Below are 57,278 nucleotides of genomic sequence, written 5' to 3' on the forward strand. Positions count from 1 at the left end.
AAGATTTTATTGGCTATGCCAACGCACCCCTAACCCCCAGCCCCTTTCCCCTCTGAGAAGGGAAAGGGGAGCGTTTATTGTTTTACAGAAAATATCATTTACATGTGCAAAGCACGTAAAGCTGAATATTGACAAAATGTCAAAAGAGGTTACTATTTCATCATGACTACAGAACGTTTAATAAAGTCGAATGTAATTTCAAAAGAACAAGAAATCCAAGAGTTATCAGAAATCGTTGAGGCTCTTCAGGAAAACAACAAGGAACTCAGTGAATTAATCGGGCACCTTTCAGCCGAGAACGAGGACTTGCAGATTCAGTACAAACAATTAAAAGACATTATACCATACATTCAATGTAAATATCCCCCATACACGTTCGCGGAAATAATGCATTTGTCTTCACACCAAGTGGTGAAAATTGCAGAGAAAATCGACTTGTTTTCCGATGAAAAATCTGCGCTTAGAATTTCCCGTGTAAAAAAGGGTGCGCCGCGAAAATATGAAACATTAGTTTTACTTTCAGCGTTCGCTTTTATTAAAATATTCGAGTCAATAACTAATGCAATAAAATATCCATCTGATTATTCAGGCGTGTATAAAATAATTAAATCGAAGTTGAAATTACTGGCGCCCCTTGTGATTAATTATGAAGCTATTGATTCTATTGCGATATCGAATTCCTCCGACAAGTCATTAAAAAAAATATGGGATAATAACATAGAGGACGAGGCGTGGAGGGATTTATAGTGAAAGGTGAAGTTGTTGTTGTGAACTATCCGTTTACGGATCATGCAAATGCAAAAAAGCGCCCCGCGTTCTCGATAAGAAAGCACGGAGAGGATTATACTTTATTGCCGATCACGAAGCAGGCGCATCATGATATGCGTTACACCCATAAAATCACGAATGCGTCATTCAGCAACGGCTATCTTGCATTTGATTCGTATGTCCGTTGCGACACGATATTTACTCTCCATGAAAGCCTTGTCGATCGCGCAATCGGTCAAATAAAACAGATCGATGTGGATGCTGTCATAGAAAAAGTTGTCGATTTCATAAAGAACTAACCGGATTTCATCGCTCGTGTAATCCTGTGATCCGGTCGATGCAAATCGCCCTCCCGTAGCGGCTTTGCCGCCTGGCTGCGCCAAAGGCGCACGCGTGGCTCGCATCGACTAAGCACATCCTGTGCAATCGATATGACGTGTTGCTCAATGTTGTTTTAAGCACACTCAATATTGCTTAAGATTAGCGAATATTGCAAGCATATTTCATCACGAACATGGGTGAATGTTGGTTTACGTTGTCAATGCTTGCTCTATCTACTACATCATGGGCAATATACGGACAACATTTTTATTGAGAATCAGGATAGGAAGCACTGCCCGCATCGACCCCCTACAGGTTCGGTTTCCTCCTGCGCTTCGACTCCACTATCGTTCCGCTCAGCTACCACCTTCCCTTATTTACCCCAGAAGAGTATTATGACGCCATTCTTTCAGAATGCCTTTCTTGCGCATCATGAGGAAACCTATTCCAGAGGGGGTGTCGACGGCGACGACCTTCCGCGCAGTCAGGTCGCCCTCGGCTCATCGTCCGCCTCGGGTAACGCGACATCCGTGTCGCTATCGCCGCACAGTACTCCGCACTACCGCTTGCACTTAACAGCGCGCGCTCTGTGTTGCATACTATGAGTGGTGCAGGTAGTGCAATATCACAAACGACCGAAAGGTCGAGGCGCTTACGCTTAAGACTACGCTGCGCTACCCACCCTGCCGCGTGTAGCACGCTCCCTTAGATTCATTATTTATATCATCTATGCCAAGCAAGCAGATGCCATACAGCGGATACTGAAGTCGCTGGGACTGTGGACGGTGGATACGCCGCGCGCACCGCCGAGGAGACTGTTGCCTGAGCCGGAGCTGACATACGTGCCCATCGTGGATGACTGGTGGGTGGGTGTAGACTTGTTTGAACCCTCGCAGGCAGAGGGCACGATGTACGGATTTGACGATGCCGTGCAAAACGGCGACAGCAATGCTGATCAGGTATGCGAGACCGATACCGACGCTGATCAAACGGAGCGCTGGTATGAGGCAGCAGTCGATGACTGGGGCTCCAGAGTGAGTTCGCGCATGCGTAAGGAGAGATGCGTCCTTATAGGTTGTAAATGTTCAGAGGCGACTGCGATTCAAGCTAAATTCAGCAGGTGGAAGAATGAGCGTGGGCGTAAGGTAGATGGACGGACGGGAGAGGCGGTAAAAATGGACGCGGATTCGACCGCGACTTGACGGGGTGCATTGATAGCGGTAATATGAGGTTATGAACGGCTGGCTAAAACGAAGGTCTTATCACTTTAAGTATAATACTGGCCGCGCCGACAGCAAATTCGCTCCAGAACACTATCGTATTCACGAATTTTTCCTTTATCCCGGACAGGACCTTCCTGCGCTCACGATCCTCCTGCAGTTTTTTCTGCCGACCCTCATCAAGTAATTTCTGTGCAAGGACGATCGATGACTGCGCCTTTTCAATAAACGCGGAATCCTGTTTTATCTGCAGCCAGTGGTCGATAGCTTCCTGGAATTTTTTGTTTTTCACAAGGGTGACACCGTCATTATACAGCGCCTGTCATGGCATACATTATATTTCCGCCCCTGCACAACATCTTTCAGCACGTGTACCTGCTCTTCTTTTGTGGCATATACTTCCGTCCCAATCGATGCCTCCAACGCAGTTTGCGATCTCTCGCACGCCGTTTTCACTATTTATTGAGGCTCGATAATTCTTACAGGCACGCTATTGATTCTGCAAGACATCAAGCATTGCCAGCATGTTATCTACCGGCACATCGCCAGGGACATAATGGGCCGGAGAGCAAATATATCCCCCCGAACGGCCTATTTCTTTGATTAACTTCCTCGTTCCCGCTTTCACTTCCTCTGGTGTGCCGAATGGCAGAATATTTTGAATGCTCATTCCTCCGAAAAAAGACAGCGTATCGCCGTACTGCTTCTTAATTTTGTTGACATCAAATACTTCAGGCTGGAATGGATTGAGACAGTCAAGCCCTACTTCTATCAAATCAGGAATTATTTCTCCCACATCTCCACAGGTGTGGATAAATACTTTTTTATCTGATTCCTTTACTTTCCTGTATAATTTTGCGATTCTTGGTTTGATGAACTTCCGCCAAAGATTTGGGCCCATGATTAGTCCCTGTTGCTGCCCCCAGTCATCCCCGAACATTACTCCGTCGATTGTGTGATTCGCGGCAAGCTCAATAAGGGCAAAAAGTGTATCGGTGATCCTGTCAAGTAATTCCTCGACGAATGCCGGATTTGTTATCATGTCGCACAGCAGGTTTTCCATTCCTCGCAACATCCAGGCACGCTCAAAAATGCTAAATCCTCCGCGTGCCAGAATGAAACAATCTTTGTGGTTGCGGATGGCCGTGTCGTAATGATCAAATCTGCCGCTTTTTTTTGGATCAGGGAAAACATATTTGTCTAAATCTGCGGTGTCATTCATAACGATATTTTTCACCGTGCCGATATCCCTATCAATAGTGCGATCCCATATCGTCCCGTATTCATCCCGGAAGATGCCCGGCGTCACTTCAGTCATGTCATACGCCGGGCGTATGTAATGCAAGTGGTTTCCGATGCTGTCGCTGAAATTTTCATCTTTGAAATGATGCGCCATTTTCTCCCGCATCGGGATGGTAAAATCGATATGGAAGGGTGTACGGTCGGGTTGTTCATGTCGTAATGCAATTGTTGTCCTTTCTTTATATGTCATAGTGCCCTCTGAGATTTGATTAACCTGGCGATCGATATAAATCCATAATACGCAATATAAATTTTACACTCCATACACATGGAGACATTACTGCATGATAAGCCGACCATAATTCATACGGTTATTATAGTTGTCGTTTTTTCCGCACCAGAGCATCTGCCATTTCCTCTTATCGCTCACATTATTATCGATGCCAACATCAAAACCGATGATTCCGCCGCCAGAGAGATGCCCCCCGTTTATCTCGCTCCATGGGATGCGCACTTCAAAACCGTATCCACCAGCGGTCGTAGCGGTTGCCGATGTTATATTCGCCGGATTCATCTGTTTATCCGTCATGCCGCGCTTTACGCAGAAGACACCCGGGAATTTTTTAGTTGGCATGCCGAGGAGAATCTGAAAACAATTCTTCGTGAACGTCGGCGTATCGAGCATACTATCGGGCTCTGTATCAATAAACAGCTCCATCGCATCACCATCCCATGCTGATTCAATATCGCGCCGCTCGCCGCGCGGGCCATCTTTCTTAACGACCATAGCGACATAAAGTGCATCCGCATCATAGGTCGCTGATACAACACCGGAAAAATCATCCGGACCATTCCAGCTATCGGCTTTGCCTTCTATTATTTGTTCACGCCGATTAAGAATCATTGATGCAGCTCCGGCCCATTCCGCTGCATTGACAGTGCCGTCGAGTACGATTGATCCCGTGCGCGCGGTACACGATGCAGACATTTTTGACTGAATTACCGCTGGAACTTCGATAATGTTGTCACCGATCATTGCCTGGAGCGAAACGTTCGCCTGGGACCAGCTGCCCTTTTCTTCAAGCGGTAGATAGAACGTCTTTGCCGAAAATGCCGGTATTGTTTTCTCTTTCCCGCCTGCCGGCAGGCGAAGTGCGTCCCCCTTTACTTGTGCGTTGATAAAACAGGTCATATCCTCGGGGGTAGTGTTCTTTACTTCGAATGCGAGCGACGGCGTTGCACCACGAAACGTATATTGTGCAAAAAGTTCAAGCGCATTTTTTCCACGCACCGAGGCAGCATCCATAAGTGCTACGAACGCTTGCTTATCTATTCCCGCAGGAACGATATAGAACGGCGTATTGTTGAGCTCCATAACGACATCCGCGCCAGACGGAACAGCTATCGTATTGCCCATGATATCAATGAGCCGTATTTTACCACCGGCGTTCGGCAGCTTTATCATACTCGGTTTATTATCGAGGTCATAACTCCATGCCGCTGCGATTGGCCCTGCCGAACGTTCATACAGATACAATTTATTCCTGCCGGAAGTGGTCACCTGTTTGATAAATTTCACACCGGTAAACTCGCGAGCCAAGGTATTCTGTATAACGAAGAGGCGGCTTGGAATAAGGTCACCGCCCAAGTATCCGAAACTGTGGAAATAATTTAGGGCAAGGTCCCAACGAAAAAGATAGTCGTTTGGGAGATTAAACGATCTTACCACGCCAGTAGCCGCATCGATCAAAACGCGCCGCGCGAGCTCATGTCCCTGCATAAGCGATTGCGCACTCATGTTATTTTTCACCGGTTTTGCCAAATAGAAACACTCAGTGTTCCATAACTCCTTTTTCTCGCCCCCATATTTATTGACCAGTGCCCTCATAGCAATATTGTTTGCTTCTGCCGACATGGGCGCCGTCCAATCGAGTGCAGCGCCATATGGATGGAACGACACAGCATCGCAGTGGTCAAGAGTGCCAAGTTTGAAGCATACATCGAGGAATTTCAGCATATTCCCGCCAAGATCGCCAGTAGCGCAAAACCCCACCACGCGGGCGTTCGGGTCCGCTTCCTTGATGATGCGGTTCATCATCTTGAGATAAGCAGCGTAGTACTCCGGAGTAATGCTTACGTTCGGCTCATTCAATATCTCCCAATGCGTGATGCGCCCTTTGTACCGCGATACACATGCCTTTACAAAGCGTTGCCAGTCGATCAACTCCTCCGGCGGCGTCGAACACATAAGAACCCCCCTGGCGGCTTCGGGAGCATATGTACCTGCGGAAAATATCATTCGTGACTTTGCCCACTCGGGAAAATATTCTTGCCCCCAGCTATCCAGGGGTTTTTGTATACACCACCAGTCACCGAGACACGGCACTACCTTCATGCCACGCTTCGTCGCCTCGTCAAGATACCGATCGGCTATAGTCCAATCATATGCCCCTTCGGCTGGCTCGATTCGCCGCCAGTTGAGCATATGATTACCACCGCCTCCCCAATCGCGAACTTGACGCACCCCCGACTCCGCCAAAAAGTCAAACCAGTCATTAAGCGAATTACCGTAGAGTTTGTAATACTGACCGTCATTGTAGCCCATACCATATGGACTCAAGAATCCCTGCCCGCACATTGAAATACCATCGGTCAATTCCGCAGTACGGACAGAATCGATAACTGCGTAGGTAAAAGAACTTTTATCAACCACTGCACCGCCGCTCGTCAGCTCTGCAGTAAAGACAAAAGATCCGCGTTTCAGCGGCGAGACGTTCGCGATCATTTTTTCTATGGTTGATTCCGCAGGCACGGTGATCGTTTCTTCACCCGTCTTAACCGTATTTCCAAAGTAGTCATCGACGACCTTGTATGTCACCTTCGCTGTGGCAGAACTTGTGCTATTGTTACGAACGACCATTTGTACGGGGTATGGTTCGCTCGCTGTGAACGTGTAGGCGCGGGCACATGTGCGACTTACTCCCATCTCAAGTGGGGGCGGTTCATAGGCAGTATTATTCCCTTCGTCGATCTGCAGCCCATCGAGCCACAGGAGTGCGCCGCCAGTAAAGAACAGCTGCAAATGGTAATAACGATATCCCTTCGGTACCGTAAGTGAGAATGAATAGTTTGCCCAGTCGGTAGTGACAAGGCAGCTACGCCCGCCACCATTGTACTGATAATTGCCATCCACTCCTCGAAAGTCGAGCGCCACTTTTGTTCCAGGAATTGACGTCTTCATCCAAATGGAAAACGTATACTTTTTACCTGCCTCCAACGCGACTTCTTGAACCATCAACTTCTGGGCGGCGCCGTTGCTATTGTCAAGGCGCAAGCTGCATCGCCCCTGGTACTTTTCATTCGTGTCGATGATAAGTCGTACGAGCGGCGTATCAACCGCTTCTTTGTCTGCCGGCACCATACGCTGAATGCCGTAACCCTCCGTTCCGGTCTCGAAGCCGGAATTTTTTATCAAGTTCTTCGCCGACACCGTCGAAATGATTGCCAGTATCGCCAATGTGATAGTCAGTGCGCGCATATTCACCTCATTAATTTCATTTCATTTTAAATGTTACATCGTCAGCCCATACAATGCCAGTGCCCTTGAGGTTCAGGTCAATCCGTACAAATCGATTCGGCATGAAGTATTTTGCATCGCTTTCATCCGGGATTTTTACTTCGAGCGTTTCCTTATGCCAAGTATCTGACGCAGAAACGTATTTCTGCTGATACCAATGCGCTTTCTGCCCGCCGACGAAACCATCGACCATTAACCGTGCGCTAATGCCGGCTGTGCCTTTTATCCATACCGAAAGAACATAATTGCTCCCCGTCATCACGGGAACGTATGTGCTTTGCACTCCGCCTTCACCGTCGGCCGCTACCGTAGAGCCATCAAGCATGAGACTTTTTTCGCCCTTTATGAACCCCGCAGCGGCAAGTGATATCTTCACCGGAGGGCGTTTATCACCTAGCCAGCGGAGCAGATCGGTCCATGATATCGGGAATTTGCCTATCTCTCCGTATTCAAAATCGGCATTGGGGACGAGATTTTCCCGAAGTTGCGCACTAGTCACGGGAACCATTTCGGCATCATCAAACCATACCTTTCCTTCCATAAATCGACTGCCGAAACTCATCGCCGCTTCTTTCGTATCCCCGCTGAAGAAATAGTGAGTGATAGGAAACCATTGCGTGCTTTCTCCAGTAAGTGCAGTGTTGCCAAAGATTGGAATTGTTCCATTCACCGCATAAAACAAAATGCCCGACACATAGGTTGTGTCAACTGCCTCTGAACGACACCATAACGTCATACGGTAATACGTATTCGCTGCAATTTGGACAGGATCAGATTGCATGCGCACGCCGTCTGGTTTGGTATTCTGCACCGCCACACACGCTCCACCGTTCCGTCCGCCCGTCTCGTCGAAGATCCATTGAGCGGGGTTGAGCTGCCACCCCTTCGTGTCGCCGGTAAATCCTGGATTGGGTATGAAATTCTGTCCCATCACGGTCATGGGCAGGAGCATTGCCAGCGTTAGTCCTGCGACAAAAAATATTCGAAGATCGCGGACCATACAATTCTTTCTATGTTCATTCCTGTATTTCATCGAGACACCTCCTGAATTTTTGACGATATTATCTCCCGGGATTTACCGTTGCCGTTTGCTGGGGGGACAGCGCGTCGTGCGGCGGTCGTCGTTCTTACAATAAGCTCGGGTTTGGTCAGAGAAATGCTCCGCGCTCCTTCTCGGTAGGTGTCGAGAGCGGCGAAACACATCTCGCCGTATCCTGCGGTCTTTTGATCAACGGTGGTCAGATCCGCGTAGCGGCCGGGTTCGGTGTTGCCGTAACCGGCCACCGATACATCGTCCGGCACCCGAATACCACGCTCGGCAAGTGCAGCAATGACCCCGAGTGCACAGGTGTCGTTGCAGCCGATCATCGCAGTAGGAATATCGCTTGTAGCGGTGAGAAAGCGCCGCATTGCACTTAACGCCCGCTCATATTGGAATGAGCCGGCAAGTATCATCTCATTCGCCTTTCCCACTGCCCGTGAATAACCTCGGCAGCGTGCATGCGCCGTTGCTTTCGGTTCTCCATCGATGAACAATATCCGTTCATGCCCCAGGGAAAGGAGATAGTTCGTCAGCGCAAATGCCCCCGCTTCATCGTCCGAGGTGACGCAGGGGATGCGTTCAGACGAAGGGGCTGCGTCGACAAAAACAATGCGGATCTGCGCGGGGAGATCTTCATACCATTTCGCATCACTGCGCCAGGGGAAAACTATGATATCTTTGATCCCCCGTTCAATATACTTGTTTATCAAAAACCCTTCACGTTCGATATTGGCATCGGCAGCTGCAATGACAGCCGTTTTTGCCCGTGACTCCGCTGCTGATAGTATCGATCTACAAATACCACCGTAGAATGAATGCTGAATGTCCGGAACCACAATGGCGATTATTTCATCCGCGGAATAACCGTCACGTCTTGCGTGGGTTGTTTTTTCGGCAATGAATGTCCCCGACCCTCTTTTCCTTTCCAGCAGTCCCTTGTCCGCAAGATGCTGCATGGCCCGCCGCACGGTGATGTGGGACACGTCGTATTCGTCGCACAGATCCCGTTCGGTCGGTAATTTCTCATGCGGGGCAAAACGACCTGCCTTTACCTTTTCGGCGATCTTTTCGGCAACAAAAAGATATGCAAGCCGTCGAGGTTTTGATTTTATCATGCTATGTAGTGTAACATATTTTAGTATAGTTGTCAAGAGCAAGCTCAATTATTATTTATGGAAACCTCAAAAATCGTATTTTGTCCTCATTATATTGTTTAGCAGATGATCAGTTGAATACATGAAAAGCCGCCTGCTTGAGGCAAATCGGTAAAAAAATATGCAGAAACTAAAATATTTCGGCGGGGTCTTTGGACGATAATATGATGTCATGGCACCGAAAAATATACTGAAGGTCTTTCTTTTTTAATTAACACAGCTTAAAATATATATGAATTGCTATTGACTTCAGGATGAGCAGTATGAAAAATAGAATCTATCAGCTTATGCCGAGTGCAACTGACTGGACAAAGCAGTTTTCGATGAGCTATATAATTACAACAGATGATGGACAGCTCATTGTAATTGACGGCGGATGGGATAATGATGCGGAAACTCTTCTTTTCTACCTTAAAAAAATATCAGGGCGAGAATGCCCGCATATAGCAGCCTGGTTTCTGAGTCACGTTCACGATGACCATATCCAAGCGTTTATTGAAATTATATCACACCGAAAAGACAAGATAAATATCGGGAAGGTTTATTTCAATTTCCCATCTGTGCAAAATATTGAAATGTTTGAACTTTCCGGTGCGGCGCTGATAAAGAACTTTTACTCCTTGCTTCCCCAGTTTGCAGATAAGGCAACTATTGTCAGTATCAATGAATGTTATATTGTGGGTAATGCAAAATTTGATGTTTTGCTTACACCCGATACCGAAATCACAGATAACTTTATTAATAATTCATCGGTTGTTATCAGAATGACACTTGGCGGAAAAACAGTTATTTTCCTTGGCGACCTCGGTGCAGAAGGTGGCAGAAGACTGTTGAAAATCTGGGGGGACAAGTTGAAATCGGATGTTTGCCAAATGGCTCATCATGGGCAAGCTGGTGTTGATATTGATGTTTACCGGGCTATTTTGCCTGAGATCTGCTTGTGGCCGACACCGGATTGGCTATGGAATAATGACCGTTATGGTAAAGGCTTTGATACCGATGTATTCCAGACTGTCACCACTCGCAGATGGATAGATCAACTCGGGTGTACAAATAAAAATTATATTATGAAGGACGGAACTGCGGAGATAGAATTGCCAGAAACTGAACTTTGAAATATTTATTTGTCTCGCACAGATAATACTATATGCAAACACGATATACGAGTCGCCCAGGAAAATGCGGCGTGAATTGACAGGAATTCAGAGGGTGGTATACATGACTGCATGGTAGAAGTGAAGGGCAACAATGAAAGCTACTATCCTTTAAAAAAGCGGCCGTGACGGTGATAAGGCGAAAAGTCCGGACTTTCGCCGGTATTCATCATTGGTCGACTGCGTTCGCTGAGGCTTCGATCATTATGATGTTAGGAAAATGTATGTCCAGGATATGGATACGAATTGTTTTGTGCACAAAGACGAGGTCCCGAGTATGTACAAGAGCGGTACGCTGCATCGGGCATATATAGGCGCGATCATCGCGATATACGGAAAGGCGTAGACGGACGCTAGCGTTTCGCTGTTATTGAATCGCGGTATGCACGCGGACTTACGCCGGTGACCTTCCTGAAAGCGCGGCTGAAGTAATTACTGTCATCGAAACCCGTTTCAAGCGCCGCCTCGGTGATGCTGTGTTCGCCGGATGCAAGGAGTTTTATCGCCTCGCGGATGCGCGCATCCATAAGATACTCCATCGGGCTCTTGCGGTACATGTTCCTGAACAGCCGTGAGAAATGACGGCGTGAAAGACCACATTTTTCCGCGAGCGTATCAAGCGGTATCTGTTCGCGGTAATTCGTTTCCAGATATCCGGCAATATAGGATATCTGCGAAAGCGGTGTAGCGCTGCCGCCGCGCTTTGAGTACCCGCGCACAAGAAGTACGACGAATTCAAGGAACAGCCCGCGCACGGCCGTTTCGAATGCGGTGTGCTTGCCGGTGCATTCCTTCATGATCGCATCGAGCAGGACGCGTGCGCCGGAAAGATCGCCTGCGGAAAGTGTGAGCATCATGCTCTCCGCGATTTCGGAAGCGGCATCGCTGCTGAGAAAAAGCGCATGATACCCTGCCTCGCGTTTGATGTCGTCGCCGGAAGAGGCGAGCATATCGGAAAGGAAGCCTACGTTGTAATGGAAGAAATTTTTCGCTCCTGAGAACGCGTGATGCATGCCCGGCTTTATCACACAGACGTCGCCCGTGCTCATGCGATGCGCCGTGCCGTCGATGATGTGCGTGGCGCGGCCTGATGCGCAGAGGACAAGCTCGGATGCGCTGTGCGTATGCGGCCTGAAATCAGTATTAAGCGTCGTCGATGAGACGATAAGGTGGAACGGGTTGCGGTTCCACAGCCGGAACTGATAGTGACGCGGATTTTTCTCCATGACCCGATTATGCTATTATATGGCCGATTTGTCAAGATATTCCCGCGCCGAACAGTTATTATCTAGTCATCACCACAATGGAGATTTTATATGAACACAGTATTGCTTGATCCGGTTATGGCAGAGAATGATCAAGGCACTGATGCTATAGCGATCGATCCTGTCATTCAACACGCCATGGCATTCACTGAGATGTATAAACGATACGGCAAAGGACAGCAGTCCGTCCGCGAGGCGATGTGCCTTGCGACGCAGTATCCTGCCATGCTCGGGAAACTCAGGAATGACGATCATTTTGCCGGGAGGAACGGCCCGCGGCTTATCTCCTATTTCACTCATCAGGTATCGACTACCACGCAGGACCGTCAGCGTGGCGGGAAGCAGGGCGGCTACTGCTTCGAATTCGATGCCCCGTTCGATGAAAAAAGAACGGCTGCAGAGCGTGACATACTCAGGGAGCTTGCTGCGTTCTGGCGGCATGAATGCATAAACGCTAAATATCGCGAGGCATGGGACGAGGAGATGCATACCTATATCCAAGCTGACGTGCGGTGGGAGTATGGCGGCAACACGGTGAAGGGAAGAGGGAAAATCTCCGGCGGCGGGCTCAGTGGCTGCAGCATGATACTCGATTACAGCAAGCTTCTCTCCGGCGGACTTCCCGGCCTTTATGAGCGTGTGCTTACGCGACGAGCACGCGCGCAGGAAAAAGGCGAGGATCTCGATCTATTCGACGGATCGCTACTCGCGCTTGATATCGTCCGTGATGTCTGTCTTGAGTATGCCTGTCAGGCGGGAGAATTAGCCCGGAACACTGACGGTGCAGCAGCGGAAGGCATGCGCGAACTGCAGAAGATGCTCATCAGCATAACCGAACGTGCGCCGGAAACGCTTCGCGAGGCGCTGCAGCTCTGCTGGATATATGCCATTGTCAATTTTGATTTTCCGGAGTTCGCCCGTTTCGATGATGTATTCGCCCGTTTCTATCGTCATGATATCGACACCGGCATGCTTTCAAAATCATCCGCGGAGGACCTTCTCCTTGCGTTCTGGAATAAGATGGAGGAGCAGGGATCGCGGTTTGCTGACCGCGTTGTCGTTGGCGGTCTCGGACGTACGAATGAGCGCGATGCCGATGAACTTGCGCTCGCCGTGCTCCGGACCATTCCGCGTCACCGGAAGCTTTCCCCGCAGTTCACGTTCCGTTATCACCGGGATCAGGATTCACGTCTGTTCGATACAGCGCTTGCCGCTCTCGCTGACGAAGCAACCATGCCGCTCATCTATAATGATGATGTCGTCGTTCCCGGTGTTGCGAAGCATTTTGATGTGCCTCTTACAACGGCCATGCGTTATCACCCGCACGGCTGCGGCGAGTTCACGCTTGCAGGTATGAGCCCAACACCCATCACGGCGGGGTTCAACGTGGTCAAGGCGCTCGAAGCGGCACTGCATAACGGGAAGAACATTCTCGGCGACCCGATAGGGCTGCGTACCGGTCATCCTGCTGATTTTAATTCATTCGAGGAGCTCTATGCGGCATTCGAGAAGCAGCTCTCCTTCGGTGCAAGGCTCGGTGCTAAGAATTTTGCAGCACAGTATAAGACGCATCGTGATGAATGCAGCTTTCTTCTCGCCGGTCTTCTTATGGACGACTGTCTCGAGCGCGGCAGATCAACACTCGACGGCGGACTCAGATATATGGGCGCCTGTCTGGTCGGACACGGCTATGCGAACACCGCGGATTCTCTCGCTGCGATACGCAAAATCGTTTTTGAACAGAAACGATATACGCTCGAGGAGATCGTCGATGCGCTCGATCGTGATTTCGCAGGTAAAGAGACCATGAGAAAAGAACTCCTTGCACTGCCCAAGTTCGGCAACGATGATGATGATGCGGATACGATGTTCGCCCGCGTGTGGACTTCGATCCATCAGGCGTCACGGAAAGCCGGTAAGGATGCCGGGCTTCACTACCTTGTAGTGAGCAGCGTGAATGACGGTGCGTACTACATGGGCTTCGATACCGGCGCAACCCCTGACGGCAGGAAATGCGGCGAGCCGTTCGCTGTCGGCACCGTGCCGTCGGCAGGCATGGACAGGAACGGTCTTACCGCACTGCTTAATTCGCTCTCGAAAGTCCCGGCGGAGAACGGCGGATCGACATCGAACATGAAATTCTCACGCACTGTTCTTACGGCAGAACGCACCAAGTTCAAAGCGGCGCTTACGGTGTATTTCAGCCGTGGCGGTCAGCAGGCATCCATAACCGCGGTGAACGTGGACGATCTTGAGAATGCTCTTACGCATCCTGAGCAGTACGGGAATCTTCTCGTGCGCGTCGGCGGGTACTGTGCACGGTTTGTGGAATTAAGCCCGGAGATGCAGCGGGATATCATCAGGAGGACGCTCTACTCATGAATGCAAAGGGCATCGTGCTCTCGGTGCTCCGTGCATCGTTCAACGATGGTCCGGGCATACGAACTACGGTGTTCCTCAAGGGCTGTCCGCTCCGCTGTGCATGGTGCCATAATCCCGAATCGCAGTCTCCGAAGCCTATGCTTGCGTATCTTGAACATAACTGCAGCCGATGCGGTGCCTGTGCCGCTGCATGCCCGAACGGATGTCATGTGCTCAGCATATCGCTCCATACCATCGATCGTTCGCACTGTACCGCCTGCGGAGCCTGTGCAAAGGCGTGCGGGAACGGAGCGCTCATCGTAAAAGGGACGATGATGAACGTCGATGAAATAATGAACGACGTAATGAAGGATATGGATTTCTACCGGAGCTCTGGCGGCGGTATTACGATCTCAGGCGGTGAACCGCTCATGCAGGCTGATCTCTGCGCCGAACTCCTGTCGCGTGCAAAGGCCGAGGGGATACATACTGCGGTGGAGACAAGCGGCTTTGCATCGAGGCAGGTGATCGAACGCATCGCTCCGCTCGCTAGTCTCTTCCTCTTTGACCTCAAAGGTATGGATGATGAACGCCATCGACAACACACCGGCGTTTCGAACCGCATGATACATGAGAATGCCGCATGGCTTTGCAATATCGGTGCGGAGATTATCTTCCGGCTGCCGCTGATACCGGGAATGAACGACACGGATGATGATCTTTCCTCGCTGCGGCAATTCATCCGCTCGCTTCCGGGTGAACATACGCTCGAGATCATGCCGTATCATTCCATGGCAGCTGATAAGGCGGTGCAGATCGGTTCGGCGTATGCCTGCGATGCGCTTGAACCTACGGAGGAAGACCGTGAGCGGTGGGATCGAATGACCAGGTAACAGTTCTACATAAGATCAGTGCTGTGTGCAAAAATTTTTGGCGGGTATCGTTGTTCTATGCGAAGAAGGATGATACCTGTTCAAATTTATAACAGCGCCAGAATGGAACGAGGGCTTGACGGTATGCGGCGGCGGTTGAAAAGGAATGGACCGAATTTTCAAAAACCAAGCGGAGGATAAAATGAACATGACCAGTGCGATCGTGGTGCATCCGGATTTTGATCTTTTTTGGCCGTGGGCGGCGGACCGGCTACACGACCTGTGGCGCGAACAGGGGCCGGTGGAGTTCGTGCGCCTGCCGTCGGATCGGCCGTATGTGTGGAAACCTGCCGCGGACCCGGACGAGGGGAAAAAAGCGGTGCATCACTTTCTGTCCAACCCGGCGGCGGTGGAGCGGCTTGTCTGCCTGAACATCCCATTTTCCGCCGAAAGCCTGACCGCGCTGCCGAATCTGCGTGAACTGGCGGTGCCGGCCTTGAAAGACGGCGTCATGATTGAAAAAATTGAAAAAGCCAGAATCCGTTTTATCCGTCACCTGAGTGAAGGATTCTTTGGGGAGTCCGTTTCCGAATTCGCCTTTGCGCTCACCCTGTGCGGTTTGCGCCGAATTCCGCAGATGCATCACCGTATCATTAGCAGCCTGAATGATTGGGAACACGGACAACCGGACGGTATCGGGAAGCCGGGGCAAAGGGGACACCAATTCGGCGATGATCCGAATTTCGTCAACGGGACGGTTGCCGGGAAGCGGGTGCGGATCGTCGGCGCCGGGAATATCGCCAGTCGCTATGCTAGTTTTTGCAGCTTTTCCGGCGCCGAGGTGACGATGTGGGATCCATTTGCCAGCGAACCGTGCTTCCACCGGGCCGGTGCCCGGCGTGAACATTTTCTTGAACGATTGGTGCGGGACGCGGAAATATTCGTGCCGATGGTGCCGCTTACCCCGCAAACCGAAGGGCTGGTCAAAACGGAACATATCGCCGCGTTGCCGCAGGGGTGCCTAGTCGTCATGGTGACCCGCGCGAAAATTTGTGACTGTGATCAGCTCTACCGCCGTGTTCTGAACGACGAGTTGGCTCTAGCTGCGGATGTCTTCGATCACGAACCACTGGAAATGGGTAACGCGCTGTTGGGGCGGCACAATGTCGTGCATACCCCGCACAACGCCGGGCGCACCAAGGAAGCGAACTGGCGTTTCGTCGAAATGCTGGCAGACCAGTTTTTGCCGAAATAATAGAAATCGGGACATTTGGCCGGCGATGTCCCGGCGAATCTAGCCCCACTTGCGGGGGCAACCATGACTACTGTTACTGGGGGTAAGCAATGAGTCTTGAGATCACGACCGTTCCCTGCGGCAACGGGACCCTATTCCTTCATTTTCGCAGCGGTTGGAATGCAGATCGTTACCGTGAGGCCGGTGACTTTGATCTGCTGCCGAATGCCATGCGGGCCGGCTCAACCAGCGGTGCTCCCATCGTGGAGGGCTCGGCTTTTGTGGCGGGTTTTCTCTCCCCGGATGTCCGGTGTCGTTTCCGGCGCAAAGGCGATGTGATAACGTTAGAGGCCCCGCAAGCAAGTGATATTTTTGTCCACCGTGGTAAACTTGAGGAGGGCTGGGCGCGATATCACACGCTGCTTGGTGATATGCTGCTGCCTCTCGGTCCAGTAGCAAACCCTGAGATCCTCAGTCGGGTAGAATATTGTACCTGGGTCGAGCAAAAAGTACTGGCAGAGCGTACATGTCAAAAACCCATGGAGGTGCTGGATGACGCCTTCGTGGATACATACCTTCGCCGGCTAGATCATCTCGGTTTTCCTCCCGGAGTATTTACGCTGGATCATGGGTGGCTTCGGGGATCCTGCACATTCGACTTCAACCGTCATGAACCCGACACGGATCACTTTCCCGACCTGACAAGAACGTTCGATCGTATCCGTAGTGCGGGGCACATACCAGGGTTGTGGTTTGCGCCCTGTTTCCTTCTCGAAGATCATCCATTTTTTGCGGAGAACCCTCAAGCGATGGGTCCATTATTTGCCGGGGCAAACGAGGGCGGTTTTCAGTATCCCTTGCGCTATTTCCAGATCGATGACTCCACCCGGGAGGCGGTACGTTCGCATTACCGCCAGGTGTTCACACCCTACACTCGGATGGGCGCGCTAAAATTCAAACTGGATTTTACCTACGAGGACAGGTCCGTGATGCGCGCGAATCTGACACTGGCACATGAGGTCATCAAGGAGCTCAGCCCCGGCGCGGAGGTTGAAGGCCATCTGGCCGATCCATTCACCGCGCGTGCACTTGATGCGGTGCGCCTCAATGATCTTGTCATCGAAAGCAACCCTGCTTGGCTGCAGTTGATGGAAGATCATTACAACATCTGCAGCCACGGGGCGCCGCAAACTCAGCTCAATTTGGACCATATCGGCACCAATTCACCCCGGGTCTCCGAACATGATTTCCGTGCATCACTGGAAAGCTATCGTGGAAAACGGGGGTATCCGGTTGTGAGTCTACTGCCTGACCACTGGGGAAATGACACCCAGGCTTTGCTTCGGGAATACCTATGGTCCGTACATCCCCGTCCGGCCGAAAAACGGCAATGACCTTATTGCAGTGAAAGAAAAAATAACATAATGCCCTGCCGTAGCCCTGCACGCTTCCTCAAATCAATGAATGCAGATGCCGATCGATAGTTCGTGCACCACAGTTTGCCGGTCAACCGCCTTCGCCGGGACGGCAACACCGCCGGTGATTATGACAAGCTCAACGGCGTTATGTGTATGCATCTCAAAATCGTGGGAAAGTGTTGGGTGAGAGACATTGATATGTCAAGCCCTTGGATTGGAGATATAGCCTTAACGGTTTTATGACCCGATTATGCTATGATATGGCCGAAAAATCAAGGCCGAAAACTGTCGATGTTATTATTATTTTCGCAGATTAAGAAAGATACGATGCTTGGAGAGAAAATTGAATACGACATTATCGGCAAAACTTATGATCCCTTCGTTCGAACGTGTGGCTGACAATCCCGTCATATCACCCGATCCGTCATCGGTATTCGATTGCCCGATGCGCGGGCGCTCCATACACTGGGAAGCGCTGCACACGTTCAGCCCTGCTGCTGTCGTGAAAGACGGAAAAGTGTATGTCCTTTACCGTGCCGAAGACGATACTGGCGAGATGAAGATCGGTGCGCATACCTCGCGGCTTGGGATAGCCGTGAGCGAGGACGGTATACATTTCCAGCGCGAAAAAGAGCCGGTATTTTTCCCGGCAGATGACGGACAAAAGGAAAATGAGTGGGATGGCGGTTGCGAGGACCCGCGGATTGTTGAAACCAACGACGGGAGTTATGTGCTTACGTATACACAATGGAACAGAAAACAGGCGCACCTTGCGGTGGCGACATCGCGCGATCTTCGCAACTGGACAAAGCACGGTCCAGCTTTTCCGGGAGCACAATCGGTGAAGTACACAAAATCCGGCTCCATTGTCTGTTCGTTTGTCGATGGGCGTCTTGTTGCCACAAAAGTAAACGGAAAGTATCTCATGTATTGGGGTTTCCATGATATACAACTTGCTGTTTCTAACGACCTTATTACTTGGGATCCCGGTACGATAGTACTGCCAAAGCGAACGGGGATGTTTGATAGCTCCGTCACCGAAGCGGGACCGCCAGCTGTCATTACCCGTGATGGTATCGTTCTTTTATATAACGGCAGCGCCTGTGTTGATCATTCCGCTAAAAAGCAAAATATCTACGGCGCAGGATGTGCTATTTTCGACCGTAACGATCCTTCGCGCTGCATCGCACGAAGCGATGATATGTTCTTTAAGCCCGAAATGCCGTACGAGAAAACCGGACAATATCTCGCCGGGGATATTTTTTTCGTCGGGATGGTATACTTCCGAGAAAAGTGGTTTGTCTATTACGGAGGCACCGACAAATATGTTGCAGTTGCAATAGCGAATGCACTGCCAACGTTGCGGTGATAATGCGATGCACATCGAGAAGCCTCTGACACGAAAGTGTTCGAATTTTTCTAGTGTGATAGTTTTGACAGTATACTATTCTTCGGGAGGATGCTATGAACAACATGCTCGGTGATCAATTTCTGCTAGGCGTCAATTACTGGCCGCGCCATCACGGCCCGCGGATGTGGAGCGAGTGGAACGAAACCGAGATTGATGGCGAGTTTGCCGAGATAAAGGCCATCGGCATGAACACCGTCCGTATCTTTCCCCTCTGGAATGATTTTCAGCCACTCAAAGAAGTTGGCGCGATGGGCTACTGTGGCGAGATCATTATGCGCGACAATGAAATGGTATCGTCACGTGAAAACCCAGCGATGATCGATGAAACGATGATGAAGCGCTTTGACGCCGTGCTGGCACTTGCGAAGAAGCATTCGCTGAAACTTATTGTGTCGCTAATGACCGGCTGGATGAGCGGCATGCTCTTCGATGTGTCATGGCGCAAAGACAGAAACATCTACACCGATCCATTCATGATGAAGTGGCAGCTTCTCTACTGCGGGGAGTTTGCAAAGCGCTACAGCGACAACAGTACCATCATTGGATGGGAGTATGGCAATGAACATAACTGTTTCATACAATGCCCGAGCGGCGAGGCGGCGTGGTCATGGATGCGCTCCATCGCAAATGAGATCCGCGTCAACGACCGCAATCATCCGATGATATCCGGCATGCATTCGCTTTCTCCCTATGCAACCGACAGCACTCCCTGGGGTATCGATGCGACGGCGGCGAGCGTTGATGTATTCACCGTGCATCCGTATCCCGTGTTCACGCCGGGCTGTTTTATGGATTCACTTAATTCCATGCGACCGAATCTTCATGCCACTGCGGGAAGTAGATTCTACTCATCGCTTGGAAAAAAGCCCTGTCTCTGTGAGGAAACAGGAACCCTCGGCGACACCATGCTTTCGGAAGGAGCATCAGCGGATTTCATCCGTCGCCGGCTTTACAGTCTTTTTGCAAACGGGGACATTGGCTGCCTGTGGTGGTGTGGCGTTGATTTTTCTTGCGGCGAAAAACTCCCCTACCGCTGGGTGCAGATGGAGAACGACGGTCTTGGGCTTATTGACGTCAATAAACGGGTGAAACCTGCAGGACATGAGTTTAAGAAGTTCAGTAGTATCGTCGGCAAACTAAAGCGACTACCGGAAACGAAAAAACGCGCGGCGATTGTGATTCGTGACCGCAAGTGTAACAGCGGTGAAATATGGACGCTTTTCTACAACGCATTCGTTCTTGCCAAGCAGGCGGGGCTTGAAGCGGACTTCATCTACCCGGACGATGCGCTCGACGCGTATGACATTATCATTTGCCCCTCCCTTGCCGGCCGAGCAAACTATTTTTCGACGAGCTGGAATCGTATTATGAAGCGTGTGCACGAGGGCGCAACGCTTTATCTCTCCTACGACGGTGGGCATTTTACGCGTTCTTCCGAGGTGTTTGGGCTTACGCATGTCGATCGGGAGCCATCACGCGGCATGACGGCAAAAGCGACAACGGGAGCACCGGCAGCACTTCTGGGGCTGACACTTGCCGGAAAGCAGGACGTTCATCTTGCGGTGCGCGATACAAACGCAGATGTGCTTATGCAGTGGAGCGATGGATCACCCGCGATGACAGTAAAGAAGTATGGAAAGGGCACGGCGATCTTTCTTGGTGTCGGCATAGAAACGATACGCGCGAACACATCATATGCACTTCAAAACGATTCGGCGTGGCGCGTCTACGATTATCTGAAACAATTTGCCGGAATACGCGAAAAGATCGAACTTGTCGATGCGCCGTTCATCGAGAGAACGTATCATCCGCTCTCGGAGCGCGAGGGATATTTTACCGTTATCAATCATACCGATGCAGTATTCACCAACGCGATCGTCTGCGAGAAAATGCCCGAGAGTTTCATCAACGTTGGGGATGAAACTTCTGCAAATAAAAGCGGAGCATCATGGGAGATATCGCTTCCGGCGTTCAGCTGCGGGATATTTCTGGCGAAGTGGTAATAAGCGTTTTGTACCTGTAACTTCTCCAGCACAATCACCGGATAGAAATCGGACCGCATAAATGGTTTTGTGCCCGCAGGTGTGAGTGTAAGCTCGCGCTTACGGTAATTGCTGTCATTTTCGTTGATGATAGCCGCAAAACTGAACACGCTGTCGGGCTTAGGATTTACCGCTACTATCTCGCGTGCGGAGATGGCCACCTCGTATATATATCCGTCGGACGCACGCTTGAACGCCGTTTTAGCGTTGGTGACGACACCCGTTTTTTAGGAATGCGAGTTGTTACTCCGGCGTCACCGTATGGTTTAGCACAAGTCCCTCTGGCGATGGCCAGAGATCGAATGCCTGATCGTTGTTGTCGTAGCCCTTTGTTGATTTCGTGGGTGCATCGCCCCAGCAGTCAAAATAGTGCTGCACACAATCCCCTGAATATGCGTACCCAAGTTTTCCGCCGGTTCGAAAACATCATCATTCACGAGCCACCGGCTGTCGGCGCAAGATGACCCCTCGGCTCGAAGGTATATCCTTGACATCCTTATGGCCTAATTATGCTATGATATGGCCGAAAAATCAAGGCCGAAAAATGGCGATGGTGTTATTATTGTTGCAGATAAGAAAGATACGATGCTTGGTGAGAAAATTGAGTGCGACATTATCGGCAGCACTTATGATCCCTTCGTTCGAACGTGTGGCTGACAATATTGATATGAAGTATCGATATCGAATATTCCATTACCCTCAGACCTCGTAAGCGGGAAGGATGTCACCCATGAAAATTCTCGTCACCGGAGCCGCTGGCAATTCGAACCAGGCGCTCATCCCGAAACTGCTCGAGTCCGGGCATGAGGTGATTGCCGTGGACGTGTCGGCCATGTCCTATCCCTGCACATGCGTTCGCATATCTATCGCGGATGAGCTCGCGCTGGCGAAACACGCTGCCGGATGCGATATCATCGTCCATGCCGCTGGCACCGCGGACCACGCGCTTCCCCGGACACCCAAGGTCCCTGAGGCCTATACCGCCTGGTGGGAGATGAGCGCAGTCAGCACCCATCACCTCTACCGCGCCGCCCTTTTCGCGGGCGTAAGGAAGATGATCTTTCTCAGTACCCAGGAGGTCTACTCCTACGCTCATGGACCCGGAATTATCGAAGAGGAGTACCACCTCTCCCGGCCAGCGAACAACTACTACGACCTTTGCAAAGTTATTTCCGAACAGATTGGGCACTACTACGCGGCCCGCCATGGCATCGCGAGCATCATGTTGCGCGCAGGTAATTTTACGGGTATGCCGGAACCCGATGTAGAATTCCTTGACAACCGCCTTCGCCGGGAGGATGTCGCGCAGTGCGAATTCCTGTGCCTTAGATACGAACCCGAGAACGGCTTCGAAGCCTTCAACGTCATGGCCGGGAATCCGTTCAAGCCCTCGGACCTCGAGGATCTGCGCCTGCGGCCCATGGACCTGATCGACCGATACTATCCCGGTGCAAAGATGCTCATGATAAAGGCAGGTGTGGAATGGAAAGGTTCGGACCGTTTGCGGTCGATCCGGAAGGCCGAAGCTAAACTCGGTTACAAACCGCATTTTACGTTCGAGCGATACCTGGAAAAACTCGGCTGGAAGCTGAAAGGGAGACTACCGTGAAGAAGACTGTGAAAGTCGAAGTGATGGAAATGGCTGGAAAGTGCATCAACCATAAGATGGGGGATAAGTTTGAAGTGGGACTCATGACCGAAGCTGGCATCTGCACCAAGCTCCTGCATTCGATCTATCCTTATGCGATGTACTTGATGAGCGCGGATTCCAAAACCGTCTCCGGAAGCCTCAAGGTCACGTGTCCCGACGGAATCGTGAGAGTGAAACTGACCCAACATATAACCGAATGAGTCTTCGTGTGCAGAAACACCATCATTCAAAGGAAGGATAAATGCCATGATCGCCGCACCTGAAATTTTCCGTTTCCGTAAAGTCGAATCCCGTTCCATCACAGCCGGCAATCCGACCGGTGCCAAGGCCGGACGTTTGCCGGAATGGAGGCATTCAATCGATTTGCAACCGCATGAAAAGAAAAGGATCGCGGAGGTCGACGGTCCGGGAACGGTCCGCGGAATCTGGATGACCATCGGCAACAGGTCGCCTGAATCCTTGCGCAGTCTCATACTGCGCATCTATTGGGACGGGGCCGAGTCCCCAAGTGTCGAAGCACCCTTTGGTGATTTTTTCGGCGCCGCCCATGGAAGGATGGGACACTATTCCACTCCCTGCCTGGGCATCAGCGAAGGAAAGGGGTTCTGGTGTTTCTTTCCCATGCCGTTCAAGAAACGTTTTATCCTTGAATTCGACAACGACCAGGATGAGCGCGTACGTCTCTTCTATCAGATAAATTTCACCCTCGGTGACAAGGTCACTCCCGATATGGGACGCTTCCACGCGCACTTCAACAGAAGCGTGCCGCCTGTGGGCAAGAATCATATCATCATGACCGCGCGGAAGACGCCCGGTGTCTATGTCGGTACGCTCATCTCCGCGTTGCCGTGCACGAAGGGTAGCTGGCGGGAGGGTGAGTTTCAGTTCTACATCGACGGAGACAAGACGGTTCCTTCCATCGTAGGGACCGGATGGTCGGACTGGTTCCTCTCAGCCTGGGGTCTGGGTGTCCATCAGTCCATGTATGGCGGATCGAACTACCAGGTAAAGCATCCTGAGTTAGATGATCGTTACTACTGCGGCTGTTACCGCTTTCATCTGATGGATCCGATCTATTTCCAGAACGACATGAAGGTTGAACACACCCAGATCGGTTTTGGTGGAACGGGCGACTTTGACGAGAGGAGCGACGACTGGTGCAGTGTCGCCTATTGGTATCAGAATTTGACCAAGGAATCGTTGCCTTCGATCCCTTCCCGTGCGGAACGCATTCGCGGTATCGGGCAACAGCCATGGGAAGTTGACGCATTGAACGCAGTCCGCGAAAAAAAGTTGTCCACGGACGGAGTCGAGAGCGGCCTGATATTCTGACGTTAAGGAGTCGGGAATGATTGACCTGACCGCTGATATTGAGACCCTGACGGACCGCGCCAGGACCCATGTGGACCTCTTCTATGCCGGGGCGAGACTTTCGGACGACACGCTCATCACGCGATGCATCCTGCTCGACATCTCAGCCTCTCCGGTGAATGTAGACCTGGATGGACTAAAGGCACTGGCGGATGTCGAACGGAGAGACTCCGTCATCATCAAGACAGGATGGGAGCGCTACAGGGGGATCCCTGCATATGACCAGTGTCCATGGATCGACAAAAAACTGATTGAACTTCTGGTCTCCAGGAAAGTTGTGCTCATGCTTGTTGATTCACCAGGAATCTATGGCGGGGCGGCCGGACCGGAACATAACGGGATGGACAAATATCTTGCGGATAACGAAGCACATGCTGTTGAAAATCTTGTCCATCTGTACCTGCTCAATGCCATGAAATACAGGCTCTATTGTTTCCCAGTCTACTCTACAACATCCAACGCCGCGCCGTGCAGAATCCTCGCGGAGCCATTAGAAATAAATCCGGACGGGTAATTGTTTCTGTATAAGCAATGGCTCGCGTCGCTAGAAGCGTGGTAGAATAAAACGATGGCATTGACGGCGTGGGGGGACATTATTCCATACCTACGCCACCTTACGATAATCAGGAGGAGTACGCTGCGACATTTCATGATCCTCGCGCTTTTTTTAATCATGGCAGCTTCGCTTTTTTGTCAAACAAGCACCACCGAAAGCTCAATGGGGAAGTCGAGCCACGGCGTGATATTCGGATTTGGCACGCAGAATTCACTTTGCATTTCAGCGGGATATAATTGGCGCGATATTCTCATTCCATCATCGGAACCCATCGGCATGAACAAAGGCATTATTACCGAATACAGCATGAAAGGATTGTATGTACGACCGTACATAAGTATATTTGCAGGATCGGTCGGGCCGATGTTCGGCGCGAGCGCTTCGGTCGGGACCGACATGAGCCAGTTCGTGCTACGAATCTCACCGGAAGCGGGCTTTTCAATCGGCGGTTTTATGACCTTCTACTATGCCATTAATTTCGCGGTACTGCAGAACTTCACTTTCGGTCATGAATTCGGAATACGGATGTACATCATTCAATTCGGCTAATATTGTATTGATCGAGCAAAAGGGGCATGAGCTCTACTGAGAAAGTGCCCTGCCGGTCCGGCATATGCTTTTCAGAACGCATTTCATGTACTGAGGTTTGGCTCGTCATGCATCTTTACAATGCATGACTATCTGTGCGTGGGTACTTAAATCCACGCCTATGCCACCTTGCGATAGTAATGGTGATACAAACCGCCAATAATAGCATCAGCGGCTATCAGCCCCTTCTTTTGAGGCGTATATCCCTTCGGGATGCACTGCTTAAGCCCTTGATGCGGTCGTTTTGAATTATAGTGACGGCGCGGCGGAACACAGGTATCCCATGGCAGACAGTCGGACAAAGCCGGACAAATAGCGTTTGTCCAGCGTAACTACCGGAAATCTATGGGTTTACGCGCCATCGGACAATCGGACAGCGGGGATGGTCATGCCCCGGTGTCCGAGTATGCGATTATATAATATCGTTCTCTACATATTGTGTACTCTTGTTGAATTCTCCTTCCCTACTCACTCCCCCTGATAACAAATAGCTCTTAGGTACCCGAGGGGTACATCTACCCTCAATTCACGGGTTCAGCCTTTATATAGCGTCTTTCCGGATATATGACTGTCCCATAGCAAAACTGTGCTCTAGTTGGCGGCGCGGCACTGACAAGGTGCTTTCTTATCCGGAACTATCCCGGACGGCTAAGCCTCGTTTTTCCTCATGAAGCTAACCTGGAGGCAAAATATGCATAAGCTTATATTATTGGCGGCGATGGCAGCACTCGTTATTTCTTGTAGCTCGTATTCATCGTACGACCCGACGAAAACATCGGGGTACATAGTGGTTTCCGGCAAGTTATTGTCTAATATGTATTTCACTGATCCAATTTTTGGGACATATCTTGAAATACACGATTCAAGGATTCAGGGTGAGGACGCCGTCGAATTATATGTCTCAACGGATCAGTCTAACTGGCTGAAGATCGACACTGTTGCGGTTACTAAGACCAACGGCGTGATGAACTCTGGTACAATTATCGTGTCCGACGGATATATTTCAATGCTTGATATTAATGGCGCGCTCATTGGGCGCTATTTCAAGCTGTGGGTTTTCAATTACAACGCTCGGCAGAATACAGCACAGGGTAAATAATATGATGCACGCAATAATCGTATGTATCGTGTGCGCGGTCATCATGCTGCTATTCGGTAAGTCAAGGTGATCAAATAATAATGGCGGGATTCTGGGCTGTCCAGTTTCCCGCCATCATTTCGGCAATACTCTTACGCTGCTTTCTTACGTTTCGGTTTTACGATGTAGCCACGCGGAGCTTGCACAGTCGCAGGATCATCTGCAAACAGCACTATCTTCACGTCAATCGGAATACACGGCTTATACCCATTTGGATATATCATCCGATTCAAACCGACCATATACACGCGCTCTTCGAGAGTGAGAAATACCTCGCAATGCTGCATCAGAGCAGTCACATTCTCCACCGATGCATAGGGCGTAAGATCGTTAACGATTCTCACATAATCGTATTGCATCAGGTACTTCTCTGTTTCCGGCTTGTTTTTCGTCAGAACGTATATGTACTTGTTCGGATGAAGAACAAACTCGTACTTCGAGCCACCGAGCTGCGGCGGCACAGTAGGCATCAGAATCTCATTCGGCGGCAGAATGAAATTGGAGTGCATCTCAACGCCCTCTATGGCGTGAATGTTCCCGATCTCTCCAGATGGCGGCGCGAACGTATTCACTTCGGCCAGTTCATTCGCTATCTTTGAGATACAGTCCTGATGTTCAACGTCGCCTTCTACCTGATGTTTGCCGAACTCCAGTATAAAAAGTGGCATTCCTTTACTTGCGGCCAATCGTTCTCGCTCGGCATCACTCGCAGCCTTTGATTCAAGAAGATTGTTTGGGAAATATGCCCAGAAGCTTCGTATGTCGTATCCAAATCCATACGTCATGTCGAAAACATCAGTCTCTTTGTCCCATGAACGCGCGGGGCTCAACTCATCTTTTGTAAGTTGACTGCGATCGTGGACAACCAGCACGTCATTGTAGTGGTTCTTCCAGATTGCATTCAGAACGATAGCTTCGCCTGCAACGCCATACCTATGCAATCTTCCGAACACATAATCGACGAGATGCTTAGGTGAATGCAGATACGCTATTCCCTTCTCACTATTCAAATACTTTTCTACAGCTCGTTGTATTGCCTCCGGATGCTCACGATTCCATCGCCGCTTGTCTTCTCTTACCTTCTCTGCGGCACAGGCGGGGCAATACTTCTTTCTTGTCCTGCTGAGAAAAGTATTGCCGCATTTGCCACATGTACGGGCGCTTTCTGTCTTGCTCTTGTCAATATTATCGTTTGCATCCTCCGATGCGTTTATAATCGTATTCATTGGTGTTCTCCAATTGGTGAATTATCTTGGTGTATATTCTTTGCTATGTCATGTCCATGAGCTCCTGCTCATCATGGATAAAGTAATTATACCACATGTTTTGACCGTGGTATACTCGACTCCATGAGGTCATAGTTCACTGGCCATTTATGGACAATATCATTTTCGACTTTCGACATCCCAGCGGGAGATAAGCCGGATATATATGATAGAGAGAGCGGCGGCGCAATAGAGGCTAAAATCTTTTTGTATAATTCGCCGGTCAAGCCCGGATAATCAAGTGCCAATAGATCAAGGTCGCCGTATAGCGTCAAAAACGGGCCACAATAAAGAGTTCGCCGTCGTGACCACATATTTGTACTATCGGCGGGTAAAGACCTCGCCACGGGCCTCCAATAAGCATATAGAGGCATTGTAGCAGAGAGCTTATTGAAACAGGTCGGCGGCGCAATTATCGTTTTCACCTGATGCAACACTAAGCAACGTAAAGCATCATTGAGATTCAAAGAGCATCGTAGAGCAATAGTCGGCAATACAGGTCGAAATACTTTTGAATAGTTTGCCACTGCAGCCTATTTATTGAAACGCCTAATAGGCACTGAAACTCTGGCGATCCGCGGGGACCTACTGAGTTCGGCACCAACTTCGGGAAAGCATGCACGCACCGGGGTGGTTAAACCGAGCTCAGGGAGAAGTTCTATGCACACTATTATTTACTCTGCCTTCGATAAAATCGAAGCAGACAAACGGGCGTCAGCCTACGCACAGGCTGAGCTTTTGCGTTTACGATCAGGGCAAAGATGTCAGCGAATTGGGTACTTTGGAGGAAAGCCGCACTGTCTGTCGATTCGTGGGAGAACATTGGTCGTTGCTGATTTATATGTCAGCAACATAAAAGTCTCAGCGTAAAAAAGGAGGATATTTGTATGATTAAAAACATCGTTAAACGTCTCACGGAGATTATCAAGGATCAATCTGTAGCGGAGGAAGTTGTAAAACCAGCACCGAAGTATACGCAAGTTTCTATGCCTGTCTATGGACAAGACCTTGAAGTGAAGGTGTCTTATCTTCTCTCGAAGGTGATCGACGGGCTTGTATGCATACCGAAGCCGCGCCTTAAGCCTTCCAATGAAACGTTGCTGAAAGATGATTTCGATGTAGATGAATATGTATACGGGGCGCAACGTGAGCTGGAGGATAATATTTCCATGATTGAGGCGGAGATCGGTGGCAGCATTGTCCCGAGCCTTGTGTATAGTTCCGGCGATTTTGAGGTGGTCGTACCTTTCGTAAAGCATCCCGATTTCCGTGAGGGATTACAGCTCAACATGGAACGGTTTGCGAGTGCAAGATTCAGTCCGACTACAATTCAGGACATTGCAAAGACGATGTCGTATCTGGGAACGCCTGTATTTGAAAATTCAATGACGTTCACTGTGGAGATTATACCGGCGGAGTGGCTAACACATCCTAAAGTATTAGACGGCTGTGCATATGTTTTTCCCACTGGCAAAACTGTTCTTCATCATCCGAGAGGAATATGCAGCGACAACGATGTCTTGCAAATCCGAGGGCTGGTCCAAGCTGAAAGCGGTCTTCACATTTTCAAGGGCATCATCGCACCGATTACTGCAGCTCAATTATCCGGAGTGATAAAGCCGGAGTTCTGTGACTCTGTTAAAACGATGCTCATGGACGGAAAGGTTGTGGCGACGAGTGATACCGTGAAAAAATGCCCGGCAGGTAAATATCAGATGATGGCATTTTGTCACGATTGTAGCTTATTCCATGATTCGTTTTCCACGCTAAAACAGATCAGTTTACAAATGGCAAACAAGCTCGTGTGGACGGACACTAGCGCGTACGAGGATAAGGCGCTGCAAAATGCACTTCGTTTTTCATCGGCATTCTATACCGATGCTGCCATGGTCGATGAGATACTCGGCAGCATTGATGAAATAGATGGCGACGAAGACCTTCCAGTGGAGGAGATCCGGGATTCGCTGTCGATGATTAAACGTTGTTCTATGAGTTTGTATGACAAAGTTGGACTTCCGAATCTGGTGAAGAAAGCCCTCACAATGAAACGTATGAAATCAGCTCTGGAATGGAAAACAAAAGGATTTCGTTTGTTTCTGACAAGCAGCACATTAGTGCCACGCGGCAGCATAATGCTGAATGCAAATGACTATTCACTTCTGAGGAGAGAATTTCAGAACGAGATGGCTGTCGTCGCGCGACCTCCATTTCAAGTGACAAGTATCAATGAGATGCGGGTGATTAAAGGGGATTGGGAAGCAGATTATTGCAGCGTCCATCCTGACGATTTATCTGCTTTCAATGCTGACCTGGATGGGGACCATCTCCTTGTTACTCGGAGTATCTCTGGATTACGCTTTATTTCGGGGTTTGATCTTGAAAGCGTGCCGCTAAAGGTCAGCCGGGAAAACCTACAAAAATACTGCCCCACTATGAAGGCACAATATTCGTCGGCAATGAAGGAGAATGCCGCGATATTGTATGCGTTGAGCGTGGGAGAACGTATTGACATCGGCAACAATTTGATCGATGCGCTTATTCTCAGGACGGAACGTGAGGGGCATCTAAGTCAATTGGAAATCCGAAGAGCGTGCTGGGACCTTGAAAAATCGTTGCTGAATGGATTAATTTCGTGCAAGAAAAAGGTGTCGGCTGAGACGATGATCCCGAACGTAACGTCCATTGCACAAATTGTAGCAAAGGAAAAGCTACACCTACCAGATGCGTATAGATTATTGGCAGGCAAGATCGACTTTCCGGCAACGCCGATCAGTGAGCTGTCAAAGGATATCAAGACCGTGCTCGCTGAAACAACATTCGCTAATCCGATTATCGAATTGGTTCGGGCAATGTTGTTGGATTTTATGCCTGATGAAACCGAGTACGTGATGCCAAGAATGTCGTGTCAGCTATGTAAAGCGCTTATAGGCGATATCATGGCTGAGTACGGTGATCTTGTGAAGGAGCTCGGCTTCATCGTCACTGACGGTCCACGAGGAATGCGGTTAGAGAATCCCTTGTTAGACCGCTACCTTGAGTTTTGTAAGTCTAAAATGTTCTCACTGGCAGCCGATTATTTGAAATCGACAATCACTCCGTGGGTTGAAGGACTTAAAGTGAAAGACGATTATATTGCGTCGATGCTAATAATTGGTGTGCTTGCATTCAAGAACCGAGCGGGAGAAGGTCGGCATAGCAGATTCGGTTTTATGTTCAAGTTCATACCTGGTGTTGTGTTGAAAACGATCACCGAGATGATATGCGATCGAAACCGACCAATCGAGCACGAGATGTATGTTGAGTATGTCAAAGCCGAGCGTGGCACCTTGAGCATTCTGAAATAACGTAGGTAAATTAAATTGTCATCTTGAAGGTGCGGTACTGGCATTGCGTCTCGTCTGTTAATGCCGAGAGCGACGTGAAGTGTTGTAGTGCAATAAATATAAAGACAATCTGCCGTTGAACGGCAGGTTATTTTCTCTTGGTGAAATCATATTTGTACGGCCATTTGGTCGCTAAATCCCTTGTCACAGGCGTGCGGATTGTCCTAACAGTCCGTACGTCTTTTTCATATAAACCTATCATCGGAGGTAGTTATGCCAGTCGAAGTATATCCACTATTCGAGTCTGCCATCGACAACGGCATTCTCGAGTTCGTCTCCGTGAAAACGTATCGCATAACGGTGTCGTTCAGCCGCTTCGCCATACTCAACGCACTACGCAAGTGTGGCATATCATTTCAGTTCCACGACGACATCATCGAGATCGATTAACAGAGGCCGAGTCCTCTGTTTTTCCAAGGAGAACAATTCAGATGAAGCTTACAACGTGCGTGATCAATTTCATTAAAGATAAAATCAGAGTCCGGATATTCCGCGGCTTTGATGGCATGCCAGGTGGAGTGATGGATCATTTTGATGAGTTCCTCAAGTGGAATGATGGCAAAAGTGATGATCCGCGCTATATGGCAGTAGCGTTTATATTCTGGGCAAAGCTTGATTTGTTCGAAGATGCCAACGAGGCGAAGGTTCCTGCCGTCAAACACGAACATGGTCTCGGTGAGTACGCCATCGATGTGCCGCCGGTTCAAGCAAGCGTGGATTATGAGTATGACCTGATTCGACGCGGACGCATATTCATCGTCAACGCGTATCGCCTCGTTGGTCGCAAGCGTGTGCTCTGTGATTCGCGACACTATCAATAATCTATTGGTCTAGCCAATAGTTTTTACTCCTGATAATCATTACGATGGAGCATTTTATGACTGAGAAAACGAAGGGACTTGTCGCGAGATTAACCGCTCTGCGACAGAATTGCGATGAACAGCATGTGACGAAAGACTTTGCTGACTTCATCACGCGTATATCGGCGCATACTGAGAAGCCGTTCAGCTTCAATAACCTTTTGCTTGCGTTCGCAGAGACGAATGGCAAAGCAACGGAATTGCACTCACTGCGCACATGGAACAATCTTGGCAAGCGTGTGCGTAAAGGCAGCAAAGGCGTGAAAATTCTTCTGCCGAGAGTCTGGCGGAAACTCAATGAGGATGGAACGGAAACGAATATCCGTTACTATTCGGTCGGATATTTATTCGATATAAAAGACGTCGAAGCTGCGCCGGTGAAGGCTGCGTGACAGAAATAGAGTTAGAGGTGATGTTCTTCATCGTCTCTAACTCGTTTTATCATCGGAGGTAATTATGTTTGACTTTTCCTACGACACACGTTTGATTCGCGCATTGATGGGGCTCGCATATCTTGGACTGAAACAATATAGACGTGGCGCGCTTGACGGCTTTGATTCATTTCGCTGGAAGGTGAAGACTTTGAATGGTCAACCTCCTTCCGATATGAATCTACTGCTTCTGTACATGTCGCACAAACCTGATGTACCTGTACTAATTGGAACGGCATCTGAATGGTCGTTGTATCGCGCAGAACATATTTCTTCATCTATGCGGCCATATCATATGCTTGACAATTATAAATCATTTCTGAGCAGGAAAACCGGATCGTTCGTTCGATTGCTGCGAGTAGTTCGTGTATATCCTGAATCAGCAGTATTAAATCAATTTAATCGGAGGACAAAATGGATAGAAGAGTCTGCCGAGAATGTGGCGGCGTGATCGAGATGATCGGCGTCGGGTTTTACGGAATAACAGTGGAAGTAAAATGCCTTCATTGTGGCGAGCAATATGAGGTGCTGCCGGAAGAACTTGGTGATGATGGCATTGCCTATTATGATCGTATGGTCGCATAGGATCAATATGAAGACAACAATCTTTGACATTATCGCGGACATAATAGCGTTGTTAAAATGGAGGGTGTATGCAAAAACAAATAAAAAGCATCGAGGCTCTGCGCCAGCTTGCTAACAGTGACAGTGGCGTTGAAGTCTTTATAGTATCGATGAACGGCGGCCTGCGCAGTAGCAAGCATGTTTATTGGACTGCCGCCAACGGCTGGTCTATCTATAATTTAATAGATGACACGTTTCAGGATGCGTCTACTGATAGACGACTGAACGCTGATACGCTCATCGTCAAGGCAATGAAATTGGGGGCGCTATATGCAGACGCGGCTTGAAATATGGGAAGACAAATTCATGTTATGCGATGACTGCGTTCAGGTTGTCGCTAACGATGATTACAGTGGCATCGTGGATGCAAGGCAGGAGAAACAGATCCGGCAGTCATTGTCAAGCATGGCGAAACAAGGCATGCATATATCGCTGGGCGATAGCGAGAAAGATGAAACCTTCAGCATGGAACTCTGTGACCTATGCTTCTCGCTGGCTGGACGACGTACACATTGCGTCGTTTTGTATGAAACATGGGAGCAGCAAGATGCATGACACAATTCCTGCTGAAAATTATCGAATCGTATGCTCGACCTATACGATGGAAAGGGCGCGTATCATGGTGTCGGAGTACTACTTCGGCAGCACAATCACGTTAACGCCGGTTACTGGAAATATATGGCTTGTATCGACGGGAAAAGGATTGTGCAAGAACGTACGTCTGCGCCTGAAAGGTCAGAGGTATCGACTCGAAATAAAAGAGGTGTGATATGAACGGCAAATTTACGCTTGAGATCAATCTTGGCAACGCGGCGATGAGCAATCGCTGGGACATTGCTGAAGCGGTTGAGAAAGTTGCACCGAAGCTGCGGCGCGGTGACATCAGCGGAAAGATCATGGACGAGAACGGCAATTCAGTCGGCAAATTCATGATCGAGGCGGATGAATGAGTACTATGCGAAAGTATGGACTTGTCATCGACACTGAGGCAATTGGCAAGGGAATGTATAACCTTATCGAGGAACGCGGGCAAGATGCGATTGTTGCATTCGGAATGCTTCCGGCAGAAGTCATGGAGATGCTTGAACGGTTAATCCGTGAAAAAGTGATCAACACTGCTGCCGGACAATACGGACTACAATCTGATGAAATCGAGCTATACGTCGATGAAAAGAAAATAAAAGAGATTGTCAACGACATCACGCATCAGGTGTGCGTTGAAATCTATCGTGCTGCATCAGCGGCTGGCAAAATGATGGTGTGAGGTGAAACATGAGCGCATATATAGTCAATGACAACGTAATCAATCGTATTGTCGCTATGCTCTGGGCGGATGCCGCTGGTGGCGACAGATACCTATCTCATCCTATCAAGCGCCTCGGATACGATGTCCCATCAAATCCGAAGCTGCTTGCGCGGCACATGCATAATCTCAATCGATTTGCGATATGGGAGCGATACTTACATAGAGAGCCGTATTCGCATCAGTTCAAAGATATGTGGGCGGATGATCGATATCAGACTCTCGTTGACCTGCAATGCTTTTTATATCAGTGCAGTGAAGGACGCGCCGATCAATCGCATCTATTTAAAGCACTTTATGATGTAAAGCAGACTCTCATGCTTGTTTTGCTGCGTGAGACTGATGCGTTTCAAAAAACAATATGGAACAAGGAGTGAAGTTTATGAGCAATACCAATCTGGTTGTGGTAGAAGGAAGAATAACAGCTGATCCAATGATGCATAAGACGAAGAGTGGAAAGTCCGTGTGCAGATTCACGGTCGCCAACAACCGCTACTACTTTCAGGGGAAGAACCTTATCGACGAGGTTAGCTTCTTCAAAGTGACGGCATGGGGTCCGCTTGGTGAGCGCTGTGCTGCGTCTCTCAAGAAAGGCAATCCTGTGCTTGTGTCGGGGAATCTCAAGCAGGACAGTTATCAGACCAAGAACGGAGAGAAGCTGAAGGAAGTTACGATAACTGCCGCGAACGTTAAGTTCATCGGCGTCAGGAAAGCTGTGCCGACTGCAACGGTTGATCATGATGGAGCAAAATAAACGGGAGGCTCTATGGGCTGCAACGCACATCGAATAGATAAAATTGTCTATGCCGAGCATGAGTCTTTCTCACTCTGGCATGACAATGTTCTGGAAGTAATGGAGGCGGCAAACTGTAATAAGACCAGCGAAATACATGACCATCGAAACTATGATGGAATCGGAACTATCGAAGTGCCGGTCGCATTGCTAAAAATAGCCGTCGAGAACGAGAAGGTCTCGGAGTATATCAAAGAAGCGATTCGTATGGACATAGCATTCGCTGAGAAACGTGGCGATGATTATGTCCTTTACGATTGTTATTGAGGTGTGATTATGCAAAAAGTATCGATTACATACTCAGTTTATGCATACGACGAATTGTTTGAAGCAGCACAGAATCGCGCTATCCAGTCTGCGATTAAATGCTTCTTGAATACGCCGTATGAACGTCTGAGTGAAGATATGCAAATCGCCGTTGACAAAGCAGAATCAATGCAGACACCTTGGTTCGCAGGCGAGTACATCTGGGACAACTGCCGCGACGAGATTATCGCATTCTGTCAGCAGTTCGAATATCGGTTCAATGGAAATGTTTTTACGGAGGAAAATGAAAATGCATGCTAATAACTCACCGTGGGACGATGATGACGATGATCAGACGCAGTGGCCTGAGTATGTTCGGCAGGATGAGTATCCTGAAGACGACCGCGACGAGGGCTACGAGGGCATTCCCGATGACGTATCTGATCGGCTGTAAATAAATCAATTATTCGATCGAAACGGGACGATGACGCTGATCAACAGTGTTTTCGCTCCGTTTTTCTTGGCAAAGTATTCAATTGGCGGCAGATAGACAATGAAAATATTACTTTTACCGATGGGGGACCTGGTCCAATATAAGACTGTGAGCGATGGTCATATGTCCTGCCGCCGCATTGGGCTGCCGCAGAGGTGCGGTGAATCGCCGCATTGCACGTCGCATCACTCATTCGCTGAGAACGGCATCTCCGCACGCTTTGTTTCGGTATCGCACTGCGGTAAGTGCGGTAATAACAGTTGCAGCATGCGAAGCGTGGCATAGATAACCGGAACGTCTGCTCTATCAGATGCTTTGTTCAAGTATACGATACTGCGTTTCCTTTCGTTTTTCGCAGGTCTAATGGTACTATTGCAGGAAGTAATTCCCAGTGAACCCTGATAACCATTATAACAGCATGCGGAAGCAGAAAAGCAGATTCTCAAGACAGATCGCCGCACTGTGCGGTAGTTCACCGCACCCTGCGACGGGCTGTTTTGAGCCACCTAAAATCCTTTAATTGACCATGGCCTGCCAGCATGCTAGAATCTATTGTATGAACGATACAAGGCGGCAATATATGGACACATCGATAACTATTGATACTCAGGCGGAAAGCGAGACCTATCTGACCAAGCAGCTTTTAACCTACATCGGCAATAAGCGATCATTGCTCGGATTCATTGGCGAAGGTGTGGCGCTCGTCAAGCAGCGGCTTGGAAAAGACAAACTCGATATATTCGAGCCGTTCAGCGGCACTGGAGCAGTGTCTCGTTTCTTAAAACAGCACGCAAAGACTCTTATTGTAAATGACCTTGAGAAGTACGCCGAGGTCGTAAGCAATTGCTATCTGGCATCGCCATCGGAAAGCGAGTTGCGTCTGCTGCGCGGGATATATGATTCGATAATAGATGAGATGGACTCCGCGCCACTCAGATCAGGATTTATTACTGATATGTACGCGCCAAGAGATGATAAAAACATTCAACGTGGAGAGCGTGTATTCTATACGACAAGGAACGCAAACTATATTGATACGGCGCGGCAGTGCATGGAGGATTTGAGTCCATACTTAAGGAGCTTCTTCCTTGCTCCACTTTTGTCCGAAGCATCTATCCATACAAATACATCGGGCGTGTTCAAGGGCTTTTTTAAGAACAATGGCATTGGCCAGTTCGGTGGCAAGAACGAAGACGCCCTGTCGCGCATCATGGGGGATATAACATTGCCCTTCCCAGTATTCAGTAATTTTGATTGTGAAGTCGTTGTTCACCGAGGTGATGCAAATGAAGTTGTGTTGAATGTGCCCGAGGTTGATCTCGTTTATATCGACCCGCCGTATAATCAACATTCTTTTGGCGCGAACTACTTTTTGCTTAATCTGATAACGGAGTACAAACGCCCTACGAAGACAAGCCCCGTCTCCGGCATTCCTGTTGACTGGAATCGGTCAGCATACAATTACAAGAGTACCGCTGCCAAGGCAATGAAACAGCTAGTTGAATCAGTGCGCGCAAAGTATCTGCTGATCTCTTATAACTCGGAAGGCTACATATCTCTGAAAGAGATGACGGACATGCTGGCAGAGATCGGCACGGTCGAGGTGCTCGATACAAAATACAATGCTTTCAGAGGAAGTCGAAACTTATCCGGTCGTGATATACACGTGACAGAATATCTATTCCTTGTTAAAAAAATATAATGGCAGTCTCTCACATATAGGATATTGTAATGAGTTCTAGTCATCGACTTTTCGAGATGTAAGCCGTATAATTCAGAAAACATATGGCTTATACACACCTTCACGTGCATACTGATTACTCGATCCTCGACGGGGCATGTAGAATCGATCGGCTGATTGCTAAGGTAAATGAATACGGTATGAAGGCATGCGCGATTACTGACCATGCCAATTTATTCGGAGCGATGGCGTTTACTTCTGCTGCTAAAAAGGTGGGTATAAAGCCGATTATTGGCTGTGAAGTTTACGTTGCTCCTGGAAGTAGACTATACAAAACTGTAAATTCGGACGATAAAAAAACTGCAAGGCATTTAATACTAATTGCGAAGAATCGAGAAGGATATTCGAATCTGAGTAAACTAATTTCACTCGGGTATACAGAGGGATTTTATCATCGGCCGCGCATAGACCACGAACTTATTGAGCGATATAACAAAGGCTTGATATGCGCGAGCGCATGCCTTGCTGGCGAAGTTCCGCAACTTCTGCTACAATCAAAATACGACGAAGCCAAAACAACAGCTCTCTGGCATAAGAGCATTTTTGGAGATGCTTATTATATCGAATTACAGTATCAAGGGTTGCCTGGGCAAAAGGCATTAAATACGGATTTATCTAGGCTCGCACAAGAGTGCGGAATAAAATGTATCATCACCAATGATGTGCATTACATTAATAAAAGCGATTCAATCTATCATGATGTTGCATTAGCTATTCAAACAAGAAAGCTGCTGTCAGATGAGAAACGTATGCGTTTTGGCAGTGACGGTTTTTATTTCAAGAGTGAAGACGAGGTTATATCGGCTTTTCCAGACAATTTGAATGTCATTGAAAACACAAACATTATCGCAGACCAATGTGATCTTGATCTTATTGCCAAAAGCTATTTCATGCCATCGTATAAAGGCGAAGGTTCAACAAATCCGACAGGCCATTTAAGAAAACTATGCAATGAAGGATTGAATAACAGGTATCAGGGATATATTCCAGCCGTTGCAAGTGATCGCATTACTTATGAACTTGATACAATACACAAAATGGATTTCGACGGATACTTTCTGATAGTGCAGGATTTTATTAGATATGCAAAGGAAGCCGGAATTAGAGTAGGACCAGGTAGAGGATCTGCGGCAGGTAGCATTGTTGCATATGCACTCGGTATTACTGAAGTAAACCCATTAGATTATGATTTACTTTTCGAGAGGTTTCTAAACCCTGACAGAAAGAGTATGCCGGATATTGACATTGACTTCCCTGATGATAGGCGCGACGAAGTGATACGTTTTGTAAAAAGTATCTACGGGGATGATAATGTAGCGCGTCTTATGACGTACTCAAAGCTGAAAGCGAAAAGTGCATTCAAGGACGTATGTCGAACGATGGGGGTCTCGCCAAAGATCGTGAACGCATGGTCCGATATTATTGATGATGATTTTAGTCTCGAACAGAATTATCGAGACAATAAACAATTTACCGATTTAATAAATAACAATCAGCAATGTAAAGCAATCTATGCCATTGCGATTCACCTTGAAGGTCTTGTGCGGAGCGCTGGGATACATCCATCCGGGGTAGTAATTTCCAACGCTCCGGCCATGGAACATGCACATTTATATAAACGTCCGAAGTCGGAAGAAATAGCTATCCATTTCGACAAGCACGCGGCGGAGAAAGCAGGGCTTGTAAAAATTGACTTTCTCAACAATAAGAATCTAAGTCTAATAACAAGAATAATTAAACGGATAAACAAATCAAGAAACATTACTATTCACACCGATAAAATCCCGATGAATGACGTGGCTTCTTTTACAGCATTTAGAATTGCCGACACTGACGGGATATTTCAACTAGAAAGCACCGGCGTGCGGAAGCTGTTATTAAAGTTGTTACCGAGAAAGTTTAATGATATCGTCGATACCCTCGCGCTATATCGGCCCGGGCCATTAAGATCGGGAATGCATAATATTTATTGTGAAAGAAAGCACGGCAGAGCGGCAATCACATATCCTCATGAAGATATTCGTAATATACTTGAACCTACCTATGGCGTTATGATCTATCAAGAGCAGATTATGCAGATTGCCCGAGTGCTGGGTAGATTCTCGGCATCTGAGGCTGATGATTTGCGTAAGGCTATGAGCAAGAAGAACGAGGACATTATTTTCAAGATGAGGGGCGACTTTATATCGAGGGGAACGGGGGCTGGATACGCGCCTGATATGCTTACCAAGATATACGAACAGATGCTGCAATTCGCCAAATATGGGTTCAATAAATCTCATTCGGTATGCTATGCCTTAATAGCGTATTGGGAAATGTATTTGAAGAGCCACTTTCCGTTGGAATATTACGTCGAGCTATTAAATCACATACTGGACGATTGCGATCGAACCGTCGGAAAATATCTAACTCTGGCGAAGAGAAAAGGAATTGCGGTTGTCACACGGTCCGTGAACGACAGCCACTATTTGTTTACGACCCAGGACGGGAAATTAGTTGTGGGACTTGCCACTGTCGAGAAGCTACGGCGCGTAGTCATAGACACTATTGTCGCTGAACGTGAAAAGAATGGGAAGTTCAAAGACCTGATAGACTTCGCGAAGCGCGTGCCGAATAAGATGATGACCCGGAGCGTATACACGAAGATGGCGCGCGCCGGAGCATTCAGTTGTTTTAATAAAGCGCCGGGAGAAATATTATCGGTCATAGACAAACTGCAAGAACTTGGACGGATCAGGCAACAGTCAGACAGCAAGCGACAAAAGCGTACCAAGCGTCAGAAATAACGACCGTCGATCGTGCCGGAGGGCGAAGCCGCGCGCTCTACGAGTATATCTAAAACATTTATGGAATCGTGATGAGAAGCAGGTTTGTGAGCAGGGCATTGTAGCAGCCCAATCTAATTGACACATTCATACCGTAAGCTTCCCCAGCATGTTTAAAGTATTGTTATGAGCGATAGTGGGGCTGTATCTGAGGCCGCCAATTGTCGTCAAATGTACAGGGACAATGAGCGATCCGTCCACCCTATCGATGCCCCAAGGGGATGACCGTGCAAGGGTAGTACACGGCCGCCATGTACCGAGGTAATACTACAACAGAGCGGCCTATAGGCAACTACTGAGATGGGAATAATTGCAGAAGTGTTTAAATATTGAACACCGACAGGACGAATCGTGCTGTTTTTAAGCTATAGTTATAGAGCGGCGGGACGAGTAAGTTGCGCAGACTGAGGTGATCCCATGCTCCGCAATACAATATACTGCTAGATAAGTAGAAAACTAGAATTCTAGAATTATACACCGGTGGCCGTTGTGAGTTATGTCCCTTTCCATCTAGAATACTAGAATTCTGGATATCTAGAATTCTAGTTCGTTTTAACAGTATCTGTATTGAAGCGGTTCAGAAGCGCCGCTTCCCTGGCTTTGAAATGGTAGCGCTCCCCGGGCAGGATGGTATTAAGCGCCCACAATTGATGCTTAATATGATGGTCTTCGAGTTCATCACCTTTCTTTCGCTCCCGGTTATAACAGTTTTTCATATCGGCTATGGACATACCGCGGAGGGCGTCCGCAAGAATGCGAAGCCGGTAATTTAAAGTAATATCTTCCGGGGCGCGGACCATTCGTTTCAGGTCAAAAAGTCCCCAGAAGCCATAGTTATAAAACGATCGCTCGAGGGCACTAATGTAATACGGTTCAATCGTTACTTTTGTACCATGCAACAAGCCGCCGATGGCAGGGTGTGTGTTAATCAGTTCAGCGAGACGCACACCCGTTATCTTTATACCTTCTAGCCCGCTGTTTAATAGAGCTTTATCTACCTTGTCGGCTGGCTTTTCACCCCACGTTACAAGTATTCCATCGTTATGCTTAATCAGCAATAGGGTAAGGTTATTTACGATACGGATGGACTGCTCGATTTTATCTGGCTTGGGAAGTAACGCTTCTTGCCATAAAAAATCCTTCACCCTCCGCTGGTAAATATTCAATGAGAAGATATCGCTCGTTACGAGCTTTATGCTCGGCTTGAGCGGATGGTCATGACCATTGAAGTCGTATATGGTTTTCAGTTCGCCCGAGAATAACGTGTAGGTCAGTTTCCCGCCCGTCAGATTTTGAATCAACGCATCGAGGTGTTTCCGGCAGGCGGCTATATAGTCCGGTGTCTTACCTATCATCGCATGCTCGAGCATAATCACGGTATCTTCTATAATAAAAGGGTTCGGTGATGCAAAAAGATAAAGCTCAGGATATTTCAATTGATCGGCAGCGAGTTGATATATTCCGTCAGGGTCTATACTTTTACCTAGGTCAATATAGGTTTTAGCGATGCTTCTGCACAATGGATCATTTTCAAGGGTTTCCGCGATGTCGGCGTTCATATCTGTTTTCTGTATCTCAAACTCCCGAGCCGTAGGGACAGGCAATTTCATAACAGGCATAATCTTACCTCGGTTATATTATACGTCAGATACATAGTTTAGTCAATTATGGATGCGTATTAGAGCGGGGGCAATGGCTCGCACCTGATATGGCCCTGAGACTTGATCATTCTAGACTATTTTAATATATGTATCATATGTAGTACTATTATTGAACCTGAATTGAAATACTATTAAATCGAGTCATATATTCAAAATGTGACCTTCATGAATTTGACTTATAGCACACAGAGTATACTATATATAGGTAACTGAGTATCTTTTAATTAGGAACAGGCATCTGTGGCATCCATTACAAGCGATAAGATAGCAATCTGAGTGACCGGCAATGAACTCGTTTGATACAATAAAAATATCAATCCCACGGGAAGTAGTGCGTGCCTTCAAACCAGAGGCCTTCTATACGAAGTCATCTAAAGGACTAGAAAAGAAAGTGCTCACGAATAACTTGCCCCGATATCTGCGCTGCCCTGGCCTCGTTGACGTTGCCATAGCCGATGATGATACCACGATAATAATTTCCTCAAAGCTGCTATCGAGTTTCGGATTAATCAATAATAATAACATCACTGATGCCATACGGCAATTAAATGAGAGCGGCGTCATCACCGTAGATTCCGACACATTACTCGATGCAGCGGAAGTATGCCGCATAGACGTGGCGCAGAATCTCCGCATGCAACGAGTGACAAATGAATATATTCCGGTGCTTGCAGGTATTTCAGCGGAAGGCGTGTCGTGCCGACTGTATGGAGAAAAGTCTATCGTGTTTTCTGGACCGGGTGCAAAAGACCGCGTCACATTCTACTTGAAATATTATGAGCTATTCGACCATCCGGGATATATTCGCGCTCTCTCTCCGAATAAAAGAGCTGCTATTCTTGCAGAATCAAAAGATGTTATGCGCGTTGAGCTTAACATTAGAACCTATGCGGACATCAAATATAAGTTTGGTATCGACACTCGTAAATTATCTGACGTGCTCAATAGTAAAACGCCTGTGCTCGCAAACTATTTTAATTATCTGCTTTCAGGTGGGTTCGCGGCGATACCTGAGTCGGATGAGTCATTCGATCATTTTTTGAAGGTACAAGGCATGCATAGAATATTGGAAGAGCATGCCGGCGATCCGGAACGGGCCAAAGCGGTGATTAAGGACAAAAACTGTAACGTCTCATCACCTCAGAGAAAGTTACTTCATGAGGCCATCCAACAACGAAACAAAACTGCGGTATCAAACCCGCGGATTTTGGAAATACAACAAAAACTTTATGCTCAGGAGGCATGAAATGCAAGACGAAGAGAATATCTATCTTTCTGGAGACGTTAACGTAGCAACGGTGTCGCCCTATTATGATGATCTTCCGATTTATCTTCCGAAATCATCGTCCGCTGGCGTTGTTTGTCCCGCTTCGGCCCAGCAGGAAGTTCAGCCAACGATTGAAGCGGAATGGTGCCACAAAGGACGCTCGTACGTGCGTATGAGTGATTTTACTTATCGTTCGATACCGGGAGGTGAGGACGATAGCGTCAAGTTGAGTAGTTTCGTCGCATGCCAGACCACGCATTTCAAAGATATCAATGGCGGCGATAGTTTAATGGAATATCGTATTCAGTTAGAGGGCGGAAAGGAAATACTCGTCTTGACGACATCATCAGATATTAGAGAAATCGTCAACGAAATCCTCAATGCAGTTATGAAGGAACAGGGAAGCGATGCATATATCGACGAGAGCCTCATGCGCAATGGTGGTGCTCTACTCCACCATTTAATACGCGAATTGAAGCCTGCTACAAAAAAGGAAGAGTTATACACTCGCGATCTTGGATCCGGCAGAAATAAAAACCCGTCGTATTATTTCACGGATGGGGGAATCAGTCCTGATGGCTCGGTGATAGAGACAGCATACAAACGGATTGATTCGGCAACTGACTTCGAGGCTTACCTCGAACCATATAATGTGCTTCAGTCACGTTCGTCCATCACAGCGCCGCTAAAAGCTGCCGTGCGTTTCATGTTCGATTGCATAATAAAATCAAAGCGGGTTATGGAGGCCATGCTTGTTCTCGTGTATATCTTTTCCTCTGTGATCGTAAATAAACTCGTCAGCATCGGTTGGCAACGACCAACGATCGTCGTTATAGGCCCGCCGTCGTCCGGCAAGACAACCATGGAACGCGTCCTTATGGGTTTCATGGGGCTGTTCCGGAATAGCGAAAGCTTCCCGAGCTTTTCATCGACGGTTAACGGCATATTTGATCTGCTGTCAAAGATTCGCGGGCTTGTTGTCGTCATCGATAATCTTCGACGAGAAAATATGTCACTCCATGTTTTTCATGGATGGATTGAGCGGTTAGTTGGAATTGCAGATGGTGCTGGAAGGGTGCGAAAAAACTTTGGTGAATGCGATCGGATTGTATCGAACGTGATCATAAACAGTGAATCCCCGATTAATGCCGGCCCCGCTGTTGATGAAAGGATATTCGAGATTTGTCTCGACCCCGTAGAGGACGAAGCGATTGATGGTCGAAAGCCATCTTTTCTGATTCAGGATGCTGATATGACTGCATACGATAGCATACATGCCAGAAACCTACCGAGCGCTTTTATCGGCTTTTTGAAATGTACAATCGGTATTGCGCCAAGTCAGGTTGAGTCCGAAGTACGTGATATAATGTCGGTCTTTTCGGCGAGGGCTCCGCAAATAAGAGACAGGACCAAGCGGTTCATTTCGATTATTTACTATACGTTCAATCGTTTGGCAACATTCCTTGGTGAACATGTTGATTACCCGGAACTAAGTGCGATGAGAGATTTGTTTTTCGATTATCTACTGGATTACGGTGTTCAATACCGATCAAAAACGCAAGCAGGAACACCCGTGGAGATTTTCATAAATCTGATACGGGGATTGATTTCGACTCATGCCCGAGATTTCGGCGGTGCAGATGGGATTCGCCGTCACGGCCGCACTGTAGAGATCATTTCCAATAATGGGTTCATCAACGATATCTTTGTTATTCGGCTTAGGGCTGAAAAAAAGGTGTTAATCAACGCGAGCGCTCTGTTTCAACATAGAGACTTCGTCCCCGGTAGGTTTCCGTATACTAAGGCGAAAATAACTCGGGAGCTGAAAGGTGCCGGATATCTTGTCGAAGAAGGAAACGACCTGCCGCAGTTTACGATTGTTACGCCTCAGACAATAGACGATTGCCCATCGAAGGAAGCTACTGAGCGCAAATGTTCTGCAGACATGTATGTTTTGAGTGAGCATCTCTTTTTTGCCGAGGAAACTCCGCCCCTAACGACTGGAGATAGTTTTAAGGATGAGATCAAGGCCTCTATTGATGCGGAGAAGAACAAAACGAATAGATCCCCAGGAGGGAATAAACTAAGTTCATGATTGATTTGAAATATTCCATCTCGCTACCGAGGCGGAATATTTTGAATAAAATCATAAGGAGCACCGGATGCGTCAAGACAAAACAGTGGTAGTACCGCCTCTCTACCTGGAAACAAATGAGACGGAGACTAAGCAGAGGGCACGTCGGCTATCAAAGCAGCTGATTACAGTTGAAGAGCTACATGACTGCTGCGTTAGCCTCGAGCCGTACACGATCAGAAAAAAGGTACGTGAGGGAATCATTCCCGCATACCGTATCGGCGGGAAACGTTACCTCATCGATCCAGACGAGGCCATCAAATCAATAAAGAAAAACCCGTATTGACCGTTGCATTTTTGCATGAGAATGGTACCCTATGGAAGACAACGTAAACCATAGCGACCATTCATCCGGTAGAAAAAAGGAGAATAGAAACTATGGGATACAGACAAATAGGCATTGGCAAGAACGGGAAACGCCGTTACGTGTTTGACCTTCGGGTGTTGGGTAACCGCTTCCGAAGGCTCGTAACATGCCCGGCCTCAGCGGTGGTTGAGTTATACCGACGCTGGGAGCGGGAGATATACGATTCGAACGGCTCCGTCATTGCCAAGCATAAGTTCTTTGACATCGTGAAAAAGTACATTGAGTGGATCACGGGTAAGAAGACCGCTGAGGTTGTATATCGAGAGACGTCGGTGCTGAATCAAGCGGTGAAGTTCTTCGGCAAGAAGTACCTGAGCGAGATCAAGCGGCATCACATTGAAGAATATCTTGCGCATCGAAGGGCAAACCCTACTTCGAAGCATAAAAGTGTGCTATCGGCAGCCACAATAAATAAAATCGTTGCTTCGCTTTCGTGCTTCTTTAATTGGTGTATTAACCGCGAGTATATAACGGCTAATCCTGCTCAGAGATTAAGGACAAAGGAAGACAACGAACGCGTAATTCACCTAACCACTGAACAGATACAGGAGCTTTTTACAAAGGCTGTAGGTATCATGAAGCGCGTCGTCATGCTCGCCATATTCACGGGTATGCGCGACGGCAGTGAGTCCTGCAAGTTGAAGTGGGCAGACGTTGACCTCGAAAATGGCTACATCTCCCTCTGGGCACATGCCACAAAGTCTAAGAAGCGTCGAACTATTCCGATGCCCGATGACCTGTTGGTTTATTTGCGTGAATTACGGCAGTTGGAACCGGCGACAGAGTACGTCTTGAGCATGAATGGCATGCCGATGAGCTATGCGCAGGTACTACTTCGCTGGAATAAGCTGCGAGCGCAACTTTCGTTTGCACGACAGGGCGATGGCTCATTGCTGAGACTGCATGATTTACGTCATGTCTTCGCCGTGCTTATGAGAATGCGTGGCGCTGGATTGGACGTGTTAAAAGAGCTGCTCGGCCACGCCTCGATGGCAATGACGCTCAGATACGCACATTACCAAGGTGATGTCGGCAGAGAGAAGGTGAAGGTGCTTGACGGCATCATAACGCCGCCGAAAGCTTCTTAATCGTGGGCAACATATGGGCAACATGCCTTTTTACACCTCGGTGATACATGTACTGAAAAGAAGGTCTCGAAAACCCATTGATTTCTCTGGGAAATCGAGACTTTTTACAACACGAATTACTTAACAAGTAAGACAGTTAATTATCTTTGCACATCCTGTGCAACAGTTCATCCGGGTGACTCTTCTCTTTCACTGCTATCAATTCCGTACAGATGATTCGAAGCGAATTGCATGCGACCTCCGCTTTTCCTTAAGATACGCACACCCGCACGGTCTATCAAGGGTGAAATGAACTCGTCGCTGAGTACAGCTCCTCGCCCTTGACCGTGACACACGGATGTGTCAGGTGGCGCGAGCCATGGATGGCGATTTGCGCCGACAGCCCGCACGGGAGTGCGTAGGGAGCGGAAAACGGAGGTTCACATGCAATCACTTCATTTTCAATCCATCACAGAGAAGGTCATCGGCGCGGCTTTCGAGGTGTATAATTCCCTCGGCTCGGGCTACCTTGAGCGCGTGTATCAGAATGCACTCACTCACGAGCTTGCGTTACAAGGCCTGCACACGGAAAGGGAAAAGCAGCTAATCATCGAATACAAAGGTAAAATCGTCGGAGAATACTTCGCAGACCTTTTCGTCAACGGCTTGGTGCTAGTCGAAACCAAGTGGACGGACGTGTTAACCCTGCAACATGTTTATCAGGTAAAACATTACCTCAAGGCGGCTAATCTGCGCGTCGGGCTGCTTATCAATTTCGGTGCACGGTCGCTGGAATATAAAAGAATATCGCCGTGGGAGTAATCATTTTCCGTATATCATTTGTATATCACATGACATGCGGCCCCAAGAGAGGAAGATGTTTAATACCCGGATTTCCGGATTAACCGGATTTTGTTGCCGATATAATTCTGCGTATCTGGTTCATCCTGACAGCTCTTCGTTTTTATCTTCATTTATCTTTTTCTTTCAATTTATTTAGTACAGAATCATACATGTTGATATCGCCATCTTCTTTGTTGTCTTTAATATATCCTGTTTGATTGATATCAAATATTGATTTCGCAGTCATCATTAATAAGGCATGTTTCACATCGACATCGCTTTCCCCGGCATCGACAAAAGATCGGAATGTCAGCAAAGCGTTCTTCTTATGATTGTTAATTACATAGAGATGCATTTGTGCGTTGAAGTTCTTAAATAACTGATACAATACAATTGAAAATATCGATAGAATCAATAGTTTTTGCAGCAGGTCGACAACTTCTTTCCCAGTTATATTTGCAACGTTTTTCAATTGAATTGTGTTTTGTAACAATGCCATTATTTCCATGTACCCAAAATAAAGACTTATCCCTATTATAGCGGCGAATAAAACCGCAAGTGCCGCATGGAATAGTGCTTGATGCCAGAATATCTTTGCATGCGTAGATATTCCAATTTTGCCAGCTGATTCTTCGGCATGTTCTTTAATGTTTTTTATATTTGCCTCGATGTCGCTGGTGCTTTTTAATACGTCTTGAATCTTAGCCAAATACTGCTCGCTACGCGACATGTATATTTCTGTATCCAGTGTGCTGACTTTTATTTTTTCAATATATAGCCATAAAATATTTAAATAATTAGTGTTGACAAGTTTATGAATTTCTTTTCTCATACCGTTCATTCTATTTGGGTCAGCGCTCGCTTTTTCAATACTATAACTATCAAGCATGTCGAGTAATGCTTTTTTAAAATTAACTACTTTGTTTTGGAGGTCGTCAAAGAACTCTTGTGGATAATATTCAATAATTTCTAAACTTTTATGTATGGCTGAGTATGTGTTGCATAATTTATCAAATACCTCTTTTGCTCCCAGCAACTGATATTGGGTGTCGCCCTCGTATTTTTTAAATCCATTTAGGATTTTTTCTCGAATTGGATTATCGTTTATGACGGCTTCAATTTCAATACGAATGGCTTGGACTTCGTTTCTCATATTGTTTCCTCGCGTTATGTGTGGAATAATTCATATTAAATGTTTCTGTGGATGAGCAGAAAAGAAGTGATACCCGGATTCCCGGATAAACCGGATTTCATCACCCGTGTAATCCTGTAATCCGGTTAATCCTGGCAACTCTGTTCTTCTATCTTTATGATTTGAACATAGCGACTGATATGCGCAATTAAACACCGCCATAAAACCGCCTACTTCTCCGTCCTTTTTTTCACCGCTTCGCTCCCCGCCAACGGTGCAGTGTACTTCTTTCGCAATCTCAATGGCCCGCTTGCCTATCTCCTCATCGAAAGCGCCATAATGTATCCGTATCAAAAGTATTACGAATAAGTATACATCAAATCATTGTAAACACAAACTTCCGTATTATTTTTGGAATCAAGAGACTATTCGTATAAACGCAAGCCGGCTTATGCTCCCTTTCCCCTTTTGAAGGGGAAAGGGTCGGGGATAGGGGTTGTTTCTTATTTACCGTTTATCAGATTCGGCAGGAACGTCGACAGCCACGGCACATACGTGATGATAAGCACCGCGATAAGCTGCAGGATAAAGAACGGTACGATGTTCTTAATTATCTGGCTGAGCGGTTTATTGAAGCTGTACGAGCCGAGGAAGAGATTAAGCCCCACCGGCGGCGTGAGGAATCCAAGCTCCATGTTCATGATGAATATCATCCCCAGATGCACCGGATTGATATTGAACGCCGCTGCTATCGGTATGATGAGCGGTACGACCACGATGATCGCCGAGAATATATCCATGAAACAGCCCACGACAAGAAGCGCGAGATTGAGGAGGAGAAGGAATACTATCGGCGATGCGATAGTGGTCTTTACCCAATCGGCGAGCATCATCGGTATGCGCGCATCCACGATGAAGTAGGAAAGCGCTTTTGCGAGCGCAACGATGATGAGTATGCCGCCGATGACGGGGACGCTTTTCAGCACCACGCCCGGGAGCGCCTTAAGCTTGATATCGCGGTAGACGAAGAGCTGAACGATAAGCACATAGAACACGGCGAAGGCGCCCGTTTCCACGATGGACATGGTCCCGGTGAAATAGAACACCGAGATGAACACCGGAAGCATGATGTCCCAGAATCCGTCACGGAAGGCAAGGATCGCTTCCTTTATGCTGAACGGTTCGGGTTTCAGCTTTTCCTTGAGCGATTCGAAAACACCGGCGCTCGACATGACGATTATCATGAGAATGCCGGGGATGATGCCTGCGAAGAAGAGATCGAGCACGCTTACCTGCGCGAGCGACCCGTACATGATGACAGCGAGCGACGGCGGAAAAATGATGCCGATACTGCCTGAAGAGGTGAGGAATCCCGTTGCGAATTCGCTCTTGTATTTCCCGCTGTTTATCATCGTATAGGAAAGGAGCCCCCCGAGCGCGAGTATCGTAATGCCGGAGGCGCCGGTGAACGTGGTGAAGAAAGCGGAGACGATGACGGCGACAATGGCCGTGCCGCCCGGCATCCATCCGAAGAACGCCTTGAAGAAACGGACCAATCGCTCCCCGGACTTGCTCTGCGAGAGCACATAGCCCACGACGGCGAAGAGCGGTATGGCGGGGATGGAATTGCTGGTAAGGAGCGTGTACGCTTCGTTGGGAACGACCTCAAGCGCTCCGCCGGATTGGGCGAAGAGGATATATCCGATCCCTCCGAGCACGATGAAAATAGGCGTGCCGAGCATGGCGAAGACGATAAGCCCGACTATCATCGGTATCGCAAAGAATTGCATGGAGGTGAGCCACACAGGATCGAGTGACGCCATCCATGCGGGCATGGTGCCGAGAAGCGCCTCGGCTATTTTCGTCACCGATTGAAAGCCGAGCAATGCCCCGAACAGGAACCCGAGCGAGGCGAGCGTTTTGCCGAGCGGCTTCGCAGGCAGAAGCGTTATAAAGCGCACCGCCATGACGATGAAGCCGATGGGCATGATGAAGCCGAAATACTGCACGGGGATGAAGTTAATGGTACGATCGCTGAAACCGATGAGCGTCATCGACAGGGAGCTTAAGGCGAACGCTGTCGTAACGGTCGCGCCGAGACATGCGCCGACGATGTGTGTCGAAGTCCGAAGCTTGTTCTTCATAGCCTCGAGGCCTATGGACAGGGAGAGGTGGCCGTTCTCGCGCGAGGTTATCATGCCGCCGATGAAGGCGATAAGGAACGTAAGATGCGTGACGATATTGGTGGAACCCTCTATACCGGTCTGAAAGAATTTCCTGAGTACCACTTCACCGAAGCAGAGCACCGAGATAAGGATAAGTATGGTGAATGCGGCCCCGTTCTCGACGCCGCGGAAAATGCCGACGATCTTCTTCATTTATTTTCCCCTGAATTCCTTCTTGTAGCCCACGATGATGTCATATACTTCCTTCGAGAAGCTCTTCCCGAATATTTTCGAATAGCCGGCTTCGAATTCGGCTTTCCACGCCTTAAGCGCATCGTCGCTCACCGGATTGACGACAAGACCGTATTTCTGCATGGTGACGATGGCGTCCGCTTCGAGCTTCGTCACGTTCTCATTGAGCTCGGTCTCAAGCCCTTTGGCGACAGCGGTAAGCTTCGGCTGCACATCCGCGGGAATGGTCTTCCATACCGAATCTTTTATGATGATCGCGCCGATGAACGGGGCTATCTTAAGCTCGGACATATTCTTCGCAAGGCCGAACCACTGGAAACCGCCCACCGCTATCGGCGATGAATAGAGCGCATCGATCATGCCGCTGTTGAGCGCCATGAGAATATCGGGGATGTTCACGGGCACTTGCGTATAGCCCATCGTTTTCCATGTCTGGAACAATGCCTGATCGTCGCCGTTCGCGGCTATCTTCTGCACCTTGAGGTCGGCGGGATAGAATATCGGTTTTTTCGAGAAGAAGCGCACCCAGCCGGCGCGCGACCATGCCACGACCTTGTATCCTTTCGCTTCTACCTTGGACGCGAAGTAGGGCTGCATCTTCTTGAAGATGTATTCCAGTTCCTTATCACCGTCGATGAGGCACGGTATGCTCAATGAAAGTACTTCCGGTGCTATTTCGGACAGGCCGAAGCTCGTGACGACCGCGCCCTGGAGCTGGCCGATCTTCATCTTGCGTATCTCATCCGATTCGCCGCCGGCAATGCCGTTATGATATATCTTCAGTACTACTTTCCCGTCGGAAGCCTTCTGCCATTCGCCGGCCATCTTGTTGAGCGCAGCACCCCACGGCGTACCCTCGGGCGCAACGGATGCTATCTTGAGCGTTGCCGCGGCAAGCGATAGAGTCATGGCTGAAAAAGCCGCCGCGAAAATAATGGTTCTTTGCAGTATCGTTCTCATGTGTCCTCCGGGATACATAGTGTTCATTACTTTTTATCGTCGTCAAGCAGGAAGATATCGCCTCGGTGCTCTTTGAGCCACTTCGCACGCCGCTGCGTAAGTACGTTGGCAAGGCGTCCGTCATAGACGTCCGCCGTGCTTACGGCTAGCGCCTTCTCGATGAGCTCGTCGAATTCCTTCACGTTCTGCATCTTTACCGACATGGCCGTGGCATAGGTGACATAGGGCGAGGCGGACATGCCGCCGGCGAGTTTGAGCGCTTTCTCATAATGATATTTCGCTTTCGCGTCATCTCCGCCGCCGAGGCTCAGCGGCACCATGGCGTAGAATGATATGAGGAAATCGTGGATCGCGCCCTTCGAATACGATTCGTCGAGCTCGAGCGCCCGCATGATAAGGGAATGCGCCACCGGCACGCCCACGGCCACATCGATGTCGAATGCGTTCACGGAAAATGCGCTCATCCATGCCGCGGCGAGCCAGTAGAGATAGCCGACATCGTCCTTCGTCATGAGCTTGTTCATCTCGTTCGTTTTCTTTTCGGCTATGAGTTTTGCAGCACCGGGGTGTTTCTTTTCGAGACCGGATATAAGGAGATTTTTCCCTTTCATGAAGAATTTCTTCGAACGTGCGAGCATGGCCTCTTTTTTCTGATAATCGGCGACAGGGAGCATGGACGCCGGCGTCTGCAGGAAGGCATTGCCGTACATGACATAGACACTGCCGAGCGACAGTATGAGAGAGGTGTTATCCGGTGCGCCCTCAAGGAGCGACTCATAGAGCTTTATCGCGAAGGGCATGGCATCGGCGACGAGTTCGGGATCGTCCTCGCCCGTCCAGACGGTGCCTCCGGGCTTGGAAAGCGCATCGGCGACCATATTTATCGCCATTTTGTCGACAGCACACGAGGTAAGCAGGAAAAATACCGCCAGAGCGGCAAAGGGACGTACGGTATGCATTATCGATACTCTCTTGCTCAAGGCTCGATTGAAGCTCATGTCGATCACCCGGCAATAGTTATACGGCAAATCAATGATTTCTGCAAGCGTTTTGGAAACCGAGAGCACATAGATAGCGCATCGCCGCCGTATTCCAATAAAAAATATGATATTGTATACTCGCTCTACTATGATCAACGGACAAAGGTCGGTACTCGTCGGCGCTCTCATCTGCGTCGGTCTTATCGGTGCGATGACGGCGTGCACGTCAGCAGCACCCGAGCGCAGGAAAATATTGGAACGTACCTATATCGGGATGAACGATGAGCTTAAGGGAAAAGTACGGTTCGAATACGGTTCATTCAGCAACACCTGTAAGCCTGCCGCCGCGGAACGCATCGAACAGGAGCTGATGAAGGATATAACCGGCGATGAGAACGGGTACGAGGCCGCGGCGGATTGGTTCCTGAATCTCTGCCGCGAGGATGCGAAGAACGACCCGCTCATGAGCCCCTGGGCATGGGGTGTGACCGCATCGAGGACATATGAAGATGCACGCATGGTGAGCGTCAAGATCGATGAGACCATGCTCATGAACGACGGCCATCCGAGCCGTACGGTGCGATATCTTCTTTTCGATGTGCGGACCGGTGCGCGGCGGAGCTTTTTCGATGTTTTTGACAAGCGGTATCACACGAAAGTGGAGCGTATCGTCGATGCGGCGTTCCGCAGGGAACTCTCATCCCGTGCGGCGTTCCGTGCGCTGGCATGGGATGATATGCGGGTGAATTATGAGAATTTCGGCATCGACGGCCGGGAGTATGTCTTTTTCTGCACGATGAGCGAATTGTTCCGTCATTCTCCGGAAACGCTTGCCGGCATGAGGGACATCGCACGCCTTGTGCAGAAGCCCGTGCTGGTCAGGATACCGCTCGAAGCGTTGAGGGCGGAACGGATGCTCGAGAGGAAATAACGAATGCGCTCCATCATTGGTCCATGAGCCGCACGTTCGTGACGAGGAGCACCAGACAGAGCACGATATCCACTGCAAGAATGGAGAACGGGAGCATGACGATGAGCCCGGCCCCGCCGATCTCTTTTCCGGACAGCCCCGCGACTAGCGGCAGGATGAAGAACGCTATGGACGACATGATGAAAAAGAAACTGAAGAACAATATCGCGCAGAGAATGACGGTGAACACATTGTACAGGGTAATGTTCTTATTCACCGCCTTCGGGAAGAAACGCATGAAGAGTTTCATGCTGTTCAACCGGGGAGCTTCGCGCAGGTGAGGCGTGCGCCGATGAGCCCGAGTATGACCGAGCATGCCGCTGCAAGCACATTCAGGCCGAGGATGATCATGAAATGCGTCAGGTCCGATGTAATGACGAAAGCCGCAATGACGACCGACGCCGCGAACGCACAGGCGCCGAGTACGATCTTCCGTATGAGCGACGGTGTCATCAATTTTTTGAAGCGAACGATGCCGTCAGCAATGCCGCTCACGATAGCCGCACAGATCACAACAGGCATTGCCAGCAGCATGATGCGCGCCCCGGCCATGATGGTGTCGGTGAACGGCGTGCTCAGGAAAAGCGAAAGCAGGAGCAGGAGCGATGAAAAAATGAACGCCTGGGGGAAATGAACTACAACAGGATGAATATCAAGCGCAAGCCAGCGTTCGCGCGTCTCCGATACGGGATTCTGATATGGTTCGAACGCAGCGCGCTTGACGCCGCAGGCGGGACACACATTTCCCAACCGCTTCTCCTCGACGATAAGTCCGCATGCCTTGCATCGAAGTTGTGATCTCATACTGAACTCCATCTATTGTTTCTTCCGAACGGTCCTGAATACCCAATAGGATAGTATATTGAAACAAATTGCAAGCGGGATGCCGGTGATCGTTATGGCGATGATCACGGGGAGGTTGCTTGATGCGGCCGAATATGCGGTAAGCATCCTGCCGGGCGTGGCGAGCATATTCGGGAACATGATCGCGGCGCAGCTTATGACCGCTCCGATACCGAGCAGAGAAGATAAGACAAATGCGGTACGTGTGTGTCCGCGGCGAGATGCGAAGAATAGCGAGGTGAGGGCAGCCATACACAGGCCGACGGCGGGGAAAACGAGCGGTTTTCCCAATGCTGTGCCGAGCGATGTCGTCAGCGTCCCCGACAGCGTCGCGCCGGCAGCGGAGGCGATAAAGGCGATGAATGCGGGCATGAAGAATGCCCTTGCCTTCCCATGCTGTTTGTATCCGAGAAATACCGCCCCGTGCAGGGCGCAATAAAACAACGTGGACGATCCCATGAAAAGCGAGAACGGATCGATAAGCGCAGGGAGTATGGTGAACGATCCGCTCTCAAAAGGTATGCCGCGCATGACATTTCCTGCTACGAATCCGACGGCGAATGCGATGAAGGCGCTGCCAATGCCAAAAAATAGAAAGAGGGTGTTTTTCAGGAATGCGTTCGTGACCTTATCGTAGAACTCAAGCGAGATGCCCCGGAATATTATCGCCGCGGCAAGCAGTATGGCAGGAATATAGAATGAACTCAGTATCGCCGCGTACACGGGGCTGAACGCGGCCATGAGAAGCACCACCGCGCTCAGCAGCCACACCTCATTCCCGTTCCATATCGGCCAGAGCGCATACGCCGCCGCCGCTTTATCGCGGGTATCGCGAAGGAAAAGCGAGAGCGTTCCGACGCCGAGATCGAATCCATCGGCGATGAGATATATCGCCGTGAGCGATGCGAACAGTATGAAGCATACCGCTTCCAGCATATCAACCCCCGACGTCGAGCGCTTTATCCACCGGCGGGCCTTTGCGCAGTATTCGTACGAAGAGGAACAGATAGAGCGATATGATGATGATGTAGAGCGCGCCGATGAGCACAAGCGAGAAGATAAGCGCGTTCGCGGATACGGAAATCGATACGGCGTCTTTTGTCCTCAGCAAACCGTATATTATCCACGGTTGTCTGCCGACCTCGGTCGTGATCCAGCCGAGCTGTGTTGCGACAATGGGCAGGGGAGACAGGAATGCCAATAGATAGAGCAGGGGCTTCATGACGGATAGTTTCCCGGTCACGTGCAGGATCAGAGAGGATGCCATTATGACTATCATGGCGATGCCGATGGCTACCATGGCATGGAATGACAGGAAGGTGATCGCATGCGGCGGTCGGTCCTCTTCGGGGAACGATCGCATCCCGGCGACGACATGATCGCGATTGCCGCTCAGCATGACGCTCAATAATCCCGGTATCTCGATGCGATTGGTGATGTATGGCGGCTGCTCTATCGGGATGCCGAAAACAAGCAGGGGGGCATTACTCTGTGTTTCGTAGAGCCCTTCCATGGTGGCAAGATTCGCCGGCTGCGTTTCCGCGACCGCCAGCACCTGCATATGACCGAACGGTATTACTTGCACCACGGAAAGTACGAGACCTGCCGTAAGCCCCATGAGCAGCGTTTTTTTCGCATAGACGATCGCCTTCTTCGTCGCGATGAGATACGCGCTGATACCGCTCACGAAAAATGCGCCTATGACGAGGCAGGAGACGATGGTGTGAAAGAAGCGGGGAAATGTCGTTTTATTGAAGATCGCCGCACCCAAATCGGTAAGAACGACTTTTCCGTTCGACAGCGCGTACCCCGCCGGCGAATGCATCCATGAATTCGCCGCGATTATCCAGAATGCCGAAAGGGTCGCACCGAGGGCCAGCATGACGATCGAGAACCAGTGCAGCCAGCGCGGCACCTTATGTCGCCCGAATAGATAAATGCCGAGGAATGTGGACTCTATGAAGAACGCGAAGAATATTTCGATGAGCAGTATGCTGCTGAACAGGGCATTTGAGTATTTTGTGAACTCTCCCCAATTCGTCCCGAATTGAAGCGACATGACTATGCCGCTTACAACGCCGACCGCGAACGTAATGGTGAAGATCTTTCCGAAGAACACCCCCAGTGCGGTATACGATCGATCATTTCTCCGCCAGCCGAGCGTTTCAATGACAAGGATGAACCAGATCAATCCGATGGTTATCGGCGGGAACAGGAAATGAAATCCTATCGTAAGCGCGAACTGCATGCGGGCGAGCGCGACTTCGAACATGATATTCTCCTCATCT

Annotated in this window: 54 protein-coding genes; 38 read left to right on the forward strand and 16 right to left on the reverse strand. The window is 49.0% G+C overall.

All coding sequences use genetic code 11. The annotated features are described in order from the left end of the window. The first annotated feature begins 162 nt into the window (after positions 1–162). Both AABZ39_04740 and AABZ39_04745 read left to right on the forward strand, forming a co-directional pair. On the forward strand, positions 163–747 hold the full coding sequence (locus AABZ39_04740) for a hypothetical protein (protein MEK6794059.1): 585 nt from the start codon (positions 163–165) through the stop codon (positions 745–747). Further along, the gene (locus AABZ39_04745; protein MEK6794060.1) at positions 747–1,067 is read left to right on the forward strand and encodes a type II toxin-antitoxin system PemK/MazF family toxin; all 321 of its coding nucleotides are present in this window, start codon (positions 747–749) and stop codon (positions 1,065–1,067) included. The genes AABZ39_04740 and AABZ39_04745 overlap by 1 nt, the downstream gene beginning before the upstream one ends. A gap of 1,267 nt (positions 1,068–2,334) precedes the next feature. Here AABZ39_04745 and AABZ39_04750 read toward each other — a convergent pair. From AABZ39_04750 to AABZ39_04770, 5 genes are all read right to left on the reverse strand, one after another. After that, positions 2,335–2,601, reverse strand: a complete 267-nt coding sequence (locus AABZ39_04750) for a hypothetical protein (protein MEK6794061.1) — start codon at positions 2,599–2,601, stop codon at positions 2,335–2,337. A gap of 198 nt (positions 2,602–2,799) precedes the next feature. Further along, positions 2,800–3,801, reverse strand: a complete 1,002-nt coding sequence (locus AABZ39_04755; GenBank protein MEK6794062.1) for a uroporphyrinogen decarboxylase family protein — start codon at positions 3,799–3,801, stop codon at positions 2,800–2,802. A gap of 87 nt (positions 3,802–3,888) precedes the next feature. After that, positions 3,889–7,089, reverse strand: a complete 3,201-nt coding sequence (locus AABZ39_04760; GenBank protein ID MEK6794063.1) for a sugar-binding protein — start codon at positions 7,087–7,089, stop codon at positions 3,889–3,891. A 16-nt stretch (positions 7,090–7,105) separates the two neighbouring features. Next, a complete protein-coding gene (locus AABZ39_04765) occupies positions 7,106–8,161 on the reverse strand; it encodes a hypothetical protein (protein MEK6794064.1) in 1,056 nt (351 codons plus the stop codon). Next, positions 8,158–9,285: a GntR family transcriptional regulator gene (locus AABZ39_04770; GenBank protein ID MEK6794065.1), complete on the reverse strand. Its 1,128-nt coding sequence runs from the start codon at positions 9,283–9,285 to the stop codon at positions 8,158–8,160. Before AABZ39_04770 ends, AABZ39_04765 begins: the two co-directional genes overlap by 4 nt. A gap of 302 nt (positions 9,286–9,587) precedes the next feature. Between AABZ39_04770 and AABZ39_04775 the strand changes: the two genes are divergently transcribed. Further along, complete coding sequence (locus AABZ39_04775; protein ID MEK6794066.1) at positions 9,588–10,439, forward strand: MBL fold metallo-hydrolase; 852 nt, start codon at positions 9,588–9,590, stop codon at positions 10,437–10,439. A gap of 392 nt (positions 10,440–10,831) precedes the next feature. On the opposite strand, the gene AABZ39_04780 is transcribed toward AABZ39_04775, so the two are convergent. After that, positions 10,832–11,704 carry an AraC family transcriptional regulator gene (locus AABZ39_04780; GenBank protein ID MEK6794067.1) on the reverse strand — a complete coding sequence of 291 codons (873 nt, stop codon included), beginning with the start codon at positions 11,702–11,704 and terminating at the stop codon, positions 10,832–10,834. 90 nt (positions 11,705–11,794) lie between these two features. On the opposite strand from AABZ39_04780, the gene AABZ39_04785 reads away from it, so the two are divergent. The 13 genes from AABZ39_04785 to AABZ39_04845 all read left to right on the forward strand — a co-directional run bounded on the left by AABZ39_04785 (position 11,795) and on the right by AABZ39_04845 (position 26,346). Further along, positions 11,795–14,125: a pyruvate formate lyase family protein gene (locus AABZ39_04785; GenBank protein MEK6794068.1), complete on the forward strand. Its 2,331-nt coding sequence runs from the start codon at positions 11,795–11,797 to the stop codon at positions 14,123–14,125. After that, complete coding sequence (locus AABZ39_04790) at positions 14,122–14,997, forward strand: glycyl-radical enzyme activating protein (GenBank protein ID MEK6794069.1); 876 nt, start codon at positions 14,122–14,124, stop codon at positions 14,995–14,997. Before AABZ39_04785 ends, AABZ39_04790 begins: the two co-directional genes overlap by 4 nt. 181 nt (positions 14,998–15,178) lie before the next feature. Beyond that, positions 15,179–16,231: an NAD(P)-dependent oxidoreductase gene (locus tag AABZ39_04795; protein ID MEK6794070.1), complete on the forward strand. Its 1,053-nt coding sequence runs from the start codon at positions 15,179–15,181 to the stop codon at positions 16,229–16,231. A gap of 89 nt (positions 16,232–16,320) precedes the next feature. Continuing rightward, positions 16,321–17,604, forward strand: a complete 1,284-nt coding sequence (locus tag AABZ39_04800) for a hypothetical protein (GenBank protein MEK6794071.1) — start codon at positions 16,321–16,323, stop codon at positions 17,602–17,604. 469 nt (positions 17,605–18,073) lie between these two features. Continuing rightward, on the forward strand, positions 18,074–18,997 hold the full coding sequence (locus AABZ39_04805) for a glycoside hydrolase family 130 protein (protein ID MEK6794072.1): 924 nt from the start codon (positions 18,074–18,076) through the stop codon (positions 18,995–18,997). Between the two features lie 95 nt (positions 18,998–19,092). Continuing rightward, positions 19,093–21,042: a cellulase family glycosylhydrolase gene (locus AABZ39_04810; protein MEK6794073.1), complete on the forward strand. Its 1,950-nt coding sequence runs from the start codon at positions 19,093–19,095 to the stop codon at positions 21,040–21,042. Between the two features lie 558 nt (positions 21,043–21,600). Beyond that, positions 21,601–21,738 (forward strand): hypothetical protein, encoded by a 138-nt coding sequence (locus AABZ39_04815; GenBank protein MEK6794074.1) that lies wholly within the window; start codon positions 21,601–21,603, stop codon positions 21,736–21,738. Between the two features lie 73 nt (positions 21,739–21,811). Next, positions 21,812–22,690 carry an NAD(P)-dependent oxidoreductase gene (locus AABZ39_04820; protein ID MEK6794075.1) on the forward strand — a complete coding sequence of 293 codons (879 nt, stop codon included), beginning with the start codon at positions 21,812–21,814 and terminating at the stop codon, positions 22,688–22,690. Further along, positions 22,687–22,932, forward strand: coding sequence for a TIGR04076 family protein (locus AABZ39_04825; protein MEK6794076.1), 246 nt, complete (start codon positions 22,687–22,689; stop codon positions 22,930–22,932). Before AABZ39_04820 ends, AABZ39_04825 begins: the two co-directional genes overlap by 4 nt. 46 nt (positions 22,933–22,978) lie before the next feature. Beyond that, the gene (locus AABZ39_04830) at positions 22,979–24,064 is read left to right on the forward strand and encodes a glycoside hydrolase family 172 protein (protein MEK6794077.1); all 1,086 of its coding nucleotides are present in this window, start codon (positions 22,979–22,981) and stop codon (positions 24,062–24,064) included. Positions 24,065–24,080: 16 nt separating this feature from the next. Beyond that, positions 24,081–24,617, forward strand: a complete 537-nt coding sequence (locus tag AABZ39_04835; protein MEK6794078.1) for a cyclase family protein — start codon at positions 24,081–24,083, stop codon at positions 24,615–24,617. A gap of 135 nt (positions 24,618–24,752) precedes the next feature. Then, a complete protein-coding gene (locus AABZ39_04840) occupies positions 24,753–25,208 on the forward strand; it encodes a hypothetical protein (GenBank protein ID MEK6794079.1) in 456 nt (151 codons plus the stop codon). A gap of 730 nt (positions 25,209–25,938) precedes the next feature. Beyond that, positions 25,939–26,346 (forward strand): hypothetical protein, encoded by a 408-nt coding sequence (locus tag AABZ39_04845; protein MEK6794080.1) that lies wholly within the window; start codon positions 25,939–25,941, stop codon positions 26,344–26,346. 131 nt (positions 26,347–26,477) lie between these two features. Here the strand turns inward: AABZ39_04845 and AABZ39_04850 are convergent, their stop codons facing one another. Beyond that, positions 26,478–27,611, reverse strand: coding sequence for a hypothetical protein (locus AABZ39_04850; GenBank protein ID MEK6794081.1), 1,134 nt, complete (start codon positions 27,609–27,611; stop codon positions 26,478–26,480). 926 nt (positions 27,612–28,537) lie between these two features. On the opposite strand from AABZ39_04850, the gene AABZ39_04855 reads away from it, so the two are divergent. The 16 genes from AABZ39_04855 (at position 28,538) to dnaE (ending at position 40,310) form a co-directional block, all read left to right on the forward strand. Continuing rightward, positions 28,538–30,994, forward strand: coding sequence for a hypothetical protein (locus tag AABZ39_04855; protein MEK6794082.1), 2,457 nt, complete (start codon positions 28,538–28,540; stop codon positions 30,992–30,994). A 252-nt stretch (positions 30,995–31,246) separates the two neighbouring features. After that, positions 31,247–31,423, forward strand: coding sequence for a hypothetical protein (locus AABZ39_04860; protein MEK6794083.1), 177 nt, complete (start codon positions 31,247–31,249; stop codon positions 31,421–31,423). 41 nt (positions 31,424–31,464) lie between these two features. After that, the gene (locus tag AABZ39_04865) at positions 31,465–31,854 is read left to right on the forward strand and encodes a hypothetical protein (protein MEK6794084.1); all 390 of its coding nucleotides are present in this window, start codon (positions 31,465–31,467) and stop codon (positions 31,852–31,854) included. Between the two features lie 56 nt (positions 31,855–31,910). Then, positions 31,911–32,285, forward strand: coding sequence for a hypothetical protein (locus AABZ39_04870; protein ID MEK6794085.1), 375 nt, complete (start codon positions 31,911–31,913; stop codon positions 32,283–32,285). Positions 32,286–32,738: 453 nt separating this feature from the next. Then, positions 32,739–32,909 (forward strand): hypothetical protein, encoded by a 171-nt coding sequence (locus tag AABZ39_04875; GenBank protein ID MEK6794086.1) that lies wholly within the window; start codon positions 32,739–32,741, stop codon positions 32,907–32,909. Positions 32,910–32,977: 68 nt separating this feature from the next. Then, positions 32,978–33,235, forward strand: a complete 258-nt coding sequence (locus AABZ39_04880) for a hypothetical protein (protein ID MEK6794087.1) — start codon at positions 32,978–32,980, stop codon at positions 33,233–33,235. After that, positions 33,219–33,503 (forward strand): hypothetical protein, encoded by a 285-nt coding sequence (locus AABZ39_04885; protein MEK6794088.1) that lies wholly within the window; start codon positions 33,219–33,221, stop codon positions 33,501–33,503. The genes AABZ39_04880 and AABZ39_04885 overlap by 17 nt, the downstream gene beginning before the upstream one ends. Before the next feature lie 215 nt (positions 33,504–33,718). Continuing rightward, positions 33,719–33,898, forward strand: a complete 180-nt coding sequence (locus AABZ39_04890) for a hypothetical protein (GenBank protein ID MEK6794089.1) — start codon at positions 33,719–33,721, stop codon at positions 33,896–33,898. Positions 33,899–33,903: 5 nt separating this feature from the next. Next, positions 33,904–34,212: a hypothetical protein gene (locus tag AABZ39_04895; protein MEK6794090.1), complete on the forward strand. Its 309-nt coding sequence runs from the start codon at positions 33,904–33,906 to the stop codon at positions 34,210–34,212. Positions 34,213–34,220: 8 nt separating this feature from the next. Next, complete coding sequence (locus AABZ39_04900; protein MEK6794091.1) at positions 34,221–34,628, forward strand: hypothetical protein; 408 nt, start codon at positions 34,221–34,223, stop codon at positions 34,626–34,628. A 5-nt stretch (positions 34,629–34,633) separates the two neighbouring features. Beyond that, a complete protein-coding gene (locus AABZ39_04905; GenBank protein ID MEK6794092.1) occupies positions 34,634–35,005 on the forward strand; it encodes a single-stranded DNA-binding protein in 372 nt (123 codons plus the stop codon). 12 nt (positions 35,006–35,017) lie between these two features. Continuing rightward, entirely contained in the window at positions 35,018–35,311 is a 294-nt protein-coding gene (locus AABZ39_04910) for a hypothetical protein (GenBank protein MEK6794093.1), read from the forward strand. Positions 35,312–35,320: 9 nt separating this feature from the next. Further along, complete coding sequence (locus tag AABZ39_04915; protein MEK6794094.1) at positions 35,321–35,611, forward strand: hypothetical protein; 291 nt, start codon at positions 35,321–35,323, stop codon at positions 35,609–35,611. Then, entirely contained in the window at positions 35,601–35,744 is a 144-nt protein-coding gene (locus AABZ39_04920; GenBank protein ID MEK6794095.1) for a hypothetical protein, read from the forward strand. The genes AABZ39_04915 and AABZ39_04920 overlap by 11 nt, the downstream gene beginning before the upstream one ends. Before the next feature lie 619 nt (positions 35,745–36,363). Continuing rightward, positions 36,364–37,485, forward strand: a complete 1,122-nt coding sequence (locus AABZ39_04925; protein ID MEK6794096.1) for a DNA adenine methylase — start codon at positions 36,364–36,366, stop codon at positions 37,483–37,485. A gap of 83 nt (positions 37,486–37,568) precedes the next feature. Next, positions 37,569–40,310 carry a DNA polymerase III subunit alpha gene (gene dnaE / locus AABZ39_04930; protein ID MEK6794097.1) on the forward strand — a complete coding sequence of 914 codons (2,742 nt, stop codon included), beginning with the start codon at positions 37,569–37,571 and terminating at the stop codon, positions 40,308–40,310. A gap of 581 nt (positions 40,311–40,891) precedes the next feature. On the opposite strand, the gene AABZ39_04935 is transcribed toward dnaE, so the two are convergent. Then, positions 40,892–41,908, reverse strand: a complete 1,017-nt coding sequence (locus AABZ39_04935; protein ID MEK6794098.1) for a hypothetical protein — start codon at positions 41,906–41,908, stop codon at positions 40,892–40,894. 388 nt (positions 41,909–42,296) lie between these two features. Here AABZ39_04935 and AABZ39_04940 point away from each other — a divergent pair, with 388 nt between their 5' ends. The 5 genes from AABZ39_04940 to AABZ39_04960 all read left to right on the forward strand — a co-directional run bounded on the left by AABZ39_04940 (position 42,297) and on the right by AABZ39_04960 (position 47,667). After that, positions 42,297–43,256: a hypothetical protein gene (locus AABZ39_04940; GenBank protein ID MEK6794099.1), complete on the forward strand. Its 960-nt coding sequence runs from the start codon at positions 42,297–42,299 to the stop codon at positions 43,254–43,256. A 1-nt stretch (position 43,257) separates the two neighbouring features. Next, the gene (locus tag AABZ39_04945; protein ID MEK6794100.1) at positions 43,258–45,372 is read left to right on the forward strand and encodes a hypothetical protein; all 2,115 of its coding nucleotides are present in this window, start codon (positions 43,258–43,260) and stop codon (positions 45,370–45,372) included. A gap of 67 nt (positions 45,373–45,439) precedes the next feature. Beyond that, positions 45,440–45,697 (forward strand): hypothetical protein, encoded by a 258-nt coding sequence (locus tag AABZ39_04950; GenBank protein ID MEK6794101.1) that lies wholly within the window; start codon positions 45,440–45,442, stop codon positions 45,695–45,697. Between the two features lie 92 nt (positions 45,698–45,789). Further along, complete coding sequence (locus tag AABZ39_04955; GenBank protein ID MEK6794102.1) at positions 45,790–46,866, forward strand: site-specific integrase; 1,077 nt, start codon at positions 45,790–45,792, stop codon at positions 46,864–46,866. Positions 46,867–47,289: 423 nt separating this feature from the next. Next, positions 47,290–47,667 carry a GxxExxY protein gene (locus AABZ39_04960; protein MEK6794103.1) on the forward strand — a complete coding sequence of 126 codons (378 nt, stop codon included), beginning with the start codon at positions 47,290–47,292 and terminating at the stop codon, positions 47,665–47,667. Between the two features lie 148 nt (positions 47,668–47,815). Here the strand turns inward: AABZ39_04960 and AABZ39_04965 are convergent, their stop codons facing one another. From AABZ39_04965 to AABZ39_04980, 4 genes are all read right to left on the reverse strand, one after another. After that, positions 47,816–48,841 (reverse strand): hypothetical protein, encoded by a 1,026-nt coding sequence (locus AABZ39_04965; protein MEK6794104.1) that lies wholly within the window; start codon positions 48,839–48,841, stop codon positions 47,816–47,818. 482 nt (positions 48,842–49,323) lie between these two features. Beyond that, complete coding sequence (locus tag AABZ39_04970; GenBank protein ID MEK6794105.1) at positions 49,324–51,198, reverse strand: TRAP transporter large permease subunit; 1,875 nt, start codon at positions 51,196–51,198, stop codon at positions 49,324–49,326. Then, a complete protein-coding gene (gene dctP, locus AABZ39_04975; protein MEK6794106.1) occupies positions 51,199–52,197 on the reverse strand; it encodes a TRAP transporter substrate-binding protein DctP in 999 nt (332 codons plus the stop codon). 26 nt (positions 52,198–52,223) lie between these two features. Further along, on the reverse strand, positions 52,224–53,195 hold the full coding sequence (locus tag AABZ39_04980) for a TRAP transporter TatT component family protein (protein MEK6794107.1): 972 nt from the start codon (positions 53,193–53,195) through the stop codon (positions 52,224–52,226). Between the two features lie 106 nt (positions 53,196–53,301). On the opposite strand from AABZ39_04980, the gene AABZ39_04985 reads away from it, so the two are divergent. Further along, positions 53,302–54,108, forward strand: a complete 807-nt coding sequence (locus tag AABZ39_04985) for a hypothetical protein (GenBank protein ID MEK6794108.1) — start codon at positions 53,302–53,304, stop codon at positions 54,106–54,108. Between the two features lie 13 nt (positions 54,109–54,121). Here AABZ39_04985 and AABZ39_04990 read toward each other — a convergent pair whose 3' ends face one another. The 4 genes from AABZ39_04990 to AABZ39_05005 all read right to left on the reverse strand — a co-directional run. Continuing rightward, a complete protein-coding gene (locus AABZ39_04990; protein MEK6794109.1) occupies positions 54,122–54,397 on the reverse strand; it encodes a hypothetical protein in 276 nt (91 codons plus the stop codon). A 5-nt stretch (positions 54,398–54,402) separates the two neighbouring features. Then, positions 54,403–54,951: a rubredoxin-like domain-containing protein gene (locus AABZ39_04995; protein ID MEK6794110.1), complete on the reverse strand. Its 549-nt coding sequence runs from the start codon at positions 54,949–54,951 to the stop codon at positions 54,403–54,405. A 12-nt stretch (positions 54,952–54,963) separates the two neighbouring features. Continuing rightward, entirely contained in the window at positions 54,964–55,926 is a 963-nt protein-coding gene (locus AABZ39_05000; GenBank protein ID MEK6794111.1) for a cytochrome d ubiquinol oxidase subunit II, read from the reverse strand. A 1-nt stretch (position 55,927) separates the two neighbouring features. Continuing rightward, the coding region (locus AABZ39_05005; protein MEK6794112.1) for a cytochrome ubiquinol oxidase subunit I at positions 55,928–57,278 on the reverse strand (1,351 nt) is incomplete at its 5' end.

This window comes from Spirochaetota bacterium, assembly GCA_038043445.1.
GTDB lineage: Bacteria > Spirochaetota > Brachyspiria > Brachyspirales > JACRPF01 > JBBTBY01.

Excerpts from the sequence above, each read along its gene's own strand:
- AABZ39_04900 (MEK6794091.1), top strand. The coding sequence starts at position 34,221 with ATGAGCGCATATATAGTCAATGACAACGTAATCAATCGTATTGTCGCT.
- AABZ39_04820 (MEK6794075.1), top strand. The coding sequence starts at position 21,812 with ATGAAAATTCTCGTCACCGGAGCCGCTGGCAATTCGAACCAGGCGCTC.
- AABZ39_04790 (MEK6794069.1), top strand. The coding sequence starts at position 14,122 with ATGAATGCAAAGGGCATCGTGCTCTCGGTGCTCCGTGCATCGTTCAAC.
- AABZ39_04955 (MEK6794102.1), top strand. The coding sequence starts at position 45,790 with ATGGGATACAGACAAATAGGCATTGGCAAGAACGGGAAACGCCGTTAC.
- AABZ39_04815 (MEK6794074.1), top strand. The coding sequence starts at position 21,601 with ATGGCCGAAAAATCAAGGCCGAAAAATGGCGATGGTGTTATTATTGTT.
- AABZ39_04840 (MEK6794079.1), top strand. The coding sequence starts at position 24,753 with ATGATCCTCGCGCTTTTTTTAATCATGGCAGCTTCGCTTTTTTGTCAA.
- AABZ39_04775 (MEK6794066.1), top strand. The coding sequence starts at position 9,588 with ATGAAAAATAGAATCTATCAGCTTATGCCGAGTGCAACTGACTGGACA.
- AABZ39_04905 (MEK6794092.1), top strand. The coding sequence starts at position 34,634 with ATGAGCAATACCAATCTGGTTGTGGTAGAAGGAAGAATAACAGCTGAT.
- AABZ39_04885 (MEK6794088.1), top strand. The coding sequence starts at position 33,219 with ATGCAGACGCGGCTTGAAATATGGGAAGACAAATTCATGTTATGCGAT.
- AABZ39_04785 (MEK6794068.1), top strand. The coding sequence starts at position 11,795 with ATGAACACAGTATTGCTTGATCCGGTTATGGCAGAGAATGATCAAGGC.
- AABZ39_04835 (MEK6794078.1), top strand. The coding sequence starts at position 24,081 with ATGATTGACCTGACCGCTGATATTGAGACCCTGACGGACCGCGCCAGG.
- AABZ39_04980 (MEK6794107.1), bottom strand. The coding sequence starts at position 53,195 with ATGAGCTTCAATCGAGCCTTGAGCAAGAGAGTATCGATAATGCATACC.
- AABZ39_04895 (MEK6794090.1), top strand. The coding sequence starts at position 33,904 with ATGCGAAAGTATGGACTTGTCATCGACACTGAGGCAATTGGCAAGGGA.
- AABZ39_04780 (MEK6794067.1), bottom strand. The coding sequence starts at position 11,704 with ATGGAGAAAAATCCGCGTCACTATCAGTTCCGGCTGTGGAACCGCAAC.
- AABZ39_04770 (MEK6794065.1), bottom strand. The coding sequence starts at position 9,285 with ATGATAAAATCAAAACCTCGACGGCTTGCATATCTTTTTGTTGCCGAA.
- dnaE (MEK6794097.1), top strand. The coding sequence starts at position 37,569 with ATGGCTTATACACACCTTCACGTGCATACTGATTACTCGATCCTCGAC.
- AABZ39_04945 (MEK6794100.1), top strand. The coding sequence starts at position 43,258 with ATGCAAGACGAAGAGAATATCTATCTTTCTGGAGACGTTAACGTAGCA.
- AABZ39_04865 (MEK6794084.1), top strand. The coding sequence starts at position 31,465 with ATGAAGCTTACAACGTGCGTGATCAATTTCATTAAAGATAAAATCAGA.
- AABZ39_04760 (MEK6794063.1), bottom strand. The coding sequence starts at position 7,089 with ATGCGCGCACTGACTATCACATTGGCGATACTGGCAATCATTTCGACG.
- AABZ39_04915 (MEK6794094.1), top strand. The coding sequence starts at position 35,321 with ATGCAAAAAGTATCGATTACATACTCAGTTTATGCATACGACGAATTG.
- dctP (MEK6794106.1), bottom strand. The coding sequence starts at position 52,197 with ATGAGAACGATACTGCAAAGAACCATTATTTTCGCGGCGGCTTTTTCA.
- AABZ39_04995 (MEK6794110.1), bottom strand. The coding sequence starts at position 54,951 with ATGAGATCACAACTTCGATGCAAGGCATGCGGACTTATCGTCGAGGAG.
- AABZ39_04800 (MEK6794071.1), top strand. The coding sequence starts at position 16,321 with ATGAGTCTTGAGATCACGACCGTTCCCTGCGGCAACGGGACCCTATTC.
- AABZ39_04890 (MEK6794089.1), top strand. The coding sequence starts at position 33,719 with ATGAACGGCAAATTTACGCTTGAGATCAATCTTGGCAACGCGGCGATG.
- AABZ39_04810 (MEK6794073.1), top strand. The coding sequence starts at position 19,093 with ATGAACAACATGCTCGGTGATCAATTTCTGCTAGGCGTCAATTACTGG.
- AABZ39_04850 (MEK6794081.1), bottom strand. The coding sequence starts at position 27,611 with ATGAATACGATTATAAACGCATCGGAGGATGCAAACGATAATATTGAC.
- AABZ39_04805 (MEK6794072.1), top strand. The coding sequence starts at position 18,074 with ATGCGCGGGCGCTCCATACACTGGGAAGCGCTGCACACGTTCAGCCCT.
- AABZ39_04990 (MEK6794109.1), bottom strand. The coding sequence starts at position 54,397 with ATGAAACTCTTCATGCGTTTCTTCCCGAAGGCGGTGAATAAGAACATT.
- AABZ39_04860 (MEK6794083.1), top strand. The coding sequence starts at position 31,247 with ATGCCAGTCGAAGTATATCCACTATTCGAGTCTGCCATCGACAACGGC.
- AABZ39_04970 (MEK6794105.1), bottom strand. The coding sequence starts at position 51,198 with ATGAAGAAGATCGTCGGCATTTTCCGCGGCGTCGAGAACGGGGCCGCA.
- AABZ39_04765 (MEK6794064.1), bottom strand. The coding sequence starts at position 8,161 with ATGAAATACAGGAATGAACATAGAAAGAATTGTATGGTCCGCGATCTT.
- AABZ39_04740 (MEK6794059.1), top strand. The coding sequence starts at position 163 with ATGACTACAGAACGTTTAATAAAGTCGAATGTAATTTCAAAAGAACAA.
- AABZ39_04950 (MEK6794101.1), top strand. The coding sequence starts at position 45,440 with ATGCGTCAAGACAAAACAGTGGTAGTACCGCCTCTCTACCTGGAAACA.
- AABZ39_04875 (MEK6794086.1), top strand. The coding sequence starts at position 32,739 with ATGGATAGAAGAGTCTGCCGAGAATGTGGCGGCGTGATCGAGATGATC.
- AABZ39_05000 (MEK6794111.1), bottom strand. The coding sequence starts at position 55,926 with ATGCTGGAAGCGGTATGCTTCATACTGTTCGCATCGCTCACGGCGATA.
- AABZ39_04940 (MEK6794099.1), top strand. The coding sequence starts at position 42,297 with ATGAACTCGTTTGATACAATAAAAATATCAATCCCACGGGAAGTAGTG.
- AABZ39_04960 (MEK6794103.1), top strand. The coding sequence starts at position 47,290 with ATGCAATCACTTCATTTTCAATCCATCACAGAGAAGGTCATCGGCGCG.
- AABZ39_04965 (MEK6794104.1), bottom strand. The coding sequence starts at position 48,841 with ATGAGAAACGAAGTCCAAGCCATTCGTATTGAAATTGAAGCCGTCATA.
- AABZ39_04910 (MEK6794093.1), top strand. The coding sequence starts at position 35,018 with ATGGGCTGCAACGCACATCGAATAGATAAAATTGTCTATGCCGAGCAT.
- AABZ39_04920 (MEK6794095.1), top strand. The coding sequence starts at position 35,601 with ATGCATGCTAATAACTCACCGTGGGACGATGATGACGATGATCAGACG.
- AABZ39_04855 (MEK6794082.1), top strand. The coding sequence starts at position 28,538 with ATGATTAAAAACATCGTTAAACGTCTCACGGAGATTATCAAGGATCAA.
- AABZ39_04870 (MEK6794085.1), top strand. The coding sequence starts at position 31,911 with ATGACTGAGAAAACGAAGGGACTTGTCGCGAGATTAACCGCTCTGCGA.
- AABZ39_04755 (MEK6794062.1), bottom strand. The coding sequence starts at position 3,801 with ATGACATATAAAGAAAGGACAACAATTGCATTACGACATGAACAACCC.
- AABZ39_04880 (MEK6794087.1), top strand. The coding sequence starts at position 32,978 with ATGCAAAAACAAATAAAAAGCATCGAGGCTCTGCGCCAGCTTGCTAAC.
- AABZ39_04925 (MEK6794096.1), top strand. The coding sequence starts at position 36,364 with ATGGACACATCGATAACTATTGATACTCAGGCGGAAAGCGAGACCTAT.
- AABZ39_04845 (MEK6794080.1), top strand. The coding sequence starts at position 25,939 with ATGCATAAGCTTATATTATTGGCGGCGATGGCAGCACTCGTTATTTCT.
- AABZ39_04795 (MEK6794070.1), top strand. The coding sequence starts at position 15,179 with ATGAACATGACCAGTGCGATCGTGGTGCATCCGGATTTTGATCTTTTT.
- AABZ39_04935 (MEK6794098.1), bottom strand. The coding sequence starts at position 41,908 with ATGAACGCCGACATCGCGGAAACCCTTGAAAATGATCCATTGTGCAGA.
- AABZ39_04830 (MEK6794077.1), top strand. The coding sequence starts at position 22,979 with ATGATCGCCGCACCTGAAATTTTCCGTTTCCGTAAAGTCGAATCCCGT.
- AABZ39_04985 (MEK6794108.1), top strand. The coding sequence starts at position 53,302 with ATGATATTGTATACTCGCTCTACTATGATCAACGGACAAAGGTCGGTA.